At 42.9% G+C, this 57671-nt stretch carries 47 protein-coding genes and 5 pseudogenes (2 of these 52 only partly in view); 29 read left to right on the forward strand and 23 right to left on the reverse strand.

Annotated features, from left to right (window positions below):
* Window positions 1–1802, reverse strand: partial view of a bifunctional transaldolase/phosoglucose isomerase gene (locus WA1_RS25050; protein WP_017739778.1) — the 5' portion only. It extends 1090 nt beyond the left edge of the window; the window shows 1802 of its 2892 coding nt (coding positions 1–1802); the start codon lies at window positions 1800–1802; its stop codon lies beyond the left edge, outside the window.
* A gap of 349 nt (window positions 1803–2151) precedes the next feature.
* Window positions 2152–2310 (reverse strand): annotated as a pseudogene (locus tag WA1_RS55335) (IS701 family transposase); the annotation flags it as partial.
* A 251-nt stretch (window positions 2311–2561) separates the two neighbouring features.
* Here WA1_RS55335 and WA1_RS25055 point away from each other — a divergent pair.
* The 5 genes from WA1_RS25055 to WA1_RS25075 all read left to right on the forward strand — a co-directional run bounded on the left by WA1_RS25055 (window position 2562) and on the right by WA1_RS25075 (window position 9516).
* Window positions 2562–3245, forward strand: a complete 684-nt coding sequence (locus WA1_RS25055; RefSeq protein ID WP_017739777.1) for a thermostable hemolysin — start codon at window positions 2562–2564, stop codon at window positions 3243–3245.
* A 7-nt stretch (window positions 3246–3252) separates the two neighbouring features.
* Window positions 3253–4866, forward strand: coding sequence for an AMP-binding protein (locus WA1_RS25060; RefSeq protein ID WP_158516694.1), 1614 nt, complete (start codon window positions 3253–3255; stop codon window positions 4864–4866).
* Window positions 4867–4889: 23 nt separating this feature from the next.
* Complete coding sequence (locus WA1_RS25065) at window positions 4890–6203, forward strand: aminotransferase class III-fold pyridoxal phosphate-dependent enzyme (RefSeq protein ID WP_017739775.1); 1314 nt, start codon at window positions 4890–4892, stop codon at window positions 6201–6203.
* Between the two features lie 76 nt (window positions 6204–6279).
* On the forward strand, window positions 6280–8412 hold the full coding sequence (locus WA1_RS25070) for an AMP-binding protein (protein ID WP_017739774.1): 2133 nt from the start codon (window positions 6280–6282) through the stop codon (window positions 8410–8412).
* Window positions 8413–8697: 285 nt separating this feature from the next.
* The gene (locus tag WA1_RS25075; protein WP_017739773.1) at window positions 8698–9516 is read left to right on the forward strand and encodes a creatininase family protein; all 819 of its coding nucleotides are present in this window, start codon (window positions 8698–8700) and stop codon (window positions 9514–9516) included.
* A 57-nt stretch (window positions 9517–9573) separates the two neighbouring features.
* Here the strand turns inward: WA1_RS25075 and WA1_RS25080 are convergent, their stop codons facing one another.
* The 5 genes and pseudogenes from WA1_RS25080 to WA1_RS25095 form a co-directional block, all read right to left on the reverse strand.
* Window positions 9574–10029, reverse strand: a complete 456-nt coding sequence (locus tag WA1_RS25080; RefSeq protein ID WP_017739772.1) for a DMT family transporter — start codon at window positions 10027–10029, stop codon at window positions 9574–9576.
* Between the two features lie 162 nt (window positions 10030–10191).
* A pseudogene (locus WA1_RS61800) lies at window positions 10192–11420 on the reverse strand (WD40 repeat domain-containing protein); the annotation flags it as partial.
* Window positions 11421–12155: 735 nt separating this feature from the next.
* A pseudogene (locus tag WA1_RS61805) lies at window positions 12156–13106 on the reverse strand (helix-turn-helix domain-containing protein); the annotation flags it as partial.
* A gap of 146 nt (window positions 13107–13252) precedes the next feature.
* Window positions 13253–15334, reverse strand: coding sequence for a transketolase (tkt, locus tag WA1_RS25090; protein WP_017739770.1), 2082 nt, complete (start codon window positions 15332–15334; stop codon window positions 13253–13255).
* 418 nt (window positions 15335–15752) lie between these two features.
* Entirely contained in the window at window positions 15753–16145 is a 393-nt protein-coding gene (locus WA1_RS25095; RefSeq protein ID WP_017739769.1) for a hypothetical protein, read from the reverse strand.
* Window positions 16146–16928: 783 nt separating this feature from the next.
* Between WA1_RS25095 and WA1_RS25100 the strand changes: the two genes are divergently transcribed.
* The 7 genes and pseudogenes from WA1_RS25100 to WA1_RS25130 all read left to right on the forward strand — a co-directional run bounded on the left by WA1_RS25100 (window position 16929) and on the right by WA1_RS25130 (window position 23363).
* The gene (locus WA1_RS25100; RefSeq protein WP_017739768.1) at window positions 16929–18653 is read left to right on the forward strand and encodes a multicopper oxidase family protein; all 1725 of its coding nucleotides are present in this window, start codon (window positions 16929–16931) and stop codon (window positions 18651–18653) included.
* A 64-nt stretch (window positions 18654–18717) separates the two neighbouring features.
* Window positions 18718–19725, forward strand: a complete 1008-nt coding sequence (locus WA1_RS25105; protein WP_017739767.1) for a hypothetical protein — start codon at window positions 18718–18720, stop codon at window positions 19723–19725.
* A gap of 927 nt (window positions 19726–20652) precedes the next feature.
* A pseudogene (locus WA1_RS62095) lies at window positions 20653–20808 on the forward strand (ISL3 family transposase); the annotation flags it as partial.
* 263 nt (window positions 20809–21071) lie between these two features.
* Window positions 21072–21569 carry a hypothetical protein gene (locus tag WA1_RS25115; protein WP_017739765.1) on the forward strand — a complete coding sequence of 166 codons (498 nt, stop codon included), beginning with the start codon at window positions 21072–21074 and terminating at the stop codon, window positions 21567–21569.
* A gap of 231 nt (window positions 21570–21800) precedes the next feature.
* Window positions 21801–22739: a ParA family protein gene (locus WA1_RS25120; RefSeq protein ID WP_017739764.1), complete on the forward strand. Its 939-nt coding sequence runs from the start codon at window positions 21801–21803 to the stop codon at window positions 22737–22739.
* 118 nt (window positions 22740–22857) lie between these two features.
* Window positions 22858–23106, forward strand: a complete 249-nt coding sequence (locus WA1_RS25125; protein WP_017739763.1) for a hypothetical protein — start codon at window positions 22858–22860, stop codon at window positions 23104–23106.
* A complete protein-coding gene (locus WA1_RS25130; protein WP_017739762.1) occupies window positions 23103–23363 on the forward strand; it encodes a type II toxin-antitoxin system RelE family toxin in 261 nt (86 codons plus the stop codon). Before WA1_RS25125 ends, WA1_RS25130 begins: the two co-directional genes overlap by 4 nt.
* Window positions 23364–23451: 88 nt before the next feature.
* Here WA1_RS25130 and ileS read toward each other — a convergent pair whose 3' ends face one another.
* From ileS to WA1_RS25155, 5 genes and pseudogenes are all read right to left on the reverse strand, one after another.
* Window positions 23452–26352 (reverse strand): isoleucine--tRNA ligase, encoded by a 2901-nt coding sequence (gene ileS, locus WA1_RS25135; RefSeq protein WP_017739761.1) that lies wholly within the window; start codon window positions 26350–26352, stop codon window positions 23452–23454.
* A 142-nt stretch (window positions 26353–26494) separates the two neighbouring features.
* Complete coding sequence (locus WA1_RS25140; protein ID WP_017739760.1) at window positions 26495–26689, reverse strand: DUF6887 family protein; 195 nt, start codon at window positions 26687–26689, stop codon at window positions 26495–26497.
* Window positions 26690–27020: 331 nt separating this feature from the next.
* The gene (locus WA1_RS25145) at window positions 27021–27470 is read right to left on the reverse strand and encodes a tetratricopeptide repeat protein (protein ID WP_473163461.1); all 450 of its coding nucleotides are present in this window, start codon (window positions 27468–27470) and stop codon (window positions 27021–27023) included.
* A pseudogene (locus WA1_RS62100) lies at window positions 27462–27515 on the reverse strand (hypothetical protein); the annotation flags it as partial. The gene WA1_RS25145 and the pseudogene WA1_RS62100, both read right to left, overlap by 9 nt.
* Window positions 27516–27918: 403 nt before the next feature.
* Window positions 27919–28239, reverse strand: a complete 321-nt coding sequence (locus WA1_RS25155; protein ID WP_017739757.1) for a hypothetical protein — start codon at window positions 28237–28239, stop codon at window positions 27919–27921.
* Window positions 28240–28397: 158 nt separating this feature from the next.
* On the opposite strand from WA1_RS25155, the gene WA1_RS25160 reads away from it, so the two are divergent.
* The 3 genes from WA1_RS25160 (at window position 28398) to WA1_RS25170 (ending at window position 30191) form a co-directional block, all read left to right on the forward strand.
* Window positions 28398–28730, forward strand: a complete 333-nt coding sequence (locus tag WA1_RS25160) for a DUF433 domain-containing protein (protein WP_017739755.1) — start codon at window positions 28398–28400, stop codon at window positions 28728–28730.
* A gap of 69 nt (window positions 28731–28799) precedes the next feature.
* Complete coding sequence (locus tag WA1_RS25165) at window positions 28800–29669, forward strand: hypothetical protein (RefSeq protein ID WP_017739754.1); 870 nt, start codon at window positions 28800–28802, stop codon at window positions 29667–29669.
* Window positions 29670–29678: 9 nt separating this feature from the next.
* Window positions 29679–30191 (forward strand): type II toxin-antitoxin system VapC family toxin, encoded by a 513-nt coding sequence (locus WA1_RS25170; protein WP_017739753.1) that lies wholly within the window; start codon window positions 29679–29681, stop codon window positions 30189–30191.
* Window positions 30192–30253: 62 nt separating this feature from the next.
* Here WA1_RS25170 and WA1_RS25175 read toward each other — a convergent pair whose 3' ends face one another.
* Complete coding sequence (locus WA1_RS25175; protein ID WP_017739752.1) at window positions 30254–31054, reverse strand: Ycf66 family protein; 801 nt, start codon at window positions 31052–31054, stop codon at window positions 30254–30256.
* 288 nt (window positions 31055–31342) lie between these two features.
* Between WA1_RS25175 and gndA the strand changes: the two genes are divergently transcribed.
* Complete coding sequence (gene gndA, locus WA1_RS25180) at window positions 31343–32773, forward strand: NADP-dependent phosphogluconate dehydrogenase (RefSeq protein ID WP_017739751.1); 1431 nt, start codon at window positions 31343–31345, stop codon at window positions 32771–32773.
* A gap of 261 nt (window positions 32774–33034) precedes the next feature.
* Here gndA and WA1_RS25185 read toward each other — a convergent pair whose 3' ends face one another.
* The 3 genes from WA1_RS25185 to WA1_RS25195 form a co-directional block, all read right to left on the reverse strand.
* Window positions 33035–34228 (reverse strand): serine/threonine-protein kinase, encoded by a 1194-nt coding sequence (locus WA1_RS25185; RefSeq protein WP_017739750.1) that lies wholly within the window; start codon window positions 34226–34228, stop codon window positions 33035–33037.
* A gap of 101 nt (window positions 34229–34329) precedes the next feature.
* Window positions 34330–34824, reverse strand: a complete 495-nt coding sequence (locus WA1_RS25190; RefSeq protein WP_017739749.1) for a DUF6334 family protein — start codon at window positions 34822–34824, stop codon at window positions 34330–34332.
* Entirely contained in the window at window positions 34811–35077 is a 267-nt protein-coding gene (locus WA1_RS25195) for a hypothetical protein (RefSeq protein WP_017739748.1), read from the reverse strand. Before WA1_RS25195 ends, WA1_RS25190 begins: the two co-directional genes overlap by 14 nt.
* Window positions 35078–35408: 331 nt before the next feature.
* On the opposite strand from WA1_RS25195, the gene WA1_RS25200 reads away from it, so the two are divergent.
* Together WA1_RS25200 and WA1_RS25205 are read left to right on the forward strand one after the other, a co-directional pair.
* The gene (locus tag WA1_RS25200) at window positions 35409–35912 is read left to right on the forward strand and encodes a YbjN domain-containing protein (protein WP_017739747.1); all 504 of its coding nucleotides are present in this window, start codon (window positions 35409–35411) and stop codon (window positions 35910–35912) included.
* Window positions 35913–35929: 17 nt separating this feature from the next.
* On the forward strand, window positions 35930–36682 hold the full coding sequence (locus WA1_RS25205; protein ID WP_017739746.1) for a lipoate--protein ligase family protein: 753 nt from the start codon (window positions 35930–35932) through the stop codon (window positions 36680–36682).
* Between the two features lie 112 nt (window positions 36683–36794).
* On the opposite strand, the gene WA1_RS25210 is transcribed toward WA1_RS25205, so the two are convergent.
* Window positions 36795–37772, reverse strand: a complete 978-nt coding sequence (locus WA1_RS25210) for a carbohydrate kinase family protein (RefSeq protein WP_017739745.1) — start codon at window positions 37770–37772, stop codon at window positions 36795–36797.
* A gap of 351 nt (window positions 37773–38123) precedes the next feature.
* Between WA1_RS25210 and pedR the strand changes: the two genes are divergently transcribed.
* The 5 genes from pedR to WA1_RS25235 all read left to right on the forward strand — a co-directional run bounded on the left by pedR (window position 38124) and on the right by WA1_RS25235 (window position 43317).
* A complete protein-coding gene (gene pedR, locus WA1_RS25215; protein WP_017739744.1) occupies window positions 38124–38420 on the forward strand; it encodes a photosynthetic electron transport-dependent transcriptional regulator PedR in 297 nt (98 codons plus the stop codon).
* Between the two features lie 462 nt (window positions 38421–38882).
* On the forward strand, window positions 38883–39509 hold the full coding sequence (locus WA1_RS25220) for a DUF6391 domain-containing protein (RefSeq protein WP_017739743.1): 627 nt from the start codon (window positions 38883–38885) through the stop codon (window positions 39507–39509).
* Window positions 39510–39572: 63 nt separating this feature from the next.
* Complete coding sequence (locus WA1_RS25225; protein WP_017739742.1) at window positions 39573–40580, forward strand: glycosyltransferase; 1008 nt, start codon at window positions 39573–39575, stop codon at window positions 40578–40580.
* A gap of 123 nt (window positions 40581–40703) precedes the next feature.
* Window positions 40704–41765: a dTDP-glucose 4,6-dehydratase gene (gene rfbB, locus WA1_RS25230; RefSeq protein ID WP_026134299.1), complete on the forward strand. Its 1062-nt coding sequence runs from the start codon at window positions 40704–40706 to the stop codon at window positions 41763–41765.
* A gap of 316 nt (window positions 41766–42081) precedes the next feature.
* Window positions 42082–43317, forward strand: coding sequence for a serine/threonine protein kinase (locus tag WA1_RS25235; RefSeq protein ID WP_017739740.1), 1236 nt, complete (start codon window positions 42082–42084; stop codon window positions 43315–43317).
* A gap of 449 nt (window positions 43318–43766) precedes the next feature.
* Here WA1_RS25235 and cpdA read toward each other — a convergent pair whose 3' ends face one another.
* The 3 genes from cpdA to WA1_RS25250 form a co-directional block, all read right to left on the reverse strand.
* On the reverse strand, window positions 43767–44564 hold the full coding sequence (gene cpdA / locus WA1_RS25240) for a 3',5'-cyclic-AMP phosphodiesterase (RefSeq protein ID WP_017739739.1): 798 nt from the start codon (window positions 44562–44564) through the stop codon (window positions 43767–43769).
* Between the two features lie 506 nt (window positions 44565–45070).
* Window positions 45071–45475, reverse strand: coding sequence for an ExbD/TolR family protein (locus WA1_RS25245; protein ID WP_017739738.1), 405 nt, complete (start codon window positions 45473–45475; stop codon window positions 45071–45073).
* Window positions 45459–46112 (reverse strand): MotA/TolQ/ExbB proton channel family protein, encoded by a 654-nt coding sequence (locus WA1_RS25250; RefSeq protein WP_017739737.1) that lies wholly within the window; start codon window positions 46110–46112, stop codon window positions 45459–45461. Before WA1_RS25250 ends, WA1_RS25245 begins: the two co-directional genes overlap by 17 nt.
* A 292-nt stretch (window positions 46113–46404) precedes the next feature.
* Between WA1_RS25250 and WA1_RS25255 the strand changes: the two genes are divergently transcribed.
* A complete protein-coding gene (locus WA1_RS25255) occupies window positions 46405–47805 on the forward strand; it encodes an energy transducer TonB (RefSeq protein ID WP_066613011.1) in 1401 nt (466 codons plus the stop codon).
* 97 nt (window positions 47806–47902) lie between these two features.
* Here the strand turns inward: WA1_RS25255 and WA1_RS25260 are convergent, their stop codons facing one another.
* The gene (locus WA1_RS25260) at window positions 47903–48814 is read right to left on the reverse strand and encodes a CoB--CoM heterodisulfide reductase iron-sulfur subunit B family protein (RefSeq protein WP_017739735.1); all 912 of its coding nucleotides are present in this window, start codon (window positions 48812–48814) and stop codon (window positions 47903–47905) included.
* Between the two features lie 254 nt (window positions 48815–49068).
* On the opposite strand from WA1_RS25260, the gene acpP reads away from it, so the two are divergent.
* From acpP to WA1_RS25285, 5 genes are all read left to right on the forward strand, one after another.
* On the forward strand, window positions 49069–49320 hold the full coding sequence (gene acpP, locus WA1_RS25265) for an acyl carrier protein (protein WP_017739734.1): 252 nt from the start codon (window positions 49069–49071) through the stop codon (window positions 49318–49320).
* Window positions 49321–49488: 168 nt separating this feature from the next.
* The gene (gene fabF / locus WA1_RS25270; protein ID WP_017739733.1) at window positions 49489–50739 is read left to right on the forward strand and encodes a beta-ketoacyl-ACP synthase II; all 1251 of its coding nucleotides are present in this window, start codon (window positions 49489–49491) and stop codon (window positions 50737–50739) included.
* 368 nt (window positions 50740–51107) lie between these two features.
* Window positions 51108–53123, forward strand: coding sequence for a transketolase (tkt, locus tag WA1_RS25275; protein WP_017739732.1), 2016 nt, complete (start codon window positions 51108–51110; stop codon window positions 53121–53123).
* A 137-nt stretch (window positions 53124–53260) separates the two neighbouring features.
* Entirely contained in the window at window positions 53261–54772 is a 1512-nt protein-coding gene (locus tag WA1_RS25280) for a DUF1565 domain-containing protein (RefSeq protein WP_017739731.1), read from the forward strand.
* A gap of 65 nt (window positions 54773–54837) precedes the next feature.
* A complete protein-coding gene (locus tag WA1_RS25285; RefSeq protein ID WP_033334396.1) occupies window positions 54838–55545 on the forward strand; it encodes a hypothetical protein in 708 nt (235 codons plus the stop codon).
* A gap of 228 nt (window positions 55546–55773) precedes the next feature.
* On the opposite strand, the gene WA1_RS25295 is transcribed toward WA1_RS25285, so the two are convergent.
* Both WA1_RS25295 and WA1_RS25300 read right to left on the reverse strand, forming a co-directional pair.
* The gene (locus tag WA1_RS25295) at window positions 55774–56082 is read right to left on the reverse strand and encodes a hypothetical protein (RefSeq protein WP_017739728.1); all 309 of its coding nucleotides are present in this window, start codon (window positions 56080–56082) and stop codon (window positions 55774–55776) included.
* A gap of 133 nt (window positions 56083–56215) precedes the next feature.
* Window positions 56216–57671, reverse strand: partial view of an ABC transporter substrate-binding protein gene (locus WA1_RS25300; protein WP_017739727.1) — the 3' portion only. 107 nt of this gene lie beyond the right edge of the window; only the last 1456 of its 1563 coding nucleotides appear in the window; the start codon falls outside the window, past its right edge; its stop codon occupies window positions 56216–56218.

Genomic DNA, 57671 nt, shown 5'->3' on the forward strand with positions numbered 1-57671 from the left:
AAGCCGAAATGTGACAGGGCAGAATACCTCCCGCCAATACTGGGTAAGCCAAAGAAAATATCACGGAAGCCGTCACTCTCTGCCACCTGCTGGAGTTTTGATCCCGGATCGGTGATAGCAATGAAGCGTTTGCTTGCTTCTTCAGCACCAAGGACTTGCTGTACCCGGTCAAAGAAATACTGCTTGAAGATATTCGGCTCTAAAGTGCCACCCGACTTACTAGACACGATGAACAGGGTGTTGGTCAGATCCACTTTATTCTCAACCGCCTTAATCTGGTCTGGATCTGTCGAGTCCAATACCTGTAATTCAGGGTAACCAAGTATTTTCCCGAAAGTGAGCTTCATCACTTCAGGGCACAGGCTAGATCCGCCCATTCCTAGTAGTAGTGCGTGCTTAAAACCCTCACTCTTCACTTCTTCGGCAAGTTTTTTGAGGTGGTCAATGTGCGCCAGTTGGTCTTCAGTGATGCCGAGCCAGCCAAGCCAACGGTTCTCATCTGTACTTGTCCAGAGCGAAGCGTCCTGCGCCCACAATCGCCGCACCTTGCCGTTGACGAGCCAATCTTTGAGGGATGCTTGGACGCTCTTGGCGAGGTCATCAGGTAGATAATAACTTTGCCGATCTAGGTCTGTGCCTAGCACCGCTTCACGCTTTTTCTCTACGGCACTTAACAACTTGTCAAACGCTTCAATAAATAGCTGTACTCCCTCCGTCAATAACTGCTTTGTAACATCCTGCATTGAGATGTTGACCCGAGAGAGGGTTTCCATTATGTCGTGCGCTTCTTCTAAATGCTCTTTCAAGCTTGCACGCGGCTGTCCGCGATCGCGAAACGCCTCAAACGTTGCTGGAGGAATCGTGTTCACTGTATCCGCACCAATGAGTTCCTCCACGTAAAGCACATCGCGGTATAGGGGGTTCTTCGTGCTGGTACTAGCCCACAAGAGTCGTTGCGTTTGTGCACCCTTACCCGCTAACGCCTGCCACTGGGCGCTCTGATAGATTTCTTGATAACGTTGATAAGTCAGTTTAGCATTGGCAATAGCAACTTTGCCGATGACGGTGCGTAAGGACGCCTCTTCACTCGCACTGGTAGCTGTCTTGACACGGGCGGTGGCGATCGCATCAATCGCAGTATCAATGCGGCTGATGAAGAAGCTAGCGACGCTGGCTACCTTACTCACGTCCCCACCTTGCGCTGCAAACGCTTCTAAACCGCTGATGTAAGCATTCGCGACCAGCTCGTAGGTTTCTTGGGAGAATAGCAGCGTGACGTTAACGTTGATGCCCTCGCTAATCAGTTGCTCGATCGCAGGGATGCCTGCAGGCGTTGCGGGCACTTTAATCATTACGTTTTCTCGTCCGACCACTTGCCAGAGTCGCCGCGCTTCCGCGATCGTGCCTTGCGTGTCGTGAGCAAGGTACGGTGATACTTCCAAGCTGACGTAGCCGTCACGCTTTTTCGTTTGCTCATAGACAGGTCGCAAGACATCAGCAGTGTCTTGAATATCGCTAATCGCCAATTGCTCATAGAGCGACATAGCGTCCATGTCTTGCTGCTGCTCAAGTGCAATGAGTGCATCATTATAGTCAGTACTGCCAGCAATGGCTTTCTCGAAAATGGCAGGGTTGGACGTGACACCACGCAATCCATCCTCATCCACTAAGCGTTGCAGTTCGCCACTAGTAATTAAGCTGCGTCGAATGTAGTCTAGCCAGACAGACTGCCCGTAATTTTGCAGGGTTTGCAAAGGGTTCACAGTCGCGTTTTTAAAAGCATTGATTAACGTTATTTGCATTACAGGTTCTCAATATGTTTTGCCAGTTACGGTGTTTTCCGCAGCAACAACCTTTTCGAGGGTGAAGCCAAAGTGGCTCGGTCGTTTCCTCAGAGCCGAGGTTCCGAAGATATACGTTCAATGTGCGAGCCATTGTTGCCGACATACTGACCCCAACCAAAGGTGAAGGCTTGTTCGACACAGACCTAGGCGCTACTGGGGAAGTTAACTCTGTGATTAAAGTTTTCACCTTTAAAAAAGGTTTCACCAGTTAAAATCCCTAAGTTAAGGATAAACTTAAATTCTGCTGTAAATTTTATCGTAACTACTGACTGCAACAGATCTGTGCTAACGAGACTTAGACAAAAATTTCGGTTAAAAAGTGGTGTAATCGATGGTAAGTCGCCCCTAAGGCGTATAAAGCCATGTAAAATAGGTTTTTTCTTTCACTTTTCCCCAATAATACCCCTAAATAGTTCCTAAATTCTTTTTATTGAGCTTTATGAGTAAACACATCATCAAACCTTTTAGAGTGACGACTACCGTTAACCGAACCCTATTGGGGCTTGACCTGAACCTTAATAAATCTGAATTAATCTACACTTTTAATTTAATTTGCTGAAATTAAAGTCCTTAACTTATTCACATCGACGAAAGCTTTAAGTTTTTTATAGGATAAATTCAGTCAATAAATTTAAGAAAAGCGCCTGAAAAAAATGCTTGTAAAGCATTTAATTTTGAGCGTTTAAGGTAAGAGATGAGGATTGTTAAGTATTAACCATGAAGATAAAAATCGTAACCAGAAATTCAAAAGACTGGAATAAAGCGCTTAATCTCGTTACACAGAAGTATAAGCATACTTTCGGTGCTGATGTACTACCCAATCCTGATTATTTTGTGGTATGCGTTTTGTCATCAGAGTTCAGCGATCGCGATACACAAATTGTTGCTTGCGCGGGGATGACTTTCAGTTCTAAAGCTTCATTCTTTTCCGAGCAATATTTGGACGAGCCAATAGAACGAATCGTTTCGCGTTTCGAGGGCAAAACGGTAAGCCGTAACAAAATAGTGGAGATAGGGTCACTAGCGTCTGTTCAAAACAAAATTGGTATTGAACTAGTAAAAATTGTGCCTATTATTACCTGGTGCATGGGCAAGGAATACATTTTTTGTACGGTAACAAAACAAATCAGACGTATCTTTGACTGCATGGAACTCCATTTTGAGCCAATTCAACTTTCCGAATATGGAAGGTTGGGCGAATCTGCAAAAGAACAGTGGGGTAACTACTACGACAATTTACCGAAAACTGGATTCATAAGATTAAGCCAAATCTCAAGTTTGTTCTCGAAAAACACTGGGCGTTATCACTTTTCTAATCTTGAGATAGCACTGACAGATATTACGCAGATTAAAGCTTCAAAAACTACTATTAAAGCTGTGGTAAGCAATGCTTCCTTGTAGAGGTTTTATGTCTGATTTCACTCCAGATGAAGTTATAAAAGTGAAATGGAATAGCAGTGTTATGAAGTTTATTAACGAAATTATTGCCAAAACAACGCAGTCTCCTGACGCCATTATGGTGGAAGTGTTGCCAGGTCAAACAACATCAGCACAAACTTACAGTTATGGAGAAATGCTGACGGTGGCTGCTCACTTAAGCAATGAATTGCATCGTCTTCAGACTACACAGGCACATCCCCTCCGAGTTGGCTTAGTAATGGCGAACTCACCCGAATGGGTAGCGGCTGACCTAGCTCTTATGCTAAGTGGCGCTACTGAGGTACCAATTCCTTTGGCGTTTTCAGCAATGCAGGCAAAAAATCTATTGACCTGTATCGATATTTGCCTTGTTGATACACCGGGGGCTGACAGACTAGCGACTTGGTCAGAACAGGGGGAAGCTAATCTTGACTACAAAGCAGTACATATGAACCTACGTACTTTGCTTGACAGTAGCAAAGACGTTACACAATACACTAATGTAGCAATCGCAAAAGAGCAAGAGTTTATTTGCAAGATAATTCACACCTCAGGCACGACCGGTAACCCCAAAGGTGTCAAAATTCGTAGCAACGGCTTATGGGATTTAATAGCGTCGTTACGGCGTAAAGTGAAACCCAACACATATGCACGTTACTTGTCGATAGTACCGCTTAGCCTTTTGATTGAGCAGGTGACAGCAATTTACATGACTTTGAGCGATGGTGGTACCTTGGTTTTTTTACCACCGGAGATACCTCTACTAGGTAGCGCTGGCGTAACCGCAAAAGAACTTCTACCTTACTTGCGTTATGCTGCCCCATCCTCCATGACTCTCCCACCGTCTATGGTAGAGGCGATTGACGGTTACTGTAAGGCGAACACCTACCGGACAAAGAAAGAACTGTTCCAACAGTTGTTTGGTCGTACCGAGCCACCGTTTCTGGCGTGTGGCGGTGCACCAACTTCTCCTACTATCCTAAGCCACCTTGCAGCAAATGGCATTGTTATCTACGAAGGTTACGGTCTAAGCGAAAATAGCTCTGTCGTTTCATGGAATGTTCCAGGCTGCATTAAAGTAGGCACGGTAGGTAAGCCACTCGATCATGTTCAGGTTAAGGTGTCCGACGAAGGTGAATTGTTGGTAAAAAGCTCTTCTCTGTTTGCCGGATATACCACCACCGATCCCTCCAGTTGCGATCTTAGTGCTGACGGGTGGCTCAAAACCGGTGATATCGCCGCCATCGATAACGAAGGTTTTATTTGTATTTATGGTAGAAAGAAAAACGTAATCGTTACTGCAAACGGTCGCAATGTATCCCCAGAATGGGTCGAATCTAAATACAAAACACTCAGTTATGTGGAGGAAGCAGTTATATTCGGCAACGGGCTAGAAAAAATTTATGGCTTTTTCGTAATTGATAAAAATTTTGATGTTTCTGTGGCTAAGGAAAATATTGCCGCATTCGGTGAGCAAAATTTTTCTGAAGTCGAACAAGTCTCAGAAATATTCATTACCAGCAGCACTGATGAAGTATACCGCAACTATTTCACGGTAACTGGTAGACCAATACGAGATAAAATCTGGAATTTTATAAATTAACAGTTCAATCTGGAGGAAAAAATATGTTAAGTTTAGTAAAGGTTACTCAATATGGACAAAGCTACGGTACACTGCTGTTGGGTGAGGCAGACACAACGCTAGATAGTCTCGATAACAACAACGTTCTTAATCAACTCAAACAGTCCGGCTTCATTGTTTTCCGTAATTTCAATGTTGATCTCAATAGCTTTTCTAATTTTGTACAACGCCTCAGTTTTCGAGTCACACTTGACCCTGCTCGCCAATTCTATGGTGCGATCGCGCAAAAAGTGGATGCTGGTTTTGATGCCGTTGGCTTGCATTGCGAGAATGGAAATAGCCCGTTTATGCCACACCTGTGCTGGTTTTTCTGTGAGAAAGCAAGTAGCAGAGGTTCGCAGACGACTGTTTGCGATGGCTATCGTGTGTGGGATATGCTGTCGCCCACAACGCAACAAGTCTTCCTAGACAAAGACATCGTTTACAGCCGCAATGTTGAGTCAGACAAGTGGAAAAACTTTGTATTCCACTCCTTACAGGGCAAAAAACCGATTGGCAACGGAGTTGCTGCTGTGTTTCTTGAACCAATTTTAGGTGGTGCATACCTTACAGTACCACCTGCAGGTTATCTCAAAGAGGTAGAAACGCTGTGTCGGCAAACCAATTCTTTGCTAGTTGTAGACGAGATTCAGACGGGTTTTGGTCGCGTCGGCAAGATGTTTGCTATCGAGTTCGACCAAGTACTGCCGGATATCATTCTATTATCCAAAGGAATTACGGGCGGACACACATCGATTGCGATCGCGGTAATGCGCGATACAGTGGTTCATAAAATTAACACTATTCAGGGTTTGCCAGCACGGTACTTGGCAAGCGAATCAGGTGGCTCGCCCTATGCTTGTGCTGCGGCAGTTGCTTCTATTGAGTTCATTCGCCGGAACAACCTACCGGAGCGTGCTCAACAACTTGGACAAAGGCTTAGACAAGGGTTGAAAGAAGCCGCAAGAAAATACCCTAAACTGATTCTTGATGCGCCAGGCGTGGGGTTAATGACCGGTTTGCGGGTACGCAATTCAGCTGTGGAAACCGCAATTACTATAGAATTGGGCAAACATAAGATACACGTCGGTCATTCAATGAATGAGTCAGCTAAGTACCCTGTGCTACGTTTTTACCCGCCACTGACTGTGACTGCTGAGGAAATTGACCGCGTGCTTGCGGCGCTGCATGAGGTATTGACATCTTTGAATCAGAAGCCAGCACTGTTTTACGACTTGTTTAACCAATTGGTGAAACGTCAATACCGCTTACCGAAGAAACTACTATTCCGTTTGGCTGGTTTAAAAGAAGCCCACTAGATATGGTGTTACTGAAACTGTCACCAGTCCCTTAATTCAGTAGCAAATCAAATAGACAATACACCTGTTTAAGAGTATGTTGAATATTTTCTCTACCTCCAACCATTCCTATAAACTCACCCAGCGAGAGTATATCAACTTAAAGCGTCTAGCAGATTACTCCTCAGTGCAGTCCATGCCAGAAATTTGGCGGCTAGTGCAAGAGCGATTTGGTCAAACCATCGCACTTATGGACTCTCATGCTGAACCAGAAGTCGTTCTCACCTACTCCCAGTTGTATCAACAAATTCAGCTGTTTGCAGCCGGATTGCAGGCGTTAGGAGTGCAACCCGGCGTAGGTGAAGCGGGAGTCAAGTCGCCTCACGTTGCCCTGTTTGCTGACAACAGCCCCCGGTGGTTAATTGCAGATCAGGGAATTATGACAGCTGGAGCAGTGAACGTGGTTCGCAGTTCCCAAGCTGCTTGGGAGGAGCTACTGTATATCTTAATAGACAGCGACAGTACTGCCCTAGTTGTGGAAAATTGCGCGACGCTAAAAAAATTGTATCCTCACCTAGACGCTTTGCCTATTCGGCTTGTTGTCTTGCTATCAGATGAAGATCCAGATGAAAAAGAAACTCTGAAGATATTAAACTATCAGATGCTGATAGCAGCTGGGTCAAACTATTCCCAAAAAACAGTCAATCAAAACCGAGATACACTAGCTACGTTAATATACACGTCTGGAACGACTGGCAAACCCAAGGGCGTTATGCTTAATCATGGAAATTTGCTACATCAAATCACGACCTTTGGTGTAGCAATACAACCGCAGCCAGGAGCATGTGTACTTAGCGTCCTACCCCCATGGCATATCTACGAACGCACTATGGAGTACTTTTTTCTCTCTCAAGGTTGCACGCAGATTTACACCAATAACCGCTATTTCAAACAAGACCTCAAAAAATTTCAACCCAATTACGTAGCTGGTGTACCTCGACTGTGGGACTACATTTATGAAAGAGTGCAAAAGCAGTTCCGAGAACAACCCCCTAATAAACAGCGTCTGATTAACTTTTTGCTAACTAATAGTCAGTATTATATAGAGGCCCGTCGGATGGTGCAAAGGTTGGCTTTAAACCATCTGTATCGGTCACCTCTTTTAAGCCTGATAGCTGGAATACAAACAGTTGCTCGGTGGTCACTTCATGCTCTTGCAAAACAGCTAGTCTATCGACAAGTTCGTTCAACAATTGGTGGTCAGATTGAGCAAGTCATTAGTGGCGGTGCCTCTTTAGCAATGCACTTAGAAAATTTCTTTGAAATTCTTGGCATTGAAATTCTTGTGGGTTACGGCTTAACAGAAACTTCTCCCGTGATTAGCGTCCGTCGCCGTTGGCGTAATCTACGCGGCTCAGCTGGGCAACCGATTCCCGGTACAGAAATCAAAATAGTTGACATTGAGACCCGTCAACCCTTACCTGTTGGTCAGTGTGGCTTGGTTCTAGTGCGCGGACCGCAGGTCATGCAGGGATACTATAAGAATCCTGAAGCAACGGCTAATGCCATTGACTTGGCAGGATGGTTTGATACCGGTGATTTGGGTTGGCTCACACTTGACAGTGATTTGGTGTTGACTGGACGGGCAAAAGATACGATTGTTTTAACAAATGGAGAGAATATAGAACCGCAGCCGATTGAAGATGCTTGTTTGCGATCGCCCTATATATACCAGATTATGCTAGTAGGGCAAGATCGGCGCTCGCTTGGAGCCTTAATTGTTCCCAATCGGGAAGCTTTACAACAGTGGCTAGCTAGCCACAACCTTTACTTGCGCCTAGGTGAGCAATCCTCCTCGCTCCGCAATGGCAATCAAGGGGCAAAACTCACCTGCTCCTACGAGTATCCCGATTGCCACTCAACTGAAGGAATTGACCTTAATAGTAAAATTATCTACGACTTATTTCGTCAAGAATTGATTCGTGAAGTGCAAAACCAACCAAGTTTCCGCTCCAACAATATCATTAGTTCACTTCGGCTGATTCCGGAGCCGTTCTCGATTGAAAATGGCATGATGACCCAAACAATGAAAATCCGACGATCTGTTGTGATAGAGCGCTATCATGATATAATTGAGAATATGTTTTCTATATCTGAGTTGTTACCTGTTCCGTCAGCTTTCACTTCAGTAGTGACATCTGGTTTTTCAAGAAGTACTTTACGTCAATAAAGTAGGTAATACCTGACGTGTTTGGTGTAATAGTTTGGATAGGGACACGGTGCAGTTATGTTCCTGAAAGATATTTTTCACATTAAAATTCATGACAGTGTTGCTGAATCACTTTTAATCGTACAACATACTCTCAATTACATTAGTCAAACAGTTAAGGTTAGTGTCTAATTGTGCTCTTTAACCAACTTGCTCCTGAAAGTAGGTAGACCACAAACAGGCAAATTATCCATGTTTTGTCAATTTCTCTAAATAAAATTTGAGAATAGCTACAGTAGTAATTCCATGCATACCTTCATTCCCCCAAAGCGATTTTTCTCTTATCTCACATGGTCTGATATCCAAGCGATGCCAGATAAGGACAATGTAGTAATCATCCTACCAGTAGGCGCAATTGAGCAACATGGTCCCCATCTACCGTTAATTGTGGATGCTGCAATTGGTGTAGCGGTACTAGGTAAGGCTCTCTCCAAGTTAAGCGATCGCATCCCAGCCTATGCTTTGCCACCCCTATACTACGGCAAGTCGAATGAACACTGGCACTTCCCGGGCACAATTACCCTCAGTGTTCAAACTTTATTGGCAACACTTACCGAAGTGGCAGAGAGTCTCTACCGTGCAGGTTTTCGCAAACTGGTACTTATGAACTCTCATGGAGGACAGCCTCAGGTAATGGAAATTGTGGCACGAGATTTACACGTCAAGTACAGTGACTTCTTAGTTTTTCCAATATTTACCTGGTATGCTCCCAACATTACTGCTGAATTACTAACACTGAAGGAGTTACAGCTGGGTAGCCATGCTGGAGATGCAGAAACAAGCTTGATGCTATCTATTATGCCAGAGCAAGTAAGGATGGAGGCAGCTGTAGCAGAATACCCAAGTGGGTTGCAAGAAGATAATCTACTATCTACGGAAGGCAAGCTGACTTTTGCTTGGGCAACAAGGGATCTTAGTCAGACTGGCATAGTAGGCGATCCGACAGTAGCGACAAAGGAAAAAGGCGATCGCATCCTTGAATCTGTCTCTGATGGTTGGGTAAAAGTTATTAAGGACGTTTACGCTTTCCGTCAACCCCAAGCTTGGAATTGGACTAAGCCGTGATGACATTTCATCTACTACCAGCTGTGGGCAAAAGGTAAATAGTATTTTAGTACTATTTTATTTTTTAGCAGCAGCAACCAAAGAAACTCCAATAATGACGAACATGATTCCTGCTATGCGTAGTGGACTAGCTGGATATCTGGCAAGCCCAATGGCACCATAATGATCTAAGAAAAGTGCTGCAATCATCTGACCAGCAATTGTGAGTGCCAATGTAAGTGCTGTCCCAATGTTAGGTGTGGCAAAAATAGTTGACCAGACATATAAAGTTCCCAAACAGCCACCCACCCACATCCACCATGACGTTTGAGAGATCGAAGTCGAAGTAGGAAGTGGATAGCGGGCAAAGAAACAAATAGCAAGCGATGCGAGAGTGCCAGCAAGATATGAAATAAATGTAACTTGCATTGGCTGACCAACATAACGTTTGAGAAAAGCGTTAAGAGCAACTTGAACAGGTAAAACAGCGCCACCGATAAGTGCTGCTGCCAAGTAAATGCTTCTATCATTCATAAAACATCACTCCGAAAACTAAACAAAAAACTTTTAATACGCTTTAGATTGCTGAAAAAAAACCAGTTTTGCTAGTGCTGCGATCGCTAGGGTATTGTATTGCTGTATATGGTTGCTCCTTGCGACTTGTCTGTTTAGGCATGGCTCCAATTGGTTCACGCGTTACCAGAATATAGAATTGTATTGCTGCCAACTCACATTGTCCCTTGATTGTGCAACGCCCTCTACTGCTCCAAGAGCTTTTAAGGTTGCAATAGTCACTTCCGTTAAACCTGTAGTACCTGTAATGTTCATACCTTCGTATGGTCTGTCAGATCTCATAGTTTTTAAGCACTCACCTGTCTTGATGTTCCACAGCTTAATTGTTTCATCTAGACTCGTACTAGTCAGGCTATCACCTTGAGGACTGAAGGCGACTGAAGATATCCAGCTAGTGTGTCCTTGCAGAGTTTTTAAGCATTGACCAGTATTAACGTCCCACAATTTCACCGTTTGATCGTGACTGCCACTAGCTAGAATATTACTTTCAGGATTAAAGGCAACCGATGAAACCCAGCTGTTGTGCTCCTGCAAAGTTTTTAGACATTGACCTGTGTTAAATCCCACAACTTTATAGTTTGATCGTGACTACCACTAGCTAGAATGTTATTTTCAGGACTAAAGGCAACTGACGAAACCCAACTGTTATGCCCTTGCAAAGTTTTTAAGCACTTACCATCACTGAGATCCCACAACTTTACCGTTTGATCGTGACTACCACTAGCTAGAATATTACTTTCAGGATTAAAGGCAATCGATGAAACCCAACTGTTGTGCCCCTGCAGAGTTTTTAAGCACTTACCATCACTGAGATCCCACAACTTTACCGTTTGATCGTGACTACCACTAGCTAAAGTCTGACTATCTAGAAAGGCGATCGCCTGCACATAATTGGTATGTTTTGATAAAGTTTTTAGGCACTTACCATCACTGACATCCCACAACTTTATCGTTTGATCGTGGCTGCTACTGACTAAAGTCTTACCTTGAGGACTGAAAGCGACCGACTGTACATAACTGGTGTGTCCTGATAAAGTTTTTAGGCACTTACCATCACTGAGATCCCACAACTTTACCGTTTGATCGTAACTGCCACTAGCCAAGATATTACCTTCAGGACTAAAGGCAACTGAAAATGTCCAATTAGTGTGCCCCTTACAAATAAAAATTTTTTTACTATTTGCGAGTCGCCACAAGTGAATTTCACCATTGGTATCACTTGTAGCTAAAATTTGACCATCTGGACTAAATGCCATAGCCAAAATGCCACCCAAGTTTTCCGTAAAAATAGACTTAGATAGATCGGAATGTGCAAAATTGACAGAATGCAGATTGACATTTTGTAAGTAGGCTTGCCAAATGGTCAAATGAGAAAAGTTATAACCTGTTAAATCAATCTTAAGCTGAACTAATAAATTAATAATATTTCCACTTAAATAACTAGGATAATTTGGTGATTTTTCTTGTAAGTTTAGTAGTATTTGATTCAGCTTATATTCAACAGCTTCTTTAGAACCAATCATCATGAGCAATTTAGCTAAAATAGGATCTAACAAAACACGAATATGAATGTTTATGAAATAGTGATTTGCAGTAGCTTTGAGAAGAAAATATTTATGTAAAAATACTGGTTTTTCAATTAAAATTTCTTCACATATAAGTTCAATTAATTGTTCGTTAACATACTCCATAACAACTGGTTGTTGCGTAAACTTTTCTAAAGTTTGCTCTATTAAAGCACGTTGCTGCAAATTTATTAAAGCATCTAGTAATTTTGTTTTTGCAACAACTGGTAAAAAATTATCTTGCAGTTCTGTAAATGCTATTGGCTCGCGATTAATTGCCAACCAGTACATTATTTCCTTTTCTAAATCTGGTAATTGAGCAAACTGCTGCTCTAAAAGACCACGGATCGCACCAACAACAAAACTATTTTGTTTTAGAAATTCTGAAATGTTACCACTAAATAATTCTTGAATAGTATTAGCAACTATTTTTAATGCTAATGGATTGCCGGAATAATGTGAAATTAGTACTCTCCATTCGACTTCTGAACCAGAAAAGAAACCCTTATCCATGAAAATTTTCTGTCCTTCAACCTCCTTTAACCCTTTCAATTGTAATGACCGAACTGGTAGTGTTTTTCCTTCTAATGAAGCCAATTCTTTAGGTTTCTCCCGGCTAGTAATTACCAAACAGCTTTGATGAGGTGTTTCTCCTACCCGTCGAAGTAGTTCACCATATTCTTCACAAGCTTCTGAGTAATGCCAAGTGCGATCGCTAACGTGCAGAATTGCTTCAAAATTGTCTAGTACTAACAAACATCGGTGTTGACGCAAACAGTCAATCAGCAGTGATACTTTACCATCTAAGGTTTTTGGTATTTCACTTTTCTGTTGATTATTCAGAAATTGTAACAGGTTAGTCAGAACTTCTTTAAGAGGTGGAGCATGGCGTAACGAACGCCAAATGAGATATTCAAACTTATCCTGGATTTGTTGTGCACTGTTTATAGACAAAGCAGTTTTGCCGATTCCACCTATACCTAGCAATGCGACTAGGCGACAACGATCTTGTACAATCCATTGCTCTAGCGTAGTAAGTTCTGTCATACGACCATAGAAAACTGATACGTCAATCGCCTCTCCCCAGTCTTGACGCCGATCGGTAAGGACTTTTTCAGGTACCATTCTTTCTAACCCCGAGTCAGGGGTTATGGATTCTTTAATCTGTACAACTTCCCCCAGATGTGTTTGCCCAGCTTCTAAAAAGGATAAGTGCCTTCGGCGCTCTAGTGCCATCTGAAAATTAATTTTACTAACCTTTTCCCCTAAGGCTTCTGATAGAAGTTTCCACAACTTAGGACCAACGTCATGCTTGAGATATTCCGAAGTATATCCTTGAGTTTCTGCAATTTCGTCATACTTTTTACGTTGCCAAGCTGCTCGAAGCATTGCTGTTTCAATATCTTTCAGATGTCTGTTTGTTTTGGCAAAAACTGCAGCATCTGCTACTTTAAATGCTTCTTCAAAGTCCATGACTTCAATCCTTCTCAATTTATGTAAACTACCTACAACAACCTTACGAGTCACTGTAGGCTTTTGCCATCACAAGACGTTATCTTACAAGGCAACACAAGTGCGAGAGTCAGTAGCTAGTTGTCAAAAATGTAACGGAATTTAGTTTAGTGGAGTTTTGCCAGTTGCGCTTTAGCTGCAGCAACCACCTTCTGGGGAGTAAAACCAAATTTGCTCTGGAGTTCTTTAAGGGGAGCTGAGGCTCCAAAGGTATGCATACCGATGCGATCGCCATTTAAGCCGACATACTGACCCCAACCAAAAGTAGAAGCTTGTTCGACACAGACTCGGGCGGTGACAGTGGGTGGGATAACGCTGTCTCGGTACTCTTGGCTCTGTTGCTCGAACAGCTCCCACGAGGGCATACTTATCACACGGGCGTTAATGCCCTCGGCCAAAAGTTGCTCATACGCGTTGACACACAGAAAGACTTCGCTGCCAGTGGCTATCAGCAAAACGTCAGGCTTGCCGTCCGGCGCATCAGCCAGCACATAAGCTCCTTGCTGGACACCAGACGCCGGGGCGTATTGGGAACGATCTATGGTGGGCAGCGCCTGCCGCGTGAGAACGAGAACCGTCGGTGAGTGCTGTAGCTGCATAATTACCCGCCAAGCCTCCACTACCTCGTTGGCATCTGCGGGACGTAGGGTAATCAGGCCGGGAATGGCTCGCAACGAAGCTAGCTGTTCTACAGGTTGGTGCGTCGGTCCATCTTCGCCGACCCCAATCGAGTCATGGGTGAAGATGTAGATTGCAGGGATTTCCATCAGCGCGGCGAGCCGGATTGCGGGTTTCATGTAATCGCTAAAGATTAAGAACCCGGAACCATAAGGGCGGACTTTGGCAAGTGCCATGCCATTGAGAATAGATCCCATTGCATGTTCGCGGATGCCAAAGTGGAAATTTCGACCGCCATAATTCTTGGCAGTGAAATCTCCGGCTTCATCGAACGTGAGACGGGTCTTAGTTGAGGGAGCCAAGTCAGCCGAACCTCCAATCAGCCACGGCACGTTCTTGGCGATGGCATTAAGCACTTTTGCTGAGGCATCACGTCCGGCTAATCCTTTGGTGTCGGGCAAGAATGTAGGTAAGTCATAATCCCAGTGTTCGGGCAACTGCCGATGCTGCATCCGATATAACTGGTCAGCTAGCTCTGGATACTGGACTTTGTAGTCATTGAACTTAGCCATCCAGACTTCACGCAGTTCATATCCGCGCTTGGCAATCCCTGACTGAAAATGCTCTCGCACCCCTTTGGGCACCAAGAACTTGGCGTTTTCCGGCCAGCCGTAATTCCGCTTAGCCAGCTTAATTTCTTCTTCGCCCAACGGTTCTCCGTGAGCAGCACTGCTGTCTTGTTTGTTCGGCGCACCGTAGGCAATATGGCTATCGACAATGATTAACGTAGGTTTGTCGGGCGTGTTCTTAAAGGTTTTAAAAGCCCGATCTAGCATTTCCAGGTCATTGGCGTCGCCTACGCGAGTAACATTCCATCCGTAGCCGATGAAGCGCGTGGCTACATCTTCGCTAAAGGCCCACTCAGTATGACCTTCGATAGTGATCTTGTTGTTGTCATAGATCCAACACAAGTTAGAAAGTTTGAGGTGACCAGCCAAGGAAGCGGCTTCGCTGGATACCCCTTCCATCATGCAGCCATCACCACACAGGGCGTAAACGTCATAATTGAACATCTCGAAGCCGAGACGGTTGAAGTACTGGGCCATCCATTGTCCAGCAATGGCCATTCCCACACTGGTAGCAACTCCTTGACCTAGGGGACCGGTTGTCGTTTCAACGCCGGAAGTCCAACGATACTCCGGGTGACCAGGACACTTACTGTCAAGTTGGCGAAATCGCTTGATGTCCTCCAAGGGCACCGACAACTCCCCCAACTGCTCGTATTTGGCATTCACCGCCTTGACTTCACATAGGTGCAGTAACGAATACAACAGCATAGAAGCATGGCCGATGGAGAGGACAAAGCGATCGCGGTTGGGCCAGATCGCGTCATTGGGGTCGAACCGTAAAAATCGCTGCCAGAGGCAGTAGACCACTGGTGCCATAGACATGGGGGTGCCAGGATGTCCGGAGTTCGCCTGTTGAACCGCATCCATAGACAGGGTACGAATGGTGTTGATACATAGTTCATCAGTTTGCTTTTGGATATCAATTTGCGTTTGAGTAACCACTGCTTTCCCTCCTTTGGGTTTTTACATACTTTAAAGTGAAGCAATCAGCTATTTCTTTGCCTGCCATTCAAGTCCGCTTAAATTAAATTTATCTAAACATTTCTCCAATCATTCAATAACAACTCACTGGATTAAAAGTATCCATCTTCACTGTATAAATCAACCGCCTAAAGACATTCCTGCAAAATCGAGAAGCCCAACCTTTGGTGTTACAGATAATGGCAATTTAAGCCATGACAAGAAGCCGCTCTTTCCTACAGAACCAGAACACAAAGGCAAAGCCAAGTGCAAAAAACATTGAGGTAAGTGAAGTTCAAGTGTAAGAGTTTCAGGTACATTTACATTTTGTAACGTAGTTCTGTTTATTCGGTGCCTACTTACTTAAACTTACGTAGAACTCAAGTTACTAAGAACTTACTTATTCTCCAAGCGCCTTGCAAACATTTTGGACAAGAGTCAGATCGATCGCATCATGTATATCAGGTGCAGATCGCGCAACAGCGCTAACAGTACGCTTGAAATGAGCTGCAGCTTTATCAGATTCTTGGTCAATCAAACCCTTGACTGTATTAGTGACAAGGTCGGTACTCAGGCGGATAGACTTGACAAGTTCATTGTTAGCACGCGCAACTACAGGGTCGATGGACGAAATGCTTTGTTCGCTAAGGCTTAGTCTTTTGGCTTCATATTCGCTTTTCGGCAAAAAATTAACCCATATACTAAGCAAGCACACCGCCCACATCAGCAAACTCAGCATTACCAGTAGTAGCGTCTGGCGCAATCTTCTAGAAACTTCAATCATTCTAACCATGAGGTTACCTCTTTCGTGCTTGGTTAAGCAGCTGTATAAATAGCTCATTCAGTAAGTACAGTTTTCACTTTCAATAAACTCTTGACCAGTTAAAATCGCTAATTTAAGGGCTAACTTAATATTTTTTTGCTGTAAATTTCTTCGTGATGCATTCAGTAGTGATAAGTAGGTAAGCACCGAATAAACAGAACTACGTTACAAAATGTAAATATACTAGAAACTCTTACCAAGTTTCCCCTGTGCTATTACCTCGGTTCTTTGAGCCGTCAGGAAAAGAGTAGCAACAGTCAACACAAAACATAACTGCGACAGATTTGGTGCCGAGTAAATCTTGAATCCGTAATACTTTTCTGGCTTTCATTTTTATTCGCAAACATCTTCATTATTTGTAAGAGAAAACACTAAGTTTTTCTTTAATAAGTCGATCTTCGATGGACAAAACCTTCGTTGAATCGGCAGAATTAACGAAGTTTCACAGTAAAACGAGTTTGGAGCTAAATGGCAATGGATAATAGCTGTGTCTGATAATTTGAGCGCTCCGGATACAAACGGTAAAAAGTTTTTCACTTAAAAAGTTTTTCACTATAGTCTACGCACGCAGGATGCGCTCACGCGAGGGGTAACAACTATAAGCAACTTCTGTTAAATGGTATATCTAGCTCTTTACATTAGAATAGCGCTCAAAGAGGATACAACCATCCTTTCATTCAGAAACATCATAAATCAAGCCCAAACGAACTTGCGTGGGATAGTCTTACGTATAAGCCTAGGAGTGAGGTAATAATGTTAACCAGAAGGCAATTGATGATGGCAAGTGCGGGGTTGGGAGCAGCATTCCTCGTTCCGGCGATGCTTAAGGCGAAGAGAACTTATGCGACCTTGCCGCAGATCTCGAAATTTACCGAGACTCTGCCAATACCGTTCCCAAGTGCCGCACCCAGCACTTTAACGATCGCATCGAGTTCACACTCGTTCCACAGCAACCTAGGGGCAGGCCCCACGTGGGGCTACGGCGGGGCTTCCTACCTCGGACCGACTATCGAGGTCACTCGAGGCACGCCGCTTAGGCTCACTGTGGAAAACAAACTCGGACCGCACCCGCTGCCACTTGATTTGAGTTTACATGGCGTGCTAGAGTCCGACAGAACCAGCCCACGGGTTTCGTTGCACCTGCACGGCAGCAACACCGAACCACAAAGCGACGGTTACCCGACAGACACGTTCACGCCGGGACAGTCCTATGTATACAACTTCAACAACAATCAGGAAGCAGCGACGCTGTGGTACCACGACCATGCGCTCGGGATCACTGGACAGAACGTGATGGCTGGACTCGCCGGGTTCTATCTGCTTAGGGACATTGACGATCCAGCAGGTGGCAATGGACCGCTTGGTATCCCCGCTGGTGCTCCTTATGAGATACCGATGGTGCTGCAGGATCGGACATTCAATGACGATGGCTCAATATTCCACCCCGAAAAGTGGGAACCGGAGTTTCTTGGTAACGTCGCCACTGTCAACGGCAAGGCGTGGCCGAACCTTGATGTTGAACGCACCGTGTACCGATTCCGGATTATCAACGGCTCAAGTTCCCGAACCTACAACCTCAAACTATCGTCAAATCAACCAATTATTCAAATCGGCACCGATGGAGGTTTTCTTAACGCTCCAGTGCAGTTGTCCAGGCTGCTACTGTCTCCCGGCGAGCGGGCTGATGTACTGATCGACTTCTCCAAAAACCTGCCAGGAGAGAAAATCGTTTTGGAAAATGAGGCTATTGCGCCGTATCCGCAAGGTAGAGCCAACACCATATTAGGTAATTTTTTACTGCCCGAAATCATGCAGTTCACGGTGAACGCGGTCGCTGCTGCTCCTAGAGCCATTCCCCAGACACTGCGAGTGCATAAACCACTCATAAAGCCGATTGCTACTACACCGGTGCGACAGCGGTTCCTGACGCTGGTAGAGATCCCAAGCCCAACCGGGCCGCTTGTGGTACTGCTGAACTACATATACTGGGATGAGGCCGAGAGCTACCCGGAGGCGCTGATGGAGCGACCAAAGGTGGACACCGTGGAGCAGTGGAACATCATCAACCTTCAGCCGGTCGCCCACCCGATGCACCTGCATCTGGTTCTGTTCCAGATCCTCAATCGGCAAAAGATCGATACAACCCAGTACATGAAGGCATACCTCGCCAACGGTCCTCGCACAGTACTCACACACCACGCACCTGGTGGGCCAAAGGTGCCAGCTGGTTACCCACCGCCCGATCCCACAGAGTTTGCAATCGGTCCGGCGAGACCGCCTGCGCCTAACGAGGCCGGGTGGAAAGATACAGTGCTAGTCAACCCAGGTGAGGTCACCCGTCTCATTGTCCCGTTCGGTGCCTCTGCTGCGGAGAACCTGCCCTTCGGCAACTCGTTCACCGGGCGCTACGTGTGGCACTGCCACATGATCGATCACGAGGACAACGAGATGATGCTGCCCTTCGAAGTAGTACCGTAGTCTCTACCAGAAGCAGGTCAGCTCTACAAAAACCATTAAACTTTTAGTTTCCATCGTAACTCTCATGGCAGAAAATTCCTCTTCATCTCAACTTGCTTCTACAGTAACTGAGAGTGAACCTAATAACTCTCTCGCTACCAAACAATCTCTACCATCTGGTATCAGTACTGTAAATGGACAACTTAGCAGCAGTGACCTTGACTTTTTCACCATCTCAGGTCTTGATTCTGGGAGTTTATTTACCGTAGAGGTCAATTCGGACACATTTGATCCAGTTCTAGGGTTGCTTGATAATTCTGGTGATATCCTAGCGATAAGCGATGACAGCGCTGACAATAGTGTCATACCTATACTAACCGGAATAGTACCAGCAAGTGGCAGTCTGAATTTGGCAGTGTCTGGCTTCATGGACAAGAACCTTACAGGTGACCATTTTCAATTTGGTTCCTATACACTGTCATTAAAGTCATTTACTTTACCCGAACCCTCTGTTAACCCAACAATCATCAACGGTAGCTTTGAAAGCAGTGATTTTACTGCATGGACAACAATAGGCGCTACAAGTATTCAGAAGTCGGCGTTTGGTAGTGGTCTAATCGAGGGAACTTCCCAGGCTTTATTGTCAACGGCGGGTGCCACATTTTCTGACGCAATTATAGAAACATTTTTAGGGTTAGAAGCTGGAAGCCTGGATAATCTTGGTAATGGGGGCGTTATTCAAGGCTCAGCTATTCGACAAACATTCACGGCGAATGCTGGAGACATTTTGACTTTCAATTGGAATTTCCTTACGAATGAGAAGGCACAAGTGTTCCCTTTTAACGATTTTTCCTTTGTCTCAATCAGTTCTCTATCAGAACTGGCTGACACGACGTTCTCATCATCCGTGACTTCCTTGACCACACAGTTTTTTGACGAGACTGGCTTTCAAACTTTTTCCTTTACGATACCGACCACCGGAACATATACTTTGGGACTCGGAGTTGCAGATGTGGGGGACAACACTATTGATTCTGGATTATTGGTTGACAATGTTACACTCACCTCCGTCCCCGGATCCACTTGGTATTGAGCCGAGATCCGTGTAAAAACCTGCAATATGGTCGGAAAACCCTTGCTGCATTTAGGTTTTAGCGTTTTTGATGTCAAATCAGAATTGTGCATGAATGCACTGGCACTTTTCACCCCATAATCGCTTCTCTCCTATCAAACAGAATTATAAATACTGTGTGGTAGGAATCTCATTGTTTGGGCTATATCCTTTGCCTGTAAAAGTTTCAGGCAATTCACGGCAAAAGATACTCATCGTCCAAGCTGTAAAACTTGTAAATAAAATTAATAAATACTCCAATTGTTGTAGCGATACATACCCAAAATTTGCGCTCTTCTGCAAATTTTACTTAAAAATTGCTGAAATCTATATATATTAAAAGTTTCCAGACCATCTTGCAGGTTTTTACTCGTATCTCGGCTCCATACCATCAGAACCACACTATAAAAAACCGTTATGAAACCTTGTAATACATTTTAAGACAACGTGACCGCTATGCGCTTATTTTCTGTCATAAATGGAAAATAAGCCATGTCCAATATTAATCATCTAAATTTTCAAGCACTGGAAATGCTGGAGAAAAATCCCAATCATTTCCTCAGAGGAGCAAGCCAACATTTTAGCTACAAAACAGAAGACAACATAACAGGAGAAAGATTCCACCTTCTCATACAGCAGATGGGATTGGGACTCAACGTAGACCCACTCCTGAAATGCTATCCTCAAATGAAAGAATGGGTTGAAAAACTGAAGCCTATAATTGGCATTCCTGCCTCTTCAAAGCGATGGGAAGCCGTCCTCCAAAAACTAATAGGAGAAAACCTTTTATTAGCACAATACAATCTCATCATTGAGACAGGAGAACAAGCGATTGGCATAGACTGGTCTATCAGTCGAAATCGAAAACACGAGCACTTAGAACAATGTTGGCACACACAGCTGAACTTAAACTTTGTAAGCCGGAAAAGAACTTATACAATAATATTGGCTCAGAAAACCATAGGAGATGTTTTAGAAAATGATATACATAGTGTGGCATCTAAAGGAATTGTGACGACAGAAGAAATAGAAAGAATGCTCAAAGATGCATCAAAATTAATAAATACTATATTAATAATATTTTCTTAAGATTTGGGGAACTTCTGTGCGTTCACATTCTTTATTTAGTATTTGAGCGCAGACCAAGGGGAACAAGCCAAAATACTTACCAAATTTGGAGTTTCATTGGTGATAAAGTTACAGCTAACTTCGTATTGTGTAAATTCTTCATTGCCTTCGTCACCTGTTGATGAAAAAAGTGTAAGAATTATGGAAATAGCAAATGCAAGCGTGTATTCACTGTATAGTATATACAAATACTGGTAATCATGGAAACACTTACATCTGCCGCAATTGCTACCCTTCTTCTGACAAAGATGATTGAAAAAGTTGGAGAAAAGGTAGGCGAGAAGTTACCAGACTTGGGAAGTAAGGCTTTGGAACAGATGGGAAAGCTGAAGCAAGTATTGTGGCGTAAAGCTCCAGAAACAGCTAGCGCCATTGAGCGAGTTACTTACCAGCCAGAATTAGTAGAACAGCAATCAGAAGATTATGGTCTGGAAGTGCTGACGGAGAAAATGGAGGTAGCGGCAAAAGCAGATCCAGAAGTTGCTGAGATCGTAGAGGCACTGGCAACGGAAGTCAGACCTCAACTGCCAGAAAACGTAGTTCGTCAGGTCATGGCTAGTGGAATTAAAGCCAAAGGCAAGATCAAGGCGGGGGATATGAACCAAGAAGCTAAGCCAGCCACTAAAGTAGAGCAGGTGATGGGAAGTGATATAGAGACAGAAGGAGATATAGAATTTGGGAATTTGACACAGAAGTAAAGTTGAAGGTTGGAGCGATCGCTCAATAACATACCTGAGGCTGCTATAATGCTGACTACTTTATTTGAAAAATGCGTCGCGGAGCCATATTGAAAAAATATTAAAATTCTATAGTAAAAATAATGAAATGTTTACGCTACTGTAAAATCGCGAAGAACGCCCTATTGATAGAACAGGGAAGAGACGACGCGGATACAAATTAGGCTGATGTGCTATTAGAGGAAACAGCAAATGGGACATGTCATTGCTACTGCAAATATGAAGGGCGGCGTTGGCAAAACCACCCTTACAGTCAATATGGCGACTTGTTTAACCAAAAACCATGGTAAACGAGTGCTTGTTCTGGATTTGGATAGTCAAATCAGTGCCACACTCAGTATGATGTCGCCTCTGGACTTTGCCAAGCTCCGAAAGCAAAAACGGACACTGAGGTATTTACTCGACCAAATTATCAGTCCATCACAAAGAGCAAAATTGACAATTCAAGATATTATTCAGCCTCAGGTTTGTAATCTCCCAGGATTGGACTTATTGCCAGGAGATATCGACTTGTATGATGAATTTGTCGTCTCCGAAATGCTGCATCAGCAAGCAGTTAACTTGGGTGAAAACGACTTTGAAAATATTTGGAATCGTTTTGAAAGAGTCCTACTAGGGAAAGTTTTAGAACCGATTCTTCAAGAATATGATTTTATTCTCTTAGATTGTGCTCCTGGATATAATCTTTTGACTCGCAGTGCTTTAGCTACCAGTCACTTCTACATACTTCCCGCTAAACCGGAACCCTTATCTATTGTCGGTATTCAATTGCTGGAACGGCGCATTGCCCAGTTAAAAGAAAGTCACGAACAGGAAGTAAATATAGGTATACAAATGCTGGGAATTGTCTTTACAATGTCTAACGCTAACTTTCTCAGTGGTAGGTACTACAAACAAGTTATACAACGCGTCCATCAAGATTTTGGCGATGCAAAAGTTTGTCAAACACAAATACCAACTGACGTGAATGTTGCTAAGGCTGTTGATACTTTTATGCCAGCTGTCTTACACACTCCTCAATCAGCAGGTTCAAAAGCGTTTATTCAACTCACACAAGAGTTGTTGCAAAAGTTGGAAAAAGCTCAGGTGGAAAACCAGCAAAAGGGTAACTTGCAATTTGCCACAACTTAAGCCCTCATCCCCGACCCTTCTCCCATTGGGAGAAGGGAGAGTAGTTTGTAAGGGTAAGCAAGCCAAGAGCGATCCTATAGTTATTAAATGCCAAAACAACAAAATCAATTGGAGAAGAATGCCAGCAATTGTTAAATTACAACTCTCTTTGGAAGCTTTAGCAGAAGTCATATCTTCCCTGAGTTTAGAAGAAAAACATCAACTTCAAGAGATAATTGAGCAACAAATTTTTGAAGCTGAAGAAGCCCTGTACGAAGATGATGCAGAAACACAGGCAGAAATTCAAGCAGTTCGCACTGAGTATGCGCTTGGTGAGTACATGACTGTGGATGAATATCTTGCTAACCGCTCAAATCAAGTATCATGAAATGTACTATCCTTATTTCAAAGGCGGTACAAAAACAAATTGACGACTTACCAAATGATATTCAAGAGCGTGTTCTTGAGAAGATTCAACATCTTGCAGATGAACCACGTCCCGATGGAGTTGTTAAATTAAAAGGTTCTGTTCAGGAGTATCGTATCCGGGTGGGTGACTATAGAGTTCGCTATGAAATCAATGATGACAATCAAACAGTACAAATTTTGCAGTGTAAGCATCGGAAAGATGTTTATAAAAAATAAAAGATGTTTCAGTAATCAACGATTTTAAGTTAGATAGAAGATTTTTTCCCTCTCCCCTTGGGAGAGGGTTAGGGTGAGGGCAAACTTCTTAAAATTCTCCTGCTAAAGCTGAAACGCAACGTTCGCAAATGAGAGGATGTTCAGTAAATTCTCCCACACGAGTGGAGTAGTTCCAACATCGATCGCATTTATGTCCATCTGCATCAGCTACACCTAAAACCCATGCATCTGACTGTAAGTTATACTTCAAGCTCTGAGCCTTTTCTGGAGAATCAAGTAAATCTACCTGAGAAGTGAGAAACAGGTAACGTAACTCATCTATTCCATTCTGACTATCATTGAGTGTTTTCACAGAAGAACGCAACTGCTTATCTACTATATGTAGCAGTACCTTGGCTTCCAAGGAAGAACCAATAATTTTGGCTACCCTAGCTTCTTCCAACACCTTATTAACATCATTGCGGAGTTGTCGCAATTGTTGCCAGGATACTGCTAATTCCGGATTTTTCCATCCTTCCTCTAATTGCACCCAACCCGCCTCAAACACCGATTTGTAAGGTGTTTTATAGGGGAGGTACTGCCAGATATCCTCTGCCATATGACACAGCACGGGAGCGATCGCACGTGATAAATTTTCCAAAGCAATCCTCAGTACTGTCTGACAGCTGCGACGACGGAATGCATTGGGCGCACTGATATACAGCCTGTCTTTTGCGACATCCAAATAAAAGTTGGACAAATCCACCACGCAGAAATTCTGCACGGTTTGGAAAAAGCGGAAAAACTGGAAACTGTCAAACGCTTCCGTCACTTCCTGAAAGACTTCTGTAATGCGGTGTAGCATATAGCGGTCAAGAGAAGGCAATTCTGCCAACGGTACCGCATCTTTTTCTGGGTCAAAATCGTGCAAATTGCCCAGTAAGAACCGCGCAGTATTGCGAATCTTGTTGCGTATGTCTGCTAGTTGCTTGATGATATTATTACCCAAGCGCACATCGGCAGAGTAATCTACAGAAGAAACCCACAACCGCACAACATCAACACCGTAACCCGGTTCTTTTTTCTGGTCTTTACCTCCCAAGATGACAGTCGTTGGATCTACCACATTTCCCAGCGATTTACTCATTTTGCGACCTTGTTCATCCAAGACAAAACCGTGAGTCAATACAGTTTTATAAGGAGCACAATTATTGACCGCTACACTTGTGAGCAAACTCGATTGAAACCAACCGCGATGTTGGTCTGAACCTTCCAGATACATATCAACAGGATATCCCAGTTGCGATCGCTGTTCCGCCACAGCCGCCCAAGAGGAACCAGAGTCAAACCATACATCCATGGTGTCAGTTCCTGTACGATAAGACCGACCGTTGTTACGATATTTTTCTGGTAACAACTCCTCTACTGAAAGTTCCCACCAAGCATCAGACCCTTTTTCGGCAAATATTGCTTGGACGTGAGAGATGGTTTCTTCATTCAGCAAAGGTTCTCCCGTTTCTTCATCGTAGAATACGGGGATCGGTACACCCCAACTGCGCTGACGGGAGATACACCAATCAGAACGTTCCGCTACCATTGGGGTGATGCGATTTTCTCCTTGGGCTGGAATCCATTTTACAGATGCGATCGCTTTCAGTGCTTCATCCCTAAATCCTTCCACCGAAGCAAACCACTGTTCTGTAGCCCGGAAAATGGTCGGTTTTTTAGTCCGCCAATCGTAGGGATACTTGTGAACGTAAGCTTCCTCCTTCAGTAAAGAACCAGCCGCAGTCAGCGCATCAATAATCGCTTGATTGCCATCACCAAGAACATTTAACCCAGCAAACTCACCCGCTTCCTTAGTGAAATTTCCGTTATCATCCACTGGTGCGAGGATAGGCAAACCATACCGTTGACCTACCATGTAATCTTCTTGACCGTGACCGGGTGCGGTATGTACCAATCCAGTACCGGAGTCAGTGGTGACATAATCTCCACCTATGACTATTGGACTTTCGCGGTCAAAGAGAGGATGACGGTAGGTAGAATGTTCTAAATCTTTTCCTTTGACTGTTGCTTTTACAGTCAGTTGCGCCTCAAGGACTGTAGACAGACGTTCCACCAAATCCGCCGCCACAATAAGATATTTAAAATTTGCTTCACCTAAAGGAGCAGCATCGCTTTGTTCCTTTGCGTCCCGTGACACTTCCACCACTGCGTAATTGAGTTCTGGATTGAGTGCAACAGCTAAGTTACCCGGAATTGTCCAAGGAGTAGTTGTCCAGATAGCGACAGCCAACTCAGGCAAAAATTCACCCAAAACTGGTTTCACTGCTTCTGACAAACTTGTCATTTTGAAAGCAGCGTAGATACTGCGCGAAGTGTGACCTTCGGGATATTCCAACTCAGCTTCCGCCAAAGCCGTTTTAGAACTGGGACTCCAGTGTACTGGTTTTAATCCGCGATAGATGTAGCCCTTCAGCACCATCTGACCGAAAACACCAACTTGAGCCGCTTCATATTCTGGCTTTAGCGTGAGATAGGGATGTTCCCAATCACCCCAAACACCGTATCTTTTGAAACTTTCCCGTTGTTCATCGACTGTAGACAGGGCAAAATCCTTTGCTTTGTGACGCAGTTGCAAAGACGTCAAGTTTTGCCGTTCTGCTTGCTTCATATTCTGCAAGACTTTCAGTTCAATAGGCAAGCCGTGACAGTCCCAACCAGGTACGTAACGAGCTTTACGACCCCGCAGCAGTTGGTAGCGGTTAATAATATCTTTAAGAATTTTATTTAAAGCGTGACCGATATGCAGGGAACCATTAGCATAAGGTGGCCCATCATGCAATATAAATAAGTCGCCTGGATTTTCTTCAGACAGGCGTTCATAAATCTTATTTTCTTCCCAAAACTTTTGGATTTCAGGTTCCCGCTTGATAGCGTTTGCCCGCATATCAAAGTTGGTTTTAGGTAAGTTTACAGTATCTTTGTAGCTTCCAGGTTCTGTCACAGTACTGAATTGAGTAAATAGAATGTTGTTCTCACTATTATCAGCGAGATTTTCTCAGGTGTTCAACTTAATTTCTTATCGACCGGGCGAATAGAATTCGCGGCTATACAGGCTAAACCCACGTAGGTGGGTTTAAAAGCTCTTAGTCTACTTGATTCAATTTTTCTTGAATAATTTTTCCCACATCTTCTAAAGGCAAATTTGCCGGATAGCGAAGAGCACCACGATTACGAGTGATTAATTCTCCTAAAGCTGCGCTAAAAGCTTTATCGTCATGTCTATGAGTTGAAAGGTATTCTTTTAACTCAGCAATGCTCATTTCTTTAAAGTTAGGCATTAGATGAACTCCCATTCTCCATTTTTGGAGATAACTATTGCCAGATTGGCATATACTTTAGCCTGAATAGATAGCAGTCCTATTTGTTAGGTAAAAATTATTAACCGCTAAGACGCAAAGAGCACGAAGAAAGAGAGAAGAGAGCATTTTACAAATACTTCAAAAAAATGATTACTGCTTGTGGCAGGATAAATCGTTTATTAAGATTTACTTGATTGGCTTCCGTACTGCTTGACAAACTCCTCAGTTTTCAGATACTATTATACAATTGAAATCTGTGCGCTCATATATATAAAGCTTTTTGTAAGAAACTTCTCCATCTAGCATTCCCTTACTTTGGTAAGAGGTTGTGATTTGGTCGGTTATGAGTAAAGCTGCTTCTTTGGAGTTTGAAAGCAAATACCCCAACCGTCAACAGCACGATAGCTGCAATTATTAAAAACGGAGACAGGGTAATAGAGTGAAGCGGTGACTTGGATGCATTTTCTTTTTTTGGATCGCCCCCTCTCACTCTGTCCTCATCCTCTATCATTCGCTGTACTCGCTCGATAAATTCCCTTACTACTTGTGCATTAGGAGATTCCAAGCGTTGTAAAATCTCTAGAGATTGGTGTAAGTGTGAGAGTGCGGTGGTAAAATCTCCCTCCTCATCTGCTAATAATTGCCCCAGCATTGCTAAAGTCACGGCTTTGCCTTGTACATCCCCAATGCCTTCACATAACTCCAAAGATTGCTGATAAAATCCGCTCGCCTGTTGTACTTCTCCTTGCTTAGCGTAGATACCAGCAAGGTTATGAATAATAGCAGCTTTTTGTGTTTCGTCTTCTTGTGAACAATTGTCGAGAGCCTGTTGATAGTGATGCTTTGCTTGTTCAACTTCACCAAGTTCTCATCCAAGCATTCATACAGCCGTCGTCCGGTGATGTCAAAATCCTCTGGCAAGTTAGTATAATAATCCTGCTCAGCCATTTTGATTAAATCGGCGATCGCTGCAGTTTCCAAATTTCTGGATTTATGCTGATTGTAATTGTCAAAAAAGTAACGTAACTCTACCCGCTCTTCGCCCTTCAGCCTTAGGTCGATATGCAGCGTCCGCACTTAATCCCCCATAATTCTACTAGAATAACATCAATCATCAGACGCAAAATTATACATTCACCAAACAAGCCGAAATCTACACAAATAGAGAACATCAGCGTCCATCCGCGTTCATCTGCGGTTCAAAATCATCAATTATCAAGAACTTTGCGAATTTCTTCAACAGTCGTATCTTCCAAAAGCAATCGTCGCCCATTCCGACCAACGATAATCACCTTATCAATCTTTTTACCCTTTTGCTTATATTCCTGATACCACTTACGAATCTGTTCGGCGATCGCGATCATTCCACCAACAATTCCCACAATGGTAGCAACTGTAGCAGCTACACCCTCTCTTTCAGAAGATTCCGAACTCAATTCCCAAGTTCCGGATATTTCTGGACTCGCTAGCAACGCCTCCGTAGCCGAAATAGCATCCTCACCCTCAATAGCCAGTCGAATCTCAGTCATAATACTATCTTAGTTAGTGATGTAAAAAACTACAAATCTTTCTGAACCTATTCCAGAAATCATTAAACCACTTCTTAAAAGTGTGTGCGATCTGTTTGCTTAGCTCCCCAATACCCGATTTATACTGGACAGCAAAGCTAATCGTACCAAAATCTCTCATGGCACTTATTCTTACTACCGATCCTATTCCACTTGTAACTGATGCTCATGGTGTTATCTATGTAGGAAGAACTCGTGTAACACTGGCTACAGTGGTTACAGCTTTCCTTGAGGGTGCTACACCAGAAGAAGTTGTGGAGCAGTATCCATCACTTCAGCTTTCAGATGTCTATTCTGTAATTGGTTACTATTTACGCCACAAAGCTGAAGTTGATGCGTATCTTGTAGAGCGCCAAAACCGTGCAACTGAGGTTCGTCAGGAGGCTGAGAAGCGTTTCAACCCGGTTGGGATACGCGATCGCTTATTAGCTCGGCATAACCAGCAAGGGTAAATAGCTGATGAACTATAATCAAGAAGCTACTTCTTAAAATACAAAATAATGTAAGGAGCAGTTTAAACTATGTCTTTGTTAGAACTGGAAAAAGATACAGAGCTTCTTAAGAACCAATTAATTAAAAATGCTCGAGAAGAAACTAAATCTCAAGGAAATGATTTAGAAGAGTTTATTGAAAAAATAGAATTTAGTTTTCATTTACAAAAGTACGATTTTATATATGAAAATCTTAAAAAAGATTTTTCTCTTTTTTCAAAATTTCTCAAGAAAATTCAAGAACAAGATTCATCAGTAGAAAATCTTGATGTTAAAAATCAAATTAAGATTAGAGCCTCACAAATAGATAATTTTTACAAAAAGCTAAATAACTTAATCAATAAATATGGTGATGTTCTCAACAACGAATCATTAGAAAAACTTAAAGAGAGTAAAGATTTTTTTGGGTGGAGAAAAGAAACGCTAAAAGCTGCATTCTTATTTCAAGAGATAGTAGAATTATCTCAAGAGAAATCGCAAAATTCAAATGTAGATTTAGAAAATGCCGCTAATAAGTATTATAGAGGATTACTAAAACTATTAGACGCTTTAGAAAAATATTCTCGTGGAGCAAAATATAAAGAAGTGATGAATATAAAAGAAGTAGCAAAAACAGCAGTTGAATTACTGCCCAGTTTAAATATTAACGGAGAAAAATATAATACAATTTTCAAAAAAATAGCGAATATAGGAAAAGCTATTTTATGGGAAGTAGATAAGTATGAGAAACTAAGAAATAATCAGCGTTTAATTATTGGAAAGATGCCTTTTGAAAAACTTTTAGAAGAAAGTCAAAAAAGAATTCATCTTCTTGATACTTTAGACCCTAAAACAGAAGAAGAAATGCGAGATCAAGTAGAAGCTCTGAAAATCCTTGAAAATCGGTTTAAAGATAGATAATTATTTTAGATGACCATTGTACTTCTAGATTCCAGCCCTTTAGGATTAATTACAAACCCTGGTAAAAACTCAACAGCAATAAAATGTAGAAGGTTGATTCAAGAATTAGTAAGAAATAAAATTTTAGTGGCAGTACCAGAAATCATAGATTATGAACATCGCCGCGAACTCATTCTCTGTGGTTCTGGAGGTGTTGAAAGACTAGATAGGTTAGGAGAACTAGGGTTAGCTTACGCTCCATTAACAACAGAGGTAATGAGGAAAGCAGCAGAGTTATGGGCATGGGCAAGAAAAACTGGTCAACCAACTGCACACAAAGAAAAAATTGATATTGACGTTATCCTAGCAGCACATTCAATAGTTTTAAGCTTAGAAACCGGAAAACATACAATAATTGCAACAAGTGACAGTGACCACAAGAGATATAAAGTGGACGCAGTAAAATGGGAAGATTTAACAGTAGAGTATTGTTTAAATCCAATAGCATCTAAAATTCCATTACGAAAATCTGAACAAAATTAGAGGCGATCGCTCTTTACTTTTGGTAGTGCGATCGCCCTAGGTTCGTTGGTTACATTTAAGTGTTAAGAACCCTGAGTTGGGGGATTTGGTGGAACTTGTTCGGGAGGTGTTTCAGCAGGAGGAGCAAGTTCAGCATCGGGAGCAACTTCTACAACAGGAAGAGGCGGTGTTTTATCCTCTGCACTTTCTTGAGCCGCTTCTACCAATTGCCAGGACGGAGGATTTGGTGGAATTGGTTCTGTAACAAGCTTGGTTTTTGCTTCCGAATCAACGACTGCTTCTGCTGGTTGTCTTGATGTTGGGGTTGTGGCTTCAGTGTCAGTGGTAGGCGGTTCTGCGATAGGCGAAGCGCCTAACGGCTTAAGCCGTATCGCACTGCGTTGGTCAGAAATTTCAACCGTTGGCGTTGCTGTAGGAGATACAGCTGCTTTTGAAGTTTCCGGGGTCTTAGTCACCCCAGTGTGTTGAACCTTATCTTTTGGACGAGAGAAGGTGCTACTAAACCACTGTTGCAACGGAGCGAGTCGTTCTTGCAGTGACAGCTGAGAAACCGAGCTTTGAAGGTTCGTTTTGACCTCTTCAGCACTTGGTATTTGGGTTTGTTGTGCTGTAGGCGTCAGTTGACGGCGCAATGAGAGTGTTTGCCAGCCAAACCACCCCAAAAGAGCGACACTAGCCACATGACCCAGCAAAAGACCTCCAGTAATGCGTGGTGCAAATATCCATAAAACCAAGGCGTAGAACAGCCCTACACCACTCCAAATAAAATCATTCTTTCGGTGGATTTCTGGGAAAAAGAAAGCTGCTATGTAGAGCGCTATACTACCCAGACCAACTGTCAACGCTAGGACGTGTGCCAGCATCTTGTGGTTACTCCTTTCTGGAATTGGGGAATAGGGAGTGGTGAGTAGGGAGTAGGGAGTAGGAATATTTTATAACTATTCCCCATTCCCCATTCCCCACTCCCCTCAACTAATTTTGCAAAATTTGTCCGTAAATTGTTGAGATAGATACAAATTAAAATTAATTGTTTGTATCTTTGTGTATTTTTACTCTGTTCGTGAAGTCTTAATGTCTTCTTTATAAGAGAAGCGAAAATCTCGGACTAACCTAAAGATAAAGAGAATCTGCAAGAGTTAGCCAAAAAAATTATGACACAGCAAAGCTTTGGTGTGATTGGTCTAGCCGTTATGGGAGAGAACATCGCTCTAAACGTTGAGCGAAACGGCTTTCCAATCGCAGTTTACAACCGCTCGCGCGACAAGACCGATAAATTCATGGCGGAACGTGCTAACGGAAGAAACGTCAAAGCCGCGTTTTCTCTGGAAGAGTTCGTAGCTGCCTTGGAACGTCCCAGACGAATTTTGATTATGGTTCAAGCTGGTAAGCCTGTAGATGCAGTGATTGGCCAGCTTAAACCTTTGCTAGACGAAGGTGACATCATTATCGACGGTGGCAACTCTTGGTTTGAAGATACAGATCGACGCACTCAAGAATTGGAACCTGCTGGTTTTCGGTTCCTTGGGATGGGCGTCAGTGGTGGTGAAGAAGGAGCACTCAATGGTCCTTCACTCATGCCGGGAGGGACACAAAGCTCTTACAAGTATTTGGAGCCAATTTTTACGAAAATTGCGGCTCAAGTCGATGATGGTGCTTGCGTAACCTACGTTGGTCCCGGTGGTTCCGGTCACTACGTGAAGATGGTGCATAACGGCATTGAGTATGGTGATATGCAGCTAATTGCAGAAGCCTACGATTTGCTGAAAAGTGCTGCTGGATTGGATCACAATCAGCTCCATCAAGTTTTTAGTGAGTGGAATACCACCGACGAACTAAATTCTTTCTTGATTGAAATTACTGCCAACATCTTCCCCTATATCGACCCAAGTACAAATTTACCTCTGGTAGATTTGATTGTTGACGCGGCTGGTCAAAAGGGAACCGGACGTTGGACAGTACAAACTGCTTTGGAATTGGGTGTTGCTATTCCGACCATTACCGCCGCAGTCAATGGTCGAATCATGTCTTCCTACAAGCAAGAACGTATTGCAGCATCTAAGATCCTCACAGGTCCAACAGGCAAATATCAGGGTGATAGCAAAGAGTTTATCAACAAAGTTCGCGATGCTCTCTACTGCTCAAAAATCTGTTCCTATGCTCAAGGAATGGCTTTGCTATCCAAAGCTTCCCAAACATATAACTGGAATTTGCAACTGGGCGAATTGGCACGGATTTGGAAGGGTGGCTGTATCATTCGGGCTGGATTTTTGAATAAAATCAAGAATGCTTTTGGCGAAAATTCATCTCTACCCAACCTGCTCTTAGCGCCTGAATTTAAACAGACAATCCTTGATAGGCAAAATGCTTGGCGGGATGTTTTGGCAACTGCAGCAAAACTAGGTATCCCAGTACCAGCATTCAGTGCATCTTTGGATTACTTTGATAGCTACCGTCGCGATCGCCTACCTCAAAACCTGACTCAAGCACAACGCGACTACTTTGGCGCACACACCTACGAGCGTCTAGACAAACCCGGTGCTTTCCACACTGAGTGGGTCCCTATTACCGAGAAGAACGGCTAAATTCCAACCTGTTTTTCGCCGAATGAAATAATGTGGGGTAGGCGTCCTCGCCTGCCCCTAATTCATGGCATACTGCTCACGTCCTCGCCTGCCCCTAATTCATGGCATACTGCTCACGTCCTCGCCTGCCCCTAATTCATGGCATACTGCTCACCTTTTTTTCCTGGCGGGCAAGATGCCCGCACCACAAGAGCAAATTTTGGAATAATTGTTCATTTGGAAGTTTTTTACGGGGGCAATGCCTTGCGCCTCTACTAACAACTAACCATTTTCTTGATACTTAGCTTTTAATTCCTCTAATTCCTCATCAATAATACTTTTGCCAGAAGGCTGGGGTTGTTGTGCGGGTTGAAATTGAGTGTTTGTACTGACATTGTTTGAGTTCCCACCACTGCTACCCCCCAAAAGCTTTGTTTTTACTTCTTGCAGTTCTTTATCAATTAAGTCATTTATAGGATTGACAGAAACAGATTTATGTGCAGTGGACAGTGGATTAACAGGAGTGACTGCTATTGGTGATGCGATAGGCGAAGCGCCTAACGGCTGAAGCCGTATCGCTACTGACGACTGGTGATTCAAATCTGTAAGGACAGCATTGACTGTTTGATAGCGTTGGGCAACAGTAGGTTCTAGCATTTTGTCAAGAATTCGTCTCAACTCATTGCTGACTGGAGTTTTGAGATGCTGTTGCCAAACCCAAGTCGCATTATAAGTATCATATATGTCAAAAGGAGAACACTGAGTTAGGAGATGAATGCAAGTCACACCCAAACTAAATATGTCACTTGCAAAAACAGCTTTTCCTCTGATTTGTTCGGGTGCAACATATTCCGGACTACCAATACTAGTACCAGTTCTGTTTAAAGCAGTATAAGTAGCTGCTTTTGCAGCACCAAAATCTACGATAACAAGATTTCCAACGGCTGAGGCAGTCGATTTTCGGCGAATTATATTTTCTGGTTTAATATCTCTGTGAATGACTTGTCTTTCATGACAAAACTGCAACACTGGCAATAAGTCGTTGAGTAAGTGCCGAATTTCCACTTCATTGAAAGCACCTCTTTGTGCCAATTCCTCAGCCAAGTTAAGCCCATCAATAAATTCTTGTACAAGATACTGGCGATCGTCTTGAGTAAAATAAGCCAGTAGTTCTGGGATTTGTGGATGTTTTCCCAACTCATCCAAGCGCATTGCTTCTTGAGTAAACAACTCAACGGCTTTTTCCACTGTACTCGTGCCTTGGGCTTGGGGATAAAATTGCTTAATGACACAGCGTGGTTTAGACGGTTTATCCTCATCCACAGCTAAGAAGGTTCTACCAAAACCACCTTGTCCTATTGGTTTGATAGCACGGTATCGTTCTTTTAGGAGGAGTTTGGAACCGCAAGTCAAGCAAAACTTGCCATCATTGGTATGCTGGGGGTTCGGACAAAAGGGATTCAGGCAGTAGGTCATGTTACAGCGATCGTACAGTGGCAAACTTCTTGTTATATTTAGAAGTTCGCTCTCAGTTATCTTTATTCTGCCACGTCAAACAAAATGGTGCTTTATGTTCGTCAATTATCCTTTCCAAAACGTTGATTGAGTGGGTGTGCTACCCTATCCTTCATGACTTCTGCTAACATTTCATCCACCGACTCAGGATCGTCGGCGACTAATCCTATCAATCGGTCTCGGAAAATTTGTTCATAGCAGAACGCTTTAACAACTGAGCCTTCAGCCACAAATGCAATACTAGGTCGTAGATACTCAAATGCAAAAATCACTTGATCTCGATAACCTTGGTCATTTTCACATACCCACACGGTCATTAACTTTTTACCAATGAAAGACTGACACCAAGATGGAGTATTTACTACAGAAGCAGTGGTATTTGGTTCTTGCCTTATCTCTATTTCATCAGTATCAGTCATTGGTATCAATGTAACTGTTGAATCTTGAAAAATAAGCTGAACTTTATCTAGACAAAGTTCATTACCAACAAACTCTTCATATTCAACTATTGATACTGCTGTTAAAGGCTGTCCTACAGGAAATTTATTCACCACCATATTTTTCACGCTTCTTTTTAGCTTGTTTAAGAATTTTAATAGCAGTTTCTGCGTCGGCATCTCCTACGGATGCAAGATTGGCTAACTCACCCACTTTTAAATTTTGATAATCGGTTCGCAATTGATTGACTTGACCTTGCCCTCCTCCACGCTCTCGAATTGCATTAGCAATGATGTCATCTTTCAGAATAACAAGATTGCCAAGTTTCTTCAGCCCACCAGGTGAAAGTTTAACTCCCTCTTGCTCATCCATTAAATTGGCTCTAACTTTGTTTTTTCGTCTAAGTAAATTTTAATTTTACTGTTAAATTAGATACTTTCTTATAGGCGATCGCTGACTTGCACAAAAAGGCGTAAATAGAGATCCCATTTTCACGACTTCTCGTCTTTTGTTCCCTGGCTCCACCGGGGCATACATACACCGAGCCTCTGCTTCGCGTGATAGACTGACGCTTCTAGCCCTCTAAATCAATAAAAAAAGGATAAAGTATAAAGTCAGCAATTTTTATCCTTTAGCTTTCATCCTTTATCCTTTATAAAATGTGTCTAGATGTAATAATGATGCTGCTGAGGCAAAAATCTGTATGACAAGCTACCAATCACAGCAAGAAAAGCCCGTAACTGAATCCGTGTCAGATGCGGAACTCATCAACGAATTTATCGCTGAGACAACGAGTATCAACTATGTAGAGATCGTTGAAAACGTCATCGATACTTTAGAACAAGATGACAGTGCAATGGTAAGTCATCCTTCAGAAGGAGGTTATCGTTGGAAGTTTAACTATGGTAGTGTAGAAGTCTTTGTCCAGCTGACTGGCATAACAGATGAAGATACCATAACGGTTTGGTCAGCGGTGCTAAAATTGCCTGCTAAGGATGAACCAAAATTAATGCGACAACTCTTGGAAATGAATGCATCAAGTACCTTTGAATCCCATTTTGCCATCATTGAAAACCAAGTAGTTGTTATGGGAACCCGCACTTTAACAGATTTATCCCCTAGTGAGGTTTCCCGTCTGATTACGGTGGTAGCAACTATCGCTGACAACAACGACGAAGCGTTACAATCTGAGTTCGGTCTTAATTGAAGAAATTTTAAAATCCTATGTGGCGACTAATTCCGTTGCTAGAAGCGAATGGTGACTTGCAGATGGCAATTGACCGTTGGTTGCTAGAACAGCACCTGTTGCGATCGCATCCTTCTACTATACGATTTTATACTTGGTCGCCACTGACTATTTCCTTAGGATACCACCAACACAAATATCCAGAACACTGGCAAAATCTGGTTTGGCAGGGAGAAAAAATCAACTTGGTGCAGCGTCCAACAGGGGGACGGGCAGTCTTGCATCAAGGTGATTTAACTTACACCGTAGTAACATCTGGACTGGCGGGAAATCGTCTTGAGATGTACCAAAAAATTTGTGAGTTTCTGATTCAAGGGTGGCGATCGCTTGGCGTAGAACTGCACTACGGTACAACAGGGCGAGGTTATATCCATAACCCCAATTGTTTTGGTACTGCAACTGGTGCCGATTTAGTATTGCCAGATGGAACAAAATTTATTGGCAGCGCCCAACTGAGACGGGGAGGAACCATTTTGCAACATGGTTCTATTCGTTTGCAACCAGATGCTGAGTTATTTGCTCAAGTTTTTCCTGGGGAAACATTCACACCCGTGAAACTTCCTCAATTAGACATTGAAAAGATTATGACAGCATTACTTTCTGCTGCTAGCCGTTGTTTTGATACCCAGTTTGAGGAGCGTCCTCTGTCTCAGTCTGAATGGGAAGCAATTGAAGCGGGTGTTAAGTTGGTTAAGATCCCCGACTTCTTCAAGAAGTCGGGGATCTTGTAGCCCATCTTTGTTCTGCCAATTTGAACAAAGAATGCGATAGATAGTTAGCTCAAACTAAGTCTAGACATGGCTTTCTCAATCCAAAATCTAAAATCTAAAATCCAAAATGGTATTAGATAGACTGAGAAGCAAGAAAAGCTTCGACTTCTGCTGCAGTGGGTTGGGCTGCGATCGCACCTGCTTTCATCGTCGTTAAAGCCCCTGTTGCACTGGCATAATTCAGGATTTTTCTCACAGTTTCTTTGTCGTTCAAGCTTTGGATACCATGAGTCAGTAATTGGTGGATGAAGCCAGCGACAAAACTATCCCCTGCACCAGTTGTATCAACGACAGGGATGGAAAAAGCTGGTAGTTTGCCTTCGTTTTCCCCAAGGCAATAAGCACAGCCGTTTTCTCCATCTGTGATCAAAACTCCTTCAACCGAATTTAGGCGGTAAGTGATTGCGCCTGCATCACTGGTGTCAAATAGCCATTCGGCTTCTTCTTTAGACAGTTTCAGAAAATCGACTTGTTTAAATAATTCTTGAATTTTTTGGGGAGCAATATCAGGGTTTGTCCAGAATACGGGACGCCAATTGATATCCAGAAGAATCTTGACATCATACTGTTCTGCTAGCTCTAAAGCGCGGTAAATCGCTTGCCCGCTTTCAGGATAAGCTAACTCTAAAGTCCCTAAAACTAGAAAATCTGCTGCTTCAAATAACTCTGTTGGTAATTTGTTAGCTTTCAGGTAAGTGTCAGCAAACTCTGTGGTTTCAAAGTCTTTAAAGCCAGCAAAAGAGCGATCGCCTTCCAGAGATCGTACAACATTAACTTGCCTTGTTGGTGCTGTGGGATGACGCTGTATTCCTGTTGTATCTACACCCACTGTTTCAAACAGTTCCACCAGTTCATTCCCTGGTGCGTCCTCACCCACACAACCGACAAATCCTGAAGGTGTTCCCAACTTCACTAGAGCACAGGCTACATTAGCAGGTGCTCCTCCAGGATAAGCAGTCCAAGACTCAACCTCTTCTAGCTTTCGCCCCAATTGGTTAGCCAATCGGTCAAACAAAACTTCACCCAGGCACAAAACACGGGGATTACTCATTGAATTTTGGATTTTGGCTTAGGAACTTCCAGTATAAAATTACAACATTTCTGCCAATTTGTTGGCGATCGTTCATACAATTAAACAGCAACTTTTGCTACGCACTTTAAGTTTTAAGTACTCTTCTGTAATAGCATTTTTAACTCCTTTTTTCCTGAGTTATCACTTAATTATTAAGTATTAAATACAACTAATAAGTTGCCCCCCTTGTCCCTCTTCTCCCCTTGTCCTACCTGCCCCACTGCTCATAAAAATAGTATTTCTGCTTATACTTTAAGGATCTACCTCCAAAAGAATCTTCTAGAATGAGAAAGAGCGATTAAGTACATATACTAAGGAGGAAAAAAACTCATGGCTGGTGGCGAGTCTCAGACCCCTGTTAGTCTGTCAGACAGAGAACTGCAAATTATTGATTTAGTGGCCGCTGGCTTAACTAACCAAGAGATTGCAGCTAAGTTAGAAATAAGCAAGCGTACAGTTGACAACCATATCAGCAATATTCTCACCAAGACAGGCACAGATAACCGAGTTGCTCTTGTCCGTTGGGCATTGCACTGGGGCAAAGTCTGCTTGAATGATGTAAATTGCTGCCCTCTGCCTAATTACAACAATGATTCAACAAGTTCAGCTAACTCAACAAATGTCTAGCATTCTGTCAAGCTAATTTTGACTGGTTGCTTATAGTTTCCTCCTCACAATTTAGATTAAAGGTGTAAACCTTGCAAAATCAAGTAAGGCAGAGCTAAATTAAGTAGTCATCATGTATTTTCATACACCAAAACGGATAAAAATGCGATTGGCGATTGGCGATTGGTGATTGGTTGTTCTCCCCTGACCCCTGACCCCTATTTTCATTTTCTATCTAACCAGTAACAAACTAACTACATTTTGTGCGGCGTTTCTCTCAGGAATTTTCAAGGAATAAATTATCCAAAATGAGGCTTCCATCAGAGAAGAACAACGCCGCACAAAGTGTTCTTTAGAAAAATTTGGCCTTCAGTAAACTGAACTAGAGCCAATAGTCAACAAAAATTAGCAACAATCCAGAGATTGAAACGTTACATTTAAAAGAAATGTATGTTGCTCCACGGTCTCAGGAGCAGTGTTTTTATGGATACTTCTTCTCTTTTCTTTATTGATATTACAGCAGCCCAACCAATGCAAGATGCCGATTTACTCAGGCATTTATCATTTGTTCCTGGGTTGGAAGAATTTCTCATTTTGCGTCAAGTTCATGCTTTGGAACATGCCACAGTTTGGGTTCTAAGCGGCGCAAAAAGTCCTTATGCTCCTCCTGCTAGAGCAACAAGTCATTTTCAAGTTGACAACGAACTCTTAGGTGGTTTATCTACAGAAAAAGGATTTTATCTGTATGGAGAGGTAAATATTAGCGATTTACGAAGAGCCGCAACACTTGCTCTACAACGTTTAACTAACGGTGAAGAGGATTTAGCCGTGCATCCTCGTTGTGGTACAAATCTTTCAGTAGCGATGGTGCTCACAGCTGGGTTAGCTGTGGGAATGCATCTACTACTACCACGAGGACCCATTGAGCAACTCATAGGTTTGGGGTTAGCAGCAACCACCGCTTGTGAACTTGCTCCTGAGGTAGGTGCTTCGGTACAGCGATACCTGACAACGTCTATTCCCTTCAACTTAGAAATCGATAGTATTACGCGCACGCGAGATATTTGGGGACGCGAGGCACATTTTGTTAAAGTACGATGGAGAGATTAGAATAACAGTGACCAGTGACCAGTGACCAGTGACCAGTGACCAGTGACCAGTGACCAGTGACCAATGAGAAAATTTTATTTCTTACTTCCCGGAACATATGGTAAGTTTGCTTGCGGAGGGCTTTGGGCAGAGTTAAAAACATTAACGCTGACGCAGCAAATCTGTAGTGCTGATGTTGTGACTTATCGCCAAAGGGAAAAAGATAAGCTTTTTTTAGACGATTTACTTAGAGAAAAAAATTTAGATGATGTCATTTTTGTCGTTAGTTGGGGATTTGATGTAGCTCGACTTGTGGCAAAGCTCAAGCAATATAATGTTGTCTATCACGCACACAGCGCAGGTTATGGTTTTGGTTTGCCTTCAAGTATTCCCATCATTGCTGTTAGTCGAAATACTATGGGATATTGGGGGCAAAAAGCTCCAAATTCCCTAATTTATTATTTACCCAATCAAATTTCTAATGAATTTCAAAATCTCAACGTAGAAAGAGATATTGATGTTTTAATTCAATCTCGTAAATCTTCTCAATATCTAATTCAGGAATTGATTCCAGATTTGCAGCAGCAATGTCAGGTGACAATTGTTAATTCCTATGTTGAGGATATAGCTGGTCTATTTAATCGAGCTAAAGTTTACCTCTATGATTCAGCAGAATATTGGGCGCAACAAGGTGTAAGTGAAGGGTTTGGTCTCCAACCTATGGAAGCACTGGCTTGTGGTTGTCAAGTATTTTCTAGTATTAATGGTGGATTATCTGATTATTTAGAGCCTACGTTTAATTGCTATAAAATAGCTGGTTATTCAAGAGAATATGATGTTCAACGTATTCTGAAAGTGTTGAAGTCTTGGAAGCCATCCAATTTGCCAGAAGAGTTTTTTGCCGAGTACAGAACGGGTAATATCGTTCAACACTTGAAGGTGATTATTGATGATCTGAACAATTTTTACGACCACAAAATGCATTATACATCCAATATCAAAGAGTTGACAAAAATGCGTTTATCACAATTAAATATTCAGCGAATTTTTACTAAACTGAATCAGAAAATAAGGAGAAAGGATAAAAGCTGAAAAATGGGACAACAACGACTACGCCTGAAGAAATGAGGGTAGCTTTGCAACGTTTGTTGGAAGAAAATGTTTGAACCGCAGAGGCACAGAGTACACAGAGAGAAGAGAGGAGTAAGGAGTTTGATAAGTCGTCGGTTGTTGGTGACTGGTGGTGCGGGGTTTATTGGCTCTAATTTTGTACATCACTGGCTAAAGGTTTATCCAAATGACCGTGTGGTGGTGTTGGATGCTCTCACTTATGCGGGAAATCGTCGTAATTTGGAGTCTGTTGAGAAACAGGAGAATTTTCGCTTTGTAGAGGGAAATATTTGCGATCGCACTCTCATAGCGGAGTTGTTACAAGTAGAAAATATTGACACCATTGCCCATTTTGCTGCTGAATCCCATGTTGACAGGTCAATTTTGGGACCGGGTGCGTTTGTAGAAACGAATGTAGTCGGGACTTTTACCTTATTGGACGCTTTTCGCCAGTATTGGTCTGGGAAGGGTAAGCCAGTGGAGTATCGTTTTCTGCACGTTTCTACTGATGAGGTTTATGGTAGTTTGAGTCCCACAGATCCTGCTTTTACGGAAAGTACACCTTATGCTCCCAACAGCCCTTATTCAGCATCTAAAGCAGGAAGCGACCATTTAGTCCACGCTTATCACCATACTTACGGTTTACCGACAATTATTACAAATTGCTCTAATAACTATGGTTCCTATCAGTTTCCGGAAAAGCTAATTCCTCTGATGTGTATCAATGCTCTTCTAGGTAAGCCATTACCAGTTTATGGGGATGGTAAAAATGTGCGGGATTGGCTTTATGTTGGGGATCACTGTCAAGCTTTAGATGTCGTTATTCATTCTGGAAAACTAGGTGAAACTTATAACATTGGTGGTAATAATGAGGTGGAAAATATCAATCTCGTGCAAATGTTGTGTCAATTGATGAATGAATTAGCACCTAACTTACTCGTGCATCCATCAGAGCAATTGATTACTTTTGTTAAAGATAGACCTGGACATGACCGGAGATATGCTATAGACGCAACTAAAATTACAACACAATTGGGTTGGACGCCTTCGGTAACTATTGCAGAAGGTTTGCGTCTTACAGTGGAATGGTATCTTACCCATCGCGATTGGTGGGAACCTTTGCTATCTGAGGAGTATCAGGCTTATTACAGAAAGGTTTATGCTTAGTGGTAGGTTATTAATACGCTGCTGCAAAAATTTGTTCTGCTGTTAGCTTTAATTCTGGGAGAGTTGGGGAAACAATGCGTTCGCGTAGCGGCTGCTTTGCAGCATGAACCTCGTTGTCAAAGTGAATTTGGAGCAGGAGACTGCTTAATTTGATTGTTTAAGTTATAGCTTCTCCTTGCACTGTAGAGAATTATCAACCAACCCCGGTATAGTTAAAGATACCGAGGTTTTTCTTATTTGTTAGGGTAGGGTAGATGCAATCTTAGGGACTTATAGCTAGATTAAAGAAATCAAGCTGGTGATAAGCAGGTGTTAGATGCTGCAAGTAGAACAAGTGTTACAGAATCGCTACCAACTCCAACGCCAACTTGGTAGCAATGGGGTTCGCCAAACTTGGCTTGCATCGGATTTACAAGCCTTGGACGTAGAAAAAAAGCAAGTGGTGGTTAAATGCCTTGCTTTTAGTGAAACTGTACAATGGGACGATTTAAAGCTTTTTCAGAGGGAAGCACAAGTTCTCAAAAATCTACATCATCCTCAAATTCCAAAGTATATTGATGATTTTTGTATTGGCGATGCTGCAAAGCAGCCGCTACGCGAACGCACCCTCTGGTTTTGCTTGGTACAAGAATACATTCCTGGTGAATCCCTCAAAGAATTGCTGGTTCTAGGTAAGCGATTTACAGAAATCCAAGCCAAAGAAATTGCTGTTCAAGTTTTAGATATTCTCACAGAACTCCATGAACTCTATCCAGCAGTACTGCATCGCGATATCAAGCCGAGCAATTTAATTTGGGGTGAAACTGGTAAAATCTATTTGGTGGATTTCGGTGCAGTGCAAGACAGAACTTCAAGAGAGGGAGCGACTTTCACTGTAGTAGGAACTTATGGATATGCGCCTATGGAGCAATTTGGCGGTAGGGCAGTTCCTGCATCAGATTTATATGCTTTAGGGATGTCATTGATTCACTTGGTCACTGGAATTTCTCCATCTGATTTACCCCAAAGCAATTTAAAGATTCAGTTTAGCGATGCTGCAAAGCAGCCGCTACGCGAACGAGTTAGCTTGAGTCCAAGTTTTACAAGTTGGTTGCAGAAAATGACCGAACCTGCACCAGAAAATCGCTTTTCAACGGCTCGTCAAGCAATGGATGCACTCAATTCTGGTTTGATTGTACAAGACCAAGATTTGTCAATTCAAGACATTAGAAATAATTCTGGATGCGGTCTGAAAAATCGTGTAGAAAAAGTTCCAGAAGAAATCAAAAGTTGGAACTGGGGTGCTTTTTTAGTGCCTTGGTTTTGGTTGTGGCAAAATCACGTGTGGAGTGGATTGCTCTGTTTTGTACCAATCGTAGGTTTTCTGATGTCTATTACACTTGGTATAAAGGGGAATGAATGGGCTTGGAAAAGTAGACGTTGGCGCAGTATTCAACACTTTAAAGAACATCAAAGAAGCTGGGCTATTGCAGGAATTCTATTCGCAGCACCTATCAGTATTCTGTTATGGCTTACTAGCACTATCTTGCTAGTAAGCGTTTTTTTACCATAAAAAAAGCGCATCATAATTAGTTTGTAGTAGCGTGCTCGCGCAAAGACAGCGCTACTACGAGCCGAAACTATTTTGCGTTACATAGTTTGGTTTTTTCTCGCAAACTTAATCTGGTAGTGAGCGCATGAGTCGCGATCCGCGCTATTGTGTTTCTGAGCAAACATTTTTTAGATGCATTTTTCTTGGCTTAATTGTATAACTTGGCAATCATTTATCAAACCAACTTTTGTCGTTTCAGACTCTAATAGTAGCTCTTTCTAAAGAAATTTATCAACTCCTACACATTCATCGCGTTTTAATTAATAGTAGAAACAAGAGCTTCTTTTTGTCACATTTTTGTATGCTATATAATACATTTCCGGTAATCTTCTAGCGGAAAGGGAGTAATTCTAGAAGAGCTTTTGGGCGCGATATCAAACTATTATTATCATAATCCAAAATCCAAAATCTTAATATCCTGTTGCTGCCAAGTCCAGTTTGTAGGAAAAAGGAACTCTTTCAACTGAAGACTCCCAAGTTCCATTAGAATAAAGTCTCAGCAAACGAAATCCAGGTGATTTTTGGTCAAGAGAAAACTTTGAGCTCGAGGGAGCAAACTGTATGCAGGTTGAGGGAGTACCAAGATAATCCACTGAGTGACGCTGACAGTGGAATTCCTGGTGTATGTGACCAAATAAAACTAACTTGACTTGTGGATGGCGATCGACTATGGCAAACAAATCTTGTGAATTTTGGAGGGTGCTGCTGTCAAGCCACTTCGAGTCTACCTTAAACGGTGGATGGTGTAAGGCTAAGAGTGTGGGCTTATTATCCCCCATTGATAACTGAAAATCCAACCAATGCAAAATTTTGGCAGACAGATGACCGTGTACGCATTCAGGTACAGTCGAGTCAAGTAATATAAAATGCCAGCCCCCACGCTCAAAAGACTTCCGGCGAGAAACTAGCCTCAAATTGAGAATTTGTTCCATTGCGATCGCATTATCGTGATTTCCCGGTAACCAGTAGGTGGATATTTCCAGTGGGCGCAGCAGATTTTGCAGCATTTCATAAGATTCAAGGCTACCGTCACCAGATAAATCCCCGGTCAGCAATAATAAATCAAGCTCGGAACGCAGTTTTTTCAACCGCCGGATAGTAGCTTGAAAAGATAAAGTCGTTGGCATTCCAAGCAATTGTTCGTTCTCATCCGCAAACAAGTGCATATCTGAGACTTGTGCGATTGACAAGGGAAAAACTGGATTCATCTTTAGTGATAGCAATTTAAGCGTTTTAATATGCAAATTTCCTTTACGAGGATAACAAATTGTAACTAAAGTTGCTCGGTTTAGTTTGATAGCACATACATACTATACACTTAACTGGGCAATCCGCTACCTATTTTATAAGCTTTCTGTCACTTACGTCGCCTTTCTTTATATCCGTAAATTCCACAAACATAATAGAATTTATTTACTAGCTTTCAACACGAAGATTTCCAAGACAACAATTTTTTAAATGATTTAGGATTCCCAAGTGGAGTGGTATCATGTTCGATTAATGACTTATCAAATCATTAGCTTGTAGTTACGATGCGTATGTATCGCAACTACAAACGTAGTATAAGTTCGTAACTCATCAATTACGAATTACGAATTACAAATTACACCAGTTTGAACAAAGAATGGGACAGATAGTTGGTTGAAATCAAGTCTAGACATGACTTTCTCAATCCAAAGTTTAAAATCTAAAATCCAAAATGGTATGACGAATTCTAATCAGGTTTTTGAGTTGCGATCGCTAATTTTGCTCCCTCTATTTGTCGAACTTTATCCATTACCCCCACAACTTGACCGTGATTGACTCCTTCATCTGCATTGATAACAACCATAACCTGCTGTTGTGGTTGGACTTGTTGGCGCACCTCATTTTCCAACTGTTCCAAACCAATCGGCTTCTTATCCAAAAATATCTGTCCCGTCTTATTGATTGTCACCGTCACTTGTGCAGGACGTTCTGCTTGTCCGGTAGCTGCTTTAGGTAAATTTACTGGCAACCCTTCCGATCTTGTTAAAAACAGTGTTGACATAATAAAGAAAGTCAGAATCGCAAATATAACATCTATCATTGGAACGATATTAATCTGCGACGGCATATCGGGTTCATCTGGCAGACGCATAAGTCTTCCCTCCACGTTCGTAGCGATGGCGATAAAGCAATTCTAATTGTCCACCGTACTCCTGAATTCGTGCAATTTCTCTTTGGTAAAGACCTCGGAAAGTATTAGCAAACAGAAGTGTGAAAATCGCAACAACCAAGCCTGATGCAGTAGAAACCAACGCTTCACTAATACCAGCCGTCACACCCGCAGTTCTTGAACCTCCCACATCACCAATGTTGAGAGAAGCAAAGGAGACAATGAGTCCCAACACAGTTCCCAAAAGCCCCAACAGCGGTGCCAGAGAGATGATAGTATCAAAGATATTTTGAAAGCGCTTAAGCAAAGGAATTTCAGCTTGTGCTTCACTTTCTAGAGCCAAACGAAATTCGTCTGGTGTTGGTTCCTCTAATTCCAAGGCAGTTAGAAAAATGCGTGACATTGGCAAATCTGCATTTTTCCGCAGCTTGTCAATTGCACCAACGACATTATCAAGACGGTAAAGGTTCAGAACTTCCCTTACCAAGCGGCTTTGACGGGTATTGACCTTTACCCAAAATCGCACGCGCTCGATAATTAAAGCCACTGCTAACACAGAAAACGCCAGCAGGGGCCACATTACCACACCACCTGCAACAAACAGATTTTGAATTCCCATGTGCTATCTCTCTAGCCTCTAGATTTTGTCAGACTATCAGATTAGGGGATAAAACTGATAGAAGTTCTCAATATAAATTAAAAGAAATGCCAATTTATGTCAAACGACAATCGGCCATATGATATAGAAATTATGATTTTCAATCGATGATTTTGATTAAAGATCCTATAAATACTCGTTTAGAGATGTATTTTGCTTTATCTAAGGTGACTGATTATCTTTAGTTCTTGATTGACATTTGTTTCTAAATGTTTTAATCTTCAAGAGTTATTGATAATAGGTAGCGATAACTATGAGCTTTTCTGGTACGGCTCTACAGCACAGAGAGAAAGAATCAAAGGCTCTTAGGACTTTTCTAACTTTTAGTCTAGTAGGATCGTTAGGGCTGCATATCGGTGTCCTAGCTTCTGGTATAGTCAATCTGTTAACAAGAGTACCTGAAATCAAAGAAGAACCTATAGAGGTTGTAGTTGTTGAAGAAGCAGCAGCTATCGAAAAAAACAAGCCTGCCGAAGAGCCTATAAAACCAGTAAAGCCTCGTGTAGAGCAGTTACCAAAGGTTCCACAAGCGCCAAAACAAGAAGTTGTTAAAACAATCAAAACTCCAATCGTTGAACCAATCAAACCTGTAGAACCTGTACCAGTGCCGCAAAAAGAAACTGCGATCGTGCCACGAAAGCTAGAAATAAAGCCTCAAAAGATTGCACGAATTGTCACCCCACCAGTAGAAAAACCAACTCCAAAGCCACAACCGAAAGTTATTGAACCAACAAATACACAAAGCCAACCTAACCTGGCTCCTAAGCAGCAACCTGATGACGATTTAACACAAAAATTGCGGGAGTTGAGGAATGTGAAACCAACACGAGGAGGTGGCGGCGGCGGTGGTCTTCCTATTGCCACAGGTTCGGGAAGCGGTGTAGTAGCTACTGGTAGTGGTGGTGGTACTGGTACAGGCATTGGTTCGGGGACGGGCAGTGGCATTGGTTCGGGGACGGGCAGTGGCATTGGTTCGGGGACGGGCAGTGGCATTGGTTCGGAGACGGGCAGTGGAACACAAGTGGCAACAGCCCCAAGACCAAGACCAGCAGTGACAAAGTTCGATTTTGTAGATTGTGTAAAATGCGATCTTAAATATCCAGAAAGAGCAGAACGGCGAGGTATAGAAGGTAAACCGGGTATCACTTTTGATGTCGATAACAATGGCAATGTCATCAATATCAAACTCACTCGTCCTAGCGGACACAATGAACTTGATGAAGCATTGATGAATCAAGCCAGAAAATTTAAATTAAATTCTGCTGCGGCTGGAAAACAGAACGTACAGTTGGTAGCTAATTTCACTAAGCCAGGATCGCGACAAAATCGAGAAGCCCTGAAGCGTCAGAGAGAAAAAGAAGAACGCAGACGCCAACAACAAGCAGAAGCTGAGAAGAAACGCGAAGCCGAAGCTACAGCAGCGAATGAAACTGAGGCAATTCCCGGACGCAGGCGGCGGAGAATGATATCCGATTCTCCAGCAGCACCAACTTCTCCAGTTTTACCCTCCCAACAACCAGAAAGTACACCTCAGTCTCTAGAACAATCTCCTTCTGCTAGCCCAAGCCCAAGCAATTTGGAGCCAATATCACCTGGCAATGAGAACGATTTAGGCGATCGCTTGCGTCGTTCTCAAGAGCAACCCCAACCTTAAGGCATTTCCGATGGGTAAGTTGGCTCAGATCCCCGCCTTCTCAAAGAAGTCGGGGATCTTGCAGTAACACCATTGATAGTTACTCTGATTAACTGCGTTATGCTGTTAAGCCTAATTTTGCCAACACGGGTTTTGTTGAAACAATGTGCCTTTGCAAACCCAGTTCTTTTGGACTTACCCCAACAGCCAAAGCAATTAACTGAGGCAAATGCAGAACAGGTAACCCCAACTTTTGTCCAATAACCTTTTCCACCTCTGGCTGACGAGAATCTAAATTAAGGTGACACAAAGGACAAGGTGTAACCATACAATCAGCACCAGCGTCTATGGCTTCTTGAATGTGCATCCCTGCCATTTTAAAAGATTGCTCGGTAGCATAACTTGCAAGCGGCCAACCACAACATTGGGTTCGTCCCTTGTAATATATTGGCGTAGCCTGTAGTACGCGAAACACGTTTTCCATTCCCTCTGGTTGGAAGGGGTCATCGTAGGGCATTGACTTTTGAGCACGGAGAAGGTAACAGCCGTAAAAAGCAGCACACTTTAGTCCTGTTAACTTGTGAGTCACTCGCTTTTTAATTTCCTCTAAACCGTAATCTTTAATTAAGGCGTAAAGGAGATGCTTCACTTCCGTTGAACCACGGTAAGGGGAGCAGCCTTCTTTACAAAGAAAGCCATTCACTTGTTCAACGTATGCTGGATCTGTCTCTTGGCATTCTTTTAAACGTTCGTCAACATGACCAATGACACCCTGGCAAGTACTGCAATGGGTTAATAGTGGTAAGTTTAATTCTTCTGCAAGAGCAATATTACGGGCATTAACAGTATCTTCTAGCAGTTGAGAATCTTCCTTAAAGGTACCAGACCCGCAGCAAGAAGCTTTTTTTAGTTCTACAAGTTCAATATCCAGTGCTTTACTAAGGGCAACTGTAGATTGGTGAAGCTCGCGGCAAGCTCCTTGAGCAACACATCCGGGGTAGTAAGCGTATCTCAGAGTATAGGTTAGCATAGTATCTTGGTAACAAAGAGGAATTGACCCTCGTCAATCATCCATAACTGTTTTATCATCGCTTTTAGTGTCGATCGCAAATTTGTACGTACATAGATTAAAAAAATGCACATACTCAAACAAAATTTCGTAAGAATTACAAAAGAGAGTTTTTTACGAGGTCTATGCGTCCACACTTTCCGATAATATAAATATGCTCAAAATCACATCCCCCGAAAGATTGGATTATAGCAACTGGTTGAGGAATTTTATCTATGAGTCAAACGGAAATTTTTGAAAAAGTCAAGAAAATCGTTGCAGATCAGCTGAGTGTTGATATCGAAAGTATTTCACCACAGTCTAATTTTGCCAACGATTTGGGCGCTGACTCTCTTGATACTGTTGAATTAGTAATGGCTTTGGAAGAAGAGTTCGATATCGAAATTCCAGACGAAGCTGCCGAAAAGATTACAACTGTTCAAGAGGCAGTGGAGTACATCAACAACAAAGTTGCTGCATCCGCGTAAAAGAGGGAGTGGGGAGTGGGGAGTAGGGAATAGGGAATGGGAATAGGGACAAGGGAGACAAGGAAGAAGTACTACCCCCTACCTCCTACCCCCTACCTTCCACCCCCCCACTCCCCACTCCCCACTCCCCACTCCCCACTCCCTATCAAGAGCCATCTAACTACCGACATGACTGATTTTATACGTAAACGCGTTGTTGTAACTGGTGTTGGCGCGATTACACCGATTGGTAATACACCAGATGAATATTGGGAAGGATTAATCACTGGGCGCAACGGTATTGGTGAAATAACCCTGTTTGACGCATCACACCATGATTGTCGCATCGCTGGTGAGGTCAAAAATTTTGACCCCCATGATTATATGGAGCGCAAGGAAGCTAAGCGCATGGAGCGCTTTTCTCAATTGGGCGTAGCGGCTTCAAAACAGGCTCTTGCCGACGCGAAATTTGTTATCAATGACCTGAATGCAGAACAGGTAGGCATCATCATCGGTTCTGGCATTGGTGGTATCAAAGTGATGGAAGAGCAGCAAACAATCTATCTGAACCGGGGTCCAGATCGCTGTAGCCCATTTATGGTACCGATGATGATCGCCAACATGGCAGCAGGATTGACAGCAATACACACTGGTGCTAGAGGACCTAACTCCTGTTCTGTCACAGCCTGTGCAGCCGGCTCAAATGCTATTGGCGATGCTTTTCGTTTGGTTCAAGGGGGATACGTCCAAGCCATGATTTGTGGGGGATGTGAAGCAGCAGTTACACCCTTATCTATAGCAGGATTTGCCGCAGCTAGGACGCTTTCTACGCGCAATGATGACCCCACTCGCGCTAGTCGCCCGTTTGATAAAGACCGCGATGGGTTTGTGATGGGTGAAGGTGCGGGCATTCTTATCTTAGAAGAACTGCAGCATGCTTTAAGTCGGGGCGCTCGTATTTATGCGGAAATAATTGGCTATGGCATGACCTGCGACGCATACCACATGACCTCTCCAGTACCTGGTGGAGAAGGAGCAGCAAGAGCGATTCAACTGGCGCTTAAGGATTCAGGGCTTACCCCAGAGCGAGTGAGCTATATCAACGCTCATGGCACGAGCACCCCAATAAACGATCCAACGGAAACCGCAGCAATTAAACGGGCTTTGGGTGACCATGCATACAAGGTAGCATTAAGTTCTACGAAGTCAATGACAGGTCATCTGTTGGGTGGTTCGGGTGGTATTGAAGCAGTTGCAACAGTTTTGGCGATCGCTAACAACAGAATTCCACCAACGATCAATCTGGAAAATCCAGACGAAGGGTGTGACTTAGATTACGTTCCCAACACCAGCCGCGCTGCGAATGTCGAAGTAGCACTGTCCAACTCTTTTGGTTTTGGCGGTCACAATGTGACATTAGCCTTTAAAAAATACGACTAAAGTGGGAAATTTGAAATTTGGAAGCCAAGCCACACAGCAAAATATCGGGTATTGGCTTACTTTGGGTATAGGGTAACATATCTAAATATTCATGAGCATTTGCTCACAATGAGGGTATGAAATTAATTCTATCCCAATGCCCAAAACAGCTAATTCCGTCGGTTCAGCAACCGATAATAATGGGAATCCCCCGTAAAATTAATTCAAATATCCCGATCAAAAATCCCAAAATCTGCCGCTTGTCCCTTAACAAGCACCAATGGGATGATAAAGTTACCAGTTACCAGTGACCAGTTCCGTTGGTAACTGATAATCCGTCACTGGTCACTGATTGAAAGAGTGCTAACCCGTCGTAAAAACGAGAGATTATGGCTGTTGCAACCCAAACCCTCGAAGAACTTTGTATTAACTCAATCCGCTTTCTGGCAATTGATGCTGTCGAAAAGGCAAAGTCCGGTCACCCAGGACTGCCAATGGGCGCTGCGCCAATGGCGTTTGTTCTGTGGGACCGCTTTTTGCGGTTTAATCCCAAAAATCCCAAGTGGTTTAACCGCGATCGCTTTGTCCTGTCCGCAGGTCACGGCTGTATGTTGCAGTATGCCCTACTCCATTTGACCGGTTACGACAGCGTAACAATCGACGACATCAAACAGTTCCGCCAGTGGGGTTCTAAAACACCCGGTCACCCAGAAAACTTTGAAACAGAAGGGGTGGAAGTCACCACAGGACCCTTGGGACAGGGAATTGCCAATGCAGTTGGATTGGCGATCGCAGAAGCACATCTTGCCGGAAAGTTTAACAAACCCGATACCACACTTGTTGACCACTACACTTATGTAATTGTAGGTGATGGTTGTAACATGGAAGGAGTTTCAGGCGAAGCTTGTTCCTTAGCGGGTCACTTAGGATTGGGCAAGTTGATTGCTCTGTATGACGACAATCACATCTCCATCGACGGTTCAACTGATGTTTCTTTCACAGAAGATGTAGGTAAGCGCTTTGAAGCTTACGGTTGGCACGTGCAGCACGTTCAAGACGGTAACAGCGACCTCGAAGCTATTGCCAAAGCAATTGAAGCAGCTAAAGCTGTGACCGATAAACCTTCTTTCATTAAAATCACCACCACCATCGGTTACGGTTCGCCCAATAAGCAAAACACCGCAGGCGTTCACGGTGCAGCCCTCGGTGCTGATGAAATTAAACTCACTCGTGAAAACTTAGGTTGGGAACACGAACCCTTTGTTGTTCCAGAAGATGCTCTCAAGCACTTCCGTAAAGCAGTTGAGCGTGGTGCTCAACTAGAAACAGATTGGAACAAAATCTGGGCAGACTATAAAGCCAAGTATGCTGAAGACGCCGCCGAATTTGAGCGGTTGTTAAGTAACAAACTCCCAGAAGGTTGGGAAAAAACACTGCCTATCTATAAAGCTGAAGATAAAGCAGTTGCGACCCGCAAAACTTCTGAAGTTACCCTAAATGCCCTTGCACCTGCTTTACCAGAGTTGATTGGTGGTTCTGCTGACCTCACCCACTCCAACTTAACTTACTTAAAAGTATCCGGTGATTTCCAAAAAGGTCAATACCACAACCGCAACCTCCGTTTTGGAGTGCGCGAGCATGGCATGGGATCGATTTGTAACGGTATTGCCCTGCACGGTTCTGGATTAATTCCCTACTGTGCGACTTTCCTCGTCTTTGCCGACTATATGCGAGCAGCAATTCGTTTGTCAGCACTGTCACAGGCTGGGGTCATTTACGTAATGACTCACGACTCCCTAGCTTTAGGAGAAGATGGTCCTACCCACCAACCAGTAGAAACCATTGCTTCCTTGCGAGCAATTCCCAACCTGATCGTCTACCGTCCTGCAGATGGAAACGAAACCTCAGGTGCTTACAAAGTTGCAGTTGAACAAGCAAATCAACACCGTCCGACCCTACTTGCTTTCTCACGGCAAAATTTGCCTCAATTACCAGGAAGCAGTATTGAGAAAACAGCAAAGGGTGGTTACATCGTTGATGGAGATGAGAACGAAACACCCGATATTATCCTCATCGGTACTGGTAGCGAAGTACACCTTTGTGTCGAAGCTGCTCAGAAACTGAGAGAAGCAGGTAAAAAAGTGCGTGTTGTCTCCCTACCTTCCTGGGAAATCTTTGAAGAGCAACCAGCAGATTACCGCGAATCCGTACTACCGAAAGCTATTACCAAGCGGTTAGCTGTAGAAGCGGCTTCTAGCTTTGGTTGGGCGCGTTACCTTAGCAGCGAAGGCGCGATGATTAGTGTTGAGCGTTTTGGTGTTTCTGCTCCTGGCGGTATTGCCATGGAGAAGTTTGGCTACACAGTTGATAACGTGTTGGCTAAAGCAAAAGAATTGTTGGGTTAATTGGCAACAGACTATTTTCTTAATTTCTTTAAGGGTGGGTAATACCTGCCCTTTTTTTATAGATATCAGTTATTACTATTCATAGTTCCCTGTTTACTGTTTACTGGTAACTATTCACTGTTCACTGTTCACTGATAATGGTTCACTCTACCCTTGTAGCAACACTCTATGTTGACCCAGTGATGGGAAATGATGCCAATTCTGGAACACGGTCAAACCCCTACCGAAGTCTGACCCGTGCTTTAAAGGAAACGACATCAGCCAAAATGATTCAGCTTGCATCCGGAACTTATAGCACTGCAAGTGGTGAAGCGTTTCCCCTTGTCATTCCAGATGGGGTAATGGTGTTAGGGAACGAAGCAACGAAAGGGAAAGGTATTTTGATTTCCGGAAGTGGTGAGTATCACAGCCAAGGTTTTGGTACGCAAAATATTACATTGCTTTTACTGGGTGATGCTCAATTAATAGGTGTGACAGTCACAAATCCCATGGCAAAGGGAACTGGTGTCTGGATTGAATCTACTTCTCCAACTTTGGCTAACAACACCTTTACTAAGTGCGGACGCGAAGGGGTGTTTGTGAGTGAGACTGCCAAACCAGCGATTTTGGATAACGTCTTTGTGCAAAATACAATTAGTGGTTTGGTCATGGCACGCCATAGCAAGGGGGAAGTGCTGCGAAATGTTTTGCAAAAAAATGCTTTGGGGATAGCAATTAGCGATTTGGCTGCTCCTTTCGTAGCTTATAATAAAGTATCAGAAAACCGTACAGGAATAGCTTTCTCACGAAGTGCAAGTCCCGTGTTGCGTCACAATCTTATAGAAAAGAATATTCAAGATGGTTTATTGGTGAATGGTGAGGCAAGTCCCGATTTAGGCAGTACTCAAGACCCCGCAGGTAATATTTTTCGTGATAACGGTCAATTTGATGTTCGTAATGTAACTTCTAAAAAGTTAATTTCAGTGGGGAATCAGTTGTTCCCTACTAAAGTACAAGGACTTGTTGAGTTTGCGACACATACGGAAAATACTGTAAAAGCAGTATTATTTAAGACAAAATTTACAGATATGGCTGGACATTGGGCAACAGCTTTTGTAGAAGCGTTGTTTAGCAAAAAGTTGATAAGTCCTTTTCCTGATGGCACTTTCCAACCAGATGCGCCCATAACTCGCGCTCAATACGCTGCTTTGGTAGCAGGTGCTTTTCATCCTGTTACCAAACGCCAAGTTCCTGAATTTACAGATATTTCAAAAGATTATTGGGCTTATGATGCCATTCGCGTTGCAGCGCAGTCCGGTTTTGTGAGTGGCTTTAGCAATCTGACCTTTCGACCAGAGCAATATGTCTTGAGATTGCAGGCGATCGTTTCCTTAGTAAGTGGGCTTTCCCTGTCGGCAACATTTAGCGAAGACTTGGTTAATTATAGCGATCGCAATACCATTCCCAAAGCGGCTCTGACTGCAGTTGCGACCGCAACACAAAATAAAATTATTGTTAATTTTCCCGATCCCAACCTCATTCAAGTGAATCGAGAAGCAACACGAGCCGAAGTAGCCGCGATGGTTTACCAGGCATTGGTAGCAATCGGAACAGTTCCTGCTATTCATTCGCCTTATATCGTCTCTCTTCCCATAATGGAAGTAGAATAAAAGCACCTGTTGATTGACTGGGGAACTCTTGACAAACAAAACTGTAGCTAAAAATACGACAGGCTATGAGAGGGGAGCAAAATTTATGTCTATTGCCTGCAATCGATAGCGAGATGTTTACAGCAAACCCGCCGGAAACTTCTGCCGACTTAGCAGTAGCTTTATTAATTCATTATAGTTTTGACCTGAGTGGCTACAGCGCCATTGAGCTTGTGGAACTTTGGCAAAAGCAATACCCAAGCAACTGGTTGCACTTAGCAGCGATCGAAGCACTGTATCAAGGTCGATATAAAGCAATTTCAGTGCAGCAAATATTAACTTGCTGGCAAAGGAGAGGACAAGTCATTTTCCATTTCAACATGGAATTTGAACGTTTGATTTGCAGCAAATTTCCCCAAAGCCTAACTGCACTTCCCAGACTATCCCCAGTTACTGCGTTCACTTCAGGATATGAGGAAAAGTTCCCCCTGGTTGCAGAGTCATTGCCTCAGACAGATTTGTCATCACAGATACCTGATGTTGGGGCGATCTCCGAGGAAACAAATGGAGTCAACGCATCTATTGACTTGACGCCGGGACAGGAAGAAATTTCACAATCTTGCCCAGAGGAGATAGTCCCAGTTACGACTAACAATCCGCCTATCGGTCAATTTACTCCAGAAACACGGGCAGGTTCTGAGTCTTTTACATCAAAATTGAAAGCAATTTCCCATGAAAAACCGCCTTCCAGAAGATTGCTGTCCGGACGAGGTGTGCGAGCGAGTTTGGTATAATTTTTATTAGTAAAGGCAATTTAACTGTATTGATGAGAATTAACTCTATTCTGCAAAGTAATGGTGAGGCCTGATACAACTGCAATTAATTCATCAGGATCAAATGGTTTCGCTAGATGGTTCGTAATTGTATTGAGGGAAAATTTGGTGAGCCAGCGCGTTGGGCGGGTTCCCCGACTTGAAGCGACTGAGATTCTTCCCTTTCCACCAATAACGAGGGCTACCACACTAGAGACAAACCTTATTATGTTTGCGCTCCTTAATTTGCTTAAGCGCTAGTTGGGTTGCTGCTAACTTCTCAGCAACTCCACAAACTTTACCTGTGGTAATTTTACCTTTCCCGCCTCCAACAAATCGCAACACCAAAAGGATAAAAATCAGTCCATCTATTGTTAATAGTCCTTCTGGATTACTGAATTGTTTGAACAAGCCACCTAAATCAATTGAAGAACGTGGAATTGGCGATCCTGTTTGTGATTTAGTAATTGTAGGTTGATTTAATGCCTGATTTAACAAAAATTTATAATGAAAACTCATAAATCTGATTAAAGTCGTTGTTCAATGTTCAACTATCTTGAATCGCTATTTGTAGCTACAAACTACTCAAAATAGACAAGTCAGGTTAACAACGATACAAACAGTTTGGTTCTGTCAAGAGACGGATTATAAGCTAGTCAAATGTAGGCGTTGCAGTAGGTATCGGCCAAGGAGTCGGGGTTGGACTTGAATTATTAGTCAGTGAACCGGGACAATCACCGGAGCGTTTATCTTCATAAGCTGCAACAGAGACAAATTTGTAGGAAGTACTAGAACTGTTAGTGCAAACAATTTTCACAAGTTCTACTTTAGGATTCTTGCGATCGCCCGACGGCAAAAACTCAATATCACCAGAAGCTCCAGTAATTTTCAATTTTCCTGAGGAGAGAGCCTGTTGTATTCCACTTCGAGTCAGATTGCTCTGAATTGCCGCAATCAAAGCCTGTGTTGCATCATAGGCAAGGGCAGTTCGCCAGTTCACTATAGCACCTTCACCCCAAAGCTTCTGAGATTTACTGACAAAGTTTCGATTGGGAGCTCTATCAATATGCCAAAAAGCTGCTACCACCATCCCAACTGCTGTGTCTCCAACTTTCAAAGTGTCTGGGGTGTAAACATCATCTCCTGCTAAAATATTGAGGTTCTTCCCCTTGGCAGACCTAATCACTTCCAGCGCTTTTGGTAAAGTACTCGTATCGGCGGCTAACATTAGTACTTGGGTACCTTTATCAATGGCCTGTTTTACACTCAAAGCGGCATTAAAATTCTGCTCATACAAATCATACCAATTAACTTCACGCACCTGTCCTTTTGCATTTAAATCAGAATTTTTGAAATCACACTTCTGTTCTTTTGCATCTACAACAGCATTCCTGAACTCACACGCAAGTGACTTACTGTAGTTACTATTAGAATTGTAAAAAATTGTTACATTATTATTTTTATTTAAATTTTGGAACATATAATTCTTTAATGCTTGTGCAGTATCACTATCACTGGGAACTGTGCGGAAAATATACGGTTTAGAGTTTTTTGAAGGGTGAAAATTTTTTGTAAGGTCAACAGAAGTACTGATGGGAGTAATGGCTACAAGTTTTTCGGATGTATAAATATCTTTTGCTGCTATGGTGACACCACTAGCGTAGTGACCGACTACACCTAATACATCAGAATTATTTGCCAAGGCTGTAGCAACTTGTTTAGCAACTTTTGGATCATTATCGTCCGATGCGATCGCTACCTTCAAACGTGCTTGACTACGTCCTCTTGTTGAATTAAATTCATTTTGAGCTTGGGCTACCCCACGTAAAATTTCTAAAGAATTATTATAATTTTCTAAAGAATTATTTTTCTCTTTAAGAAGGGGTACAGATACAGCAATGGTGTAGCTTTCTGCAGTGCCAATTTCGGCGTTGTTAGAGAAAATACGTGCTTCTGGATCGTTAAGAAACTCGTTCAGCGATTTATCTAAATAAGTCTGTGCTTGCTGCCAGTCCTTCTCTTTTATCCTGTTCATCCCATCTGTTTTATTCGAGGAAGGCTTTCCTGGAATTAAACTTTTCTCACCAAAACTAATGCGTTCTTCAGCT

This window comes from Scytonema hofmannii PCC 7110 (assembly GCF_000346485.2).
In the GTDB taxonomy this organism is placed as follows: domain Bacteria; phylum Cyanobacteriota; class Cyanobacteriia; order Cyanobacteriales; family Nostocaceae; genus Scytonema; species Scytonema hofmannii.

Coding starts and splice junctions, on each gene's coding strand:
- WA1_RS25285 (WP_033334396.1), top strand. CDS start 54,838: ATGAGAGGGGAGCAAAATTTATGTCTATTGCCTGCAATCGATAGCGAG.
- pedR (WP_017739744.1), top strand. CDS start 38,124: ATGGCTGGTGGCGAGTCTCAGACCCCTGTTAGTCTGTCAGACAGAGAA.
- WA1_RS25250 (WP_017739737.1), bottom strand. CDS start 46,112: ATGGGAATTCAAAATCTGTTTGTTGCAGGTGGTGTGGTAATGTGGCCC.
- WA1_RS25195 (WP_017739748.1), bottom strand. CDS start 35,077: ATGGATGAGCAAGAGGGAGTTAAACTTTCACCTGGTGGGCTGAAGAAA.
- WA1_RS25060 (WP_158516694.1), top strand. CDS start 3,253: ATGTCTGATTTCACTCCAGATGAAGTTATAAAAGTGAAATGGAATAGC.
- WA1_RS25105 (WP_017739767.1), top strand. CDS start 18,718: ATGGCAGAAAATTCCTCTTCATCTCAACTTGCTTCTACAGTAACTGAG.
- WA1_RS25260 (WP_017739735.1), bottom strand. CDS start 48,814: ATGCTAACCTATACTCTGAGATACGCTTACTACCCCGGATGTGTTGCT.
- WA1_RS25095 (WP_017739769.1), bottom strand. CDS start 16,145: ATGGTTAGAATGATTGAAGTTTCTAGAAGATTGCGCCAGACGCTACTA.
- WA1_RS25245 (WP_017739738.1), bottom strand. CDS start 45,475: ATGCGTCTGCCAGATGAACCCGATATGCCGTCGCAGATTAATATCGTT.
- WA1_RS25205 (WP_017739746.1), top strand. CDS start 35,930: ATGTGGCGACTAATTCCGTTGCTAGAAGCGAATGGTGACTTGCAGATG.
- WA1_RS25160 (WP_017739755.1), top strand. CDS start 28,398: ATGGCACTTATTCTTACTACCGATCCTATTCCACTTGTAACTGATGCT.
- WA1_RS25120 (WP_017739764.1), top strand. CDS start 21,801: ATGGGACATGTCATTGCTACTGCAAATATGAAGGGCGGCGTTGGCAAA.
- WA1_RS25255 (WP_066613011.1), top strand. CDS start 46,405: ATGAGCTTTTCTGGTACGGCTCTACAGCACAGAGAGAAAGAATCAAAG.
- WA1_RS25175 (WP_017739752.1), bottom strand. CDS start 31,054: ATGCTGGCACACGTCCTAGCGTTGACAGTTGGTCTGGGTAGTATAGCG.
- WA1_RS25065 (WP_017739775.1), top strand. CDS start 4,890: ATGTTAAGTTTAGTAAAGGTTACTCAATATGGACAAAGCTACGGTACA.
- WA1_RS25080 (WP_017739772.1), bottom strand. CDS start 10,029: ATGAATGATAGAAGCATTTACTTGGCAGCAGCACTTATCGGTGGCGCT.
- WA1_RS25170 (WP_017739753.1), top strand. CDS start 29,679: ATGACCATTGTACTTCTAGATTCCAGCCCTTTAGGATTAATTACAAAC.
- WA1_RS25280 (WP_017739731.1), top strand. CDS start 53,261: ATGGTTCACTCTACCCTTGTAGCAACACTCTATGTTGACCCAGTGATG.
- WA1_RS25140 (WP_017739760.1), bottom strand. CDS start 26,689: ATGCCTAACTTTAAAGAAATGAGCATTGCTGAGTTAAAAGAATACCTT.
- fabF (WP_017739733.1), top strand. CDS start 49,489: ATGACTGATTTTATACGTAAACGCGTTGTTGTAACTGGTGTTGGCGCG.
- WA1_RS25220 (WP_017739743.1), top strand. CDS start 38,883: ATGGATACTTCTTCTCTTTTCTTTATTGATATTACAGCAGCCCAACCA.
- WA1_RS25165 (WP_017739754.1), top strand. CDS start 28,800: ATGTCTTTGTTAGAACTGGAAAAAGATACAGAGCTTCTTAAGAACCAA.
- WA1_RS25130 (WP_017739762.1), top strand. CDS start 23,103: ATGAAATGTACTATCCTTATTTCAAAGGCGGTACAAAAACAAATTGAC.
- WA1_RS25295 (WP_017739728.1), bottom strand. CDS start 56,082: ATGAGTTTTCATTATAAATTTTTGTTAAATCAGGCATTAAATCAACCT.
- WA1_RS25210 (WP_017739745.1), bottom strand. CDS start 37,772: ATGAGTAATCCCCGTGTTTTGTGCCTGGGTGAAGTTTTGTTTGACCGA.
- WA1_RS25200 (WP_017739747.1), top strand. CDS start 35,409: ATGACAAGCTACCAATCACAGCAAGAAAAGCCCGTAACTGAATCCGTG.
- cpdA (WP_017739739.1), bottom strand. CDS start 44,564: ATGAATCCAGTTTTTCCCTTGTCAATCGCACAAGTCTCAGATATGCAC.
- WA1_RS25125 (WP_017739763.1), top strand. CDS start 22,858: ATGCCAGCAATTGTTAAATTACAACTCTCTTTGGAAGCTTTAGCAGAA.
- WA1_RS25075 (WP_017739773.1), top strand. CDS start 8,698: ATGCATACCTTCATTCCCCCAAAGCGATTTTTCTCTTATCTCACATGG.
- WA1_RS25190 (WP_017739749.1), bottom strand. CDS start 34,824: ATGGTGGTGAATAAATTTCCTGTAGGACAGCCTTTAACAGCAGTATCA.
- WA1_RS25070 (WP_017739774.1), top strand. CDS start 6,280: ATGTTGAATATTTTCTCTACCTCCAACCATTCCTATAAACTCACCCAG.
- tkt (WP_017739732.1), top strand. CDS start 51,108: ATGGCTGTTGCAACCCAAACCCTCGAAGAACTTTGTATTAACTCAATC.
- WA1_RS25235 (WP_017739740.1), top strand. CDS start 42,082: ATGCTGCAAGTAGAACAAGTGTTACAGAATCGCTACCAACTCCAACGC.
- WA1_RS25100 (WP_017739768.1), top strand. CDS start 16,929: ATGTTAACCAGAAGGCAATTGATGATGGCAAGTGCGGGGTTGGGAGCA.
- WA1_RS25155 (WP_017739757.1), bottom strand. CDS start 28,239: ATGACTGAGATTCGACTGGCTATTGAGGGTGAGGATGCTATTTCGGCT.
- gndA (WP_017739751.1), top strand. CDS start 31,343: ATGACACAGCAAAGCTTTGGTGTGATTGGTCTAGCCGTTATGGGAGAG.
- WA1_RS25055 (WP_017739777.1), top strand. CDS start 2,562: ATGAAGATAAAAATCGTAACCAGAAATTCAAAAGACTGGAATAAAGCG.
- WA1_RS25225 (WP_017739742.1), top strand. CDS start 39,573: ATGAGAAAATTTTATTTCTTACTTCCCGGAACATATGGTAAGTTTGCT.
- WA1_RS25185 (WP_017739750.1), bottom strand. CDS start 34,228: ATGACCTACTGCCTGAATCCCTTTTGTCCGAACCCCCAGCATACCAAT.
- WA1_RS25115 (WP_017739765.1), top strand. CDS start 21,072: ATGGAAACACTTACATCTGCCGCAATTGCTACCCTTCTTCTGACAAAG.
- acpP (WP_017739734.1), top strand. CDS start 49,069: ATGAGTCAAACGGAAATTTTTGAAAAAGTCAAGAAAATCGTTGCAGAT.